Annotated in this window: 55 protein-coding genes, 2 tRNA genes and 1 pseudogene (2 of these 58 cut by a window edge); 33 read left to right on the top strand and 25 right to left on the bottom strand. The window is 67.0% G+C overall.

Annotation, left to right across the window (positions count from 1 at the left end; translation table 11 throughout):
• The 6 genes from panB to NLI89_RS08270 form a co-directional block, all read left to right on the top strand.
• Positions 1 to 233, top strand: partial view of a 3-methyl-2-oxobutanoate hydroxymethyltransferase gene (gene panB / locus NLI89_RS08295; RefSeq protein WP_254686599.1) — the 3' end only. It extends 628 nt beyond the left edge of the window; only the last 233 of its 861 coding nucleotides appear in the window; the start codon falls outside the window, past its left edge; its stop codon occupies positions 231 to 233.
• 71 nt (positions 234 to 304) lie between these two features.
• Complete coding sequence (locus NLI89_RS08290) at positions 305 to 1,057, top strand: tetratricopeptide repeat protein (protein WP_254686598.1); 753 nt, start codon at positions 305 to 307, stop codon at positions 1,055 to 1,057.
• Positions 1,054 to 2,376, top strand: a complete 1,323-nt coding sequence (locus tag NLI89_RS08285; protein WP_248523153.1) for an outer membrane protein assembly factor BamB family protein — start codon at positions 1,054 to 1,056, stop codon at positions 2,374 to 2,376. The genes NLI89_RS08290 and NLI89_RS08285 overlap by 4 nt, the downstream gene beginning before the upstream one ends.
• 193 nt (positions 2,377 to 2,569) lie before the next feature.
• Entirely contained in the window at positions 2,570 to 3,958 is a 1,389-nt protein-coding gene (gene der / locus NLI89_RS08280) for a ribosome biogenesis GTPase Der (protein WP_254686597.1), read from the top strand.
• Between the two features lie 15 nt (positions 3,959 to 3,973).
• Positions 3,974 to 4,183 (top strand): sulfurtransferase TusA family protein, encoded by a 210-nt coding sequence (locus tag NLI89_RS08275; RefSeq protein ID WP_368077254.1) that lies wholly within the window; start codon positions 3,974 to 3,976, stop codon positions 4,181 to 4,183.
• Positions 4,184 to 4,265: 82 nt separating this feature from the next.
• Positions 4,266 to 4,706, top strand: coding sequence for an Hpt domain-containing protein (locus NLI89_RS08270; RefSeq protein WP_254686596.1), 441 nt, complete (start codon positions 4,266 to 4,268; stop codon positions 4,704 to 4,706).
• Positions 4,707 to 4,890: 184 nt separating this feature from the next.
• Here the strand turns inward: NLI89_RS08270 and bfr are convergent, their stop codons facing one another.
• From bfr to map, 6 genes are all read right to left on the bottom strand, one after another.
• Positions 4,891 to 5,406, bottom strand: a complete 516-nt coding sequence (gene bfr, locus NLI89_RS08265) for a bacterioferritin (protein WP_254686595.1) — start codon at positions 5,404 to 5,406, stop codon at positions 4,891 to 4,893.
• 102 nt (positions 5,407 to 5,508) lie between these two features.
• Entirely contained in the window at positions 5,509 to 5,679 is a 171-nt protein-coding gene (locus tag NLI89_RS08260) for a (2Fe-2S)-binding protein (protein WP_248523161.1), read from the bottom strand.
• 82 nt (positions 5,680 to 5,761) lie between these two features.
• The gene (locus tag NLI89_RS08255; protein WP_254686594.1) at positions 5,762 to 7,012 is read right to left on the bottom strand and encodes a DUF418 domain-containing protein; all 1,251 of its coding nucleotides are present in this window, start codon (positions 7,010 to 7,012) and stop codon (positions 5,762 to 5,764) included.
• A 1,178-nt stretch (positions 7,013 to 8,190) separates the two neighbouring features.
• Positions 8,191 to 10,419: a phosphoribosylformylglycinamidine synthase subunit PurL gene (gene purL / locus NLI89_RS08250; protein WP_254686593.1), complete on the bottom strand. Its 2,229-nt coding sequence runs from the start codon at positions 10,417 to 10,419 to the stop codon at positions 8,191 to 8,193.
• A 68-nt stretch (positions 10,420 to 10,487) separates the two neighbouring features.
• Entirely contained in the window at positions 10,488 to 10,781 is a 294-nt protein-coding gene (locus NLI89_RS08245) for a BrnA antitoxin family protein (RefSeq protein ID WP_254686592.1), read from the bottom strand.
• A gap of 235 nt (positions 10,782 to 11,016) precedes the next feature.
• Positions 11,017 to 11,844: a type I methionyl aminopeptidase gene (map, locus tag NLI89_RS08240; protein ID WP_254686591.1), complete on the bottom strand. Its 828-nt coding sequence runs from the start codon at positions 11,842 to 11,844 to the stop codon at positions 11,017 to 11,019.
• 51 nt (positions 11,845 to 11,895) lie between these two features.
• Between map and NLI89_RS08235 the strand changes: the two genes are divergently transcribed.
• Entirely contained in the window at positions 11,896 to 12,654 is a 759-nt protein-coding gene (locus NLI89_RS08235) for a competence/damage-inducible protein A (protein ID WP_254686590.1), read from the top strand.
• A 139-nt stretch (positions 12,655 to 12,793) separates the two neighbouring features.
• Here the strand turns inward: NLI89_RS08235 and NLI89_RS08230 are convergent, their stop codons facing one another.
• Positions 12,794 to 13,219: an HIRAN domain-containing protein gene (locus tag NLI89_RS08230; protein ID WP_254686589.1), complete on the bottom strand. Its 426-nt coding sequence runs from the start codon at positions 13,217 to 13,219 to the stop codon at positions 12,794 to 12,796.
• A 113-nt stretch (positions 13,220 to 13,332) separates the two neighbouring features.
• Between NLI89_RS08230 and NLI89_RS08225 the strand changes: the two genes are divergently transcribed.
• Together NLI89_RS08225 and NLI89_RS08220 are read left to right on the top strand one after the other, a co-directional pair.
• Positions 13,333 to 13,764 (top strand): hypothetical protein, encoded by a 432-nt coding sequence (locus NLI89_RS08225; protein ID WP_254686588.1) that lies wholly within the window; start codon positions 13,333 to 13,335, stop codon positions 13,762 to 13,764.
• A gap of 239 nt (positions 13,765 to 14,003) precedes the next feature.
• Positions 14,004 to 16,157, top strand: a complete 2,154-nt coding sequence (locus NLI89_RS08220) for a histidine kinase dimerization/phosphoacceptor domain -containing protein (protein ID WP_254686587.1) — start codon at positions 14,004 to 14,006, stop codon at positions 16,155 to 16,157.
• 67 nt (positions 16,158 to 16,224) lie between these two features.
• Here NLI89_RS08220 and NLI89_RS08215 read toward each other — a convergent pair whose 3' ends face one another.
• The gene (locus NLI89_RS08215; protein WP_254686586.1) at positions 16,225 to 16,692 is read right to left on the bottom strand and encodes a hypothetical protein; all 468 of its coding nucleotides are present in this window, start codon (positions 16,690 to 16,692) and stop codon (positions 16,225 to 16,227) included.
• Between the two features lie 186 nt (positions 16,693 to 16,878).
• Between NLI89_RS08215 and NLI89_RS08210 the strand changes: the two genes are divergently transcribed.
• Positions 16,879 to 18,477 carry a GH39 family glycosyl hydrolase gene (locus NLI89_RS08210; RefSeq protein WP_254686585.1) on the top strand — a complete coding sequence of 533 codons (1,599 nt, stop codon included), beginning with the start codon at positions 16,879 to 16,881 and terminating at the stop codon, positions 18,475 to 18,477.
• Between the two features lie 9 nt (positions 18,478 to 18,486).
• Here NLI89_RS08210 and NLI89_RS08205 read toward each other — a convergent pair whose 3' ends face one another.
• The 3 genes from NLI89_RS08205 to madL are packed head-to-tail and all read right to left on the bottom strand — an operon-like array spanning position 18,487 to position 20,407.
• Complete coding sequence (locus NLI89_RS08205; protein ID WP_254686584.1) at positions 18,487 to 19,176, bottom strand: GntR family transcriptional regulator; 690 nt, start codon at positions 19,174 to 19,176, stop codon at positions 18,487 to 18,489.
• A gap of 6 nt (positions 19,177 to 19,182) precedes the next feature.
• A complete protein-coding gene (gene madM / locus NLI89_RS08200; RefSeq protein WP_254686583.1) occupies positions 19,183 to 19,947 on the bottom strand; it encodes a malonate transporter subunit MadM in 765 nt (254 codons plus the stop codon).
• A 10-nt stretch (positions 19,948 to 19,957) separates the two neighbouring features.
• Positions 19,958 to 20,407, bottom strand: a complete 450-nt coding sequence (gene madL, locus NLI89_RS08195; RefSeq protein ID WP_254686582.1) for a malonate transporter subunit MadL — start codon at positions 20,405 to 20,407, stop codon at positions 19,958 to 19,960.
• A 164-nt stretch (positions 20,408 to 20,571) separates the two neighbouring features.
• On the opposite strand from madL, the gene mdcA reads away from it, so the two are divergent.
• Genes mdcA through NLI89_RS08160 form a run of 7 tightly spaced genes read left to right on the top strand, consistent with a single transcriptional unit; the run spans position 20,572 to position 26,774 of the window.
• Positions 20,572 to 22,218, top strand: coding sequence for a malonate decarboxylase subunit alpha (mdcA, locus tag NLI89_RS08190; protein ID WP_254686581.1), 1,647 nt, complete (start codon positions 20,572 to 20,574; stop codon positions 22,216 to 22,218).
• An 11-nt stretch (positions 22,219 to 22,229) separates the two neighbouring features.
• A complete protein-coding gene (gene mdcC / locus NLI89_RS08185; RefSeq protein WP_254686580.1) occupies positions 22,230 to 22,547 on the top strand; it encodes a malonate decarboxylase acyl carrier protein in 318 nt (105 codons plus the stop codon).
• Complete coding sequence (locus NLI89_RS08180) at positions 22,544 to 23,701, top strand: biotin-independent malonate decarboxylase subunit beta (RefSeq protein ID WP_254686579.1); 1,158 nt, start codon at positions 22,544 to 22,546, stop codon at positions 23,699 to 23,701. Before mdcC ends, NLI89_RS08180 begins: the two co-directional genes overlap by 4 nt.
• Complete coding sequence (gene mdcE, locus NLI89_RS08175; RefSeq protein ID WP_254686578.1) at positions 23,688 to 24,404, top strand: biotin-independent malonate decarboxylase subunit gamma; 717 nt, start codon at positions 23,688 to 23,690, stop codon at positions 24,402 to 24,404. Before NLI89_RS08180 ends, mdcE begins: the two co-directional genes overlap by 14 nt.
• A complete protein-coding gene (mdcG, locus tag NLI89_RS08170) occupies positions 24,404 to 25,033 on the top strand; it encodes a malonate decarboxylase holo-[acyl-carrier-protein] synthase (RefSeq protein WP_254686577.1) in 630 nt (209 codons plus the stop codon). The genes mdcE and mdcG overlap by 1 nt, the downstream gene beginning before the upstream one ends.
• Positions 25,030 to 25,875: a triphosphoribosyl-dephospho-CoA synthase MdcB gene (mdcB, locus tag NLI89_RS08165; protein ID WP_254686576.1), complete on the top strand. Its 846-nt coding sequence runs from the start codon at positions 25,030 to 25,032 to the stop codon at positions 25,873 to 25,875. The genes mdcG and mdcB overlap by 4 nt, the downstream gene beginning before the upstream one ends.
• A complete protein-coding gene (locus NLI89_RS08160; RefSeq protein ID WP_368077253.1) occupies positions 25,872 to 26,774 on the top strand; it encodes an ACP S-malonyltransferase in 903 nt (300 codons plus the stop codon). Before mdcB ends, NLI89_RS08160 begins: the two co-directional genes overlap by 4 nt.
• A gap of 30 nt (positions 26,775 to 26,804) precedes the next feature.
• Here the strand turns inward: NLI89_RS08160 and NLI89_RS08155 are convergent, their stop codons facing one another.
• The 4 genes from NLI89_RS08155 to NLI89_RS08140 all read right to left on the bottom strand — a co-directional run bounded on the left by NLI89_RS08155 (position 26,805) and on the right by NLI89_RS08140 (position 30,551).
• Positions 26,805 to 28,373, bottom strand: a complete 1,569-nt coding sequence (locus tag NLI89_RS08155) for an alkaline phosphatase D family protein (RefSeq protein ID WP_254686574.1) — start codon at positions 28,371 to 28,373, stop codon at positions 26,805 to 26,807.
• Positions 28,374 to 28,382: 9 nt separating this feature from the next.
• Complete coding sequence (locus tag NLI89_RS08150) at positions 28,383 to 29,162, bottom strand: acid phosphatase (protein WP_254686573.1); 780 nt, start codon at positions 29,160 to 29,162, stop codon at positions 28,383 to 28,385.
• Positions 29,163 to 29,187: 25 nt separating this feature from the next.
• Positions 29,188 to 29,634, bottom strand: a complete 447-nt coding sequence (locus NLI89_RS08145) for a MerC domain-containing protein (RefSeq protein WP_254686572.1) — start codon at positions 29,632 to 29,634, stop codon at positions 29,188 to 29,190.
• A gap of 245 nt (positions 29,635 to 29,879) precedes the next feature.
• On the bottom strand, positions 29,880 to 30,551 hold the full coding sequence (locus NLI89_RS08140; protein ID WP_254686571.1) for an RBBP9/YdeN family alpha/beta hydrolase: 672 nt from the start codon (positions 30,549 to 30,551) through the stop codon (positions 29,880 to 29,882).
• A 200-nt stretch (positions 30,552 to 30,751) separates the two neighbouring features.
• On the opposite strand from NLI89_RS08140, the gene NLI89_RS08135 reads away from it, so the two are divergent.
• The 5 genes from NLI89_RS08135 (at position 30,752) to NLI89_RS08115 (ending at position 33,910) form a co-directional block, all read left to right on the top strand.
• Complete coding sequence (locus tag NLI89_RS08135; protein ID WP_254686570.1) at positions 30,752 to 31,516, top strand: TlyA family RNA methyltransferase; 765 nt, start codon at positions 30,752 to 30,754, stop codon at positions 31,514 to 31,516.
• A gap of 123 nt (positions 31,517 to 31,639) precedes the next feature.
• The gene (locus NLI89_RS08130; protein ID WP_302675677.1) at positions 31,640 to 32,158 is read left to right on the top strand and encodes a TspO/MBR family protein; all 519 of its coding nucleotides are present in this window, start codon (positions 31,640 to 31,642) and stop codon (positions 32,156 to 32,158) included.
• Between the two features lie 39 nt (positions 32,159 to 32,197).
• Positions 32,198 to 32,485, top strand: a complete 288-nt coding sequence (locus NLI89_RS08125) for an accessory factor UbiK family protein (RefSeq protein ID WP_187503493.1) — start codon at positions 32,198 to 32,200, stop codon at positions 32,483 to 32,485.
• Between the two features lie 97 nt (positions 32,486 to 32,582).
• Positions 32,583 to 33,089, top strand: coding sequence for a YbjN domain-containing protein (locus tag NLI89_RS08120; protein ID WP_439144493.1), 507 nt, complete (start codon positions 32,583 to 32,585; stop codon positions 33,087 to 33,089).
• Between the two features lie 2 nt (positions 33,090 to 33,091).
• Positions 33,092 to 33,910: a pyrroline-5-carboxylate reductase family protein gene (locus NLI89_RS08115; RefSeq protein WP_254686615.1), complete on the top strand. Its 819-nt coding sequence runs from the start codon at positions 33,092 to 33,094 to the stop codon at positions 33,908 to 33,910.
• A gap of 34 nt (positions 33,911 to 33,944) precedes the next feature.
• Here the strand turns inward: NLI89_RS08115 and NLI89_RS08110 are convergent, their stop codons facing one another.
• The 3 genes from NLI89_RS08110 to NLI89_RS08100 all read right to left on the bottom strand — a co-directional run bounded on the left by NLI89_RS08110 (position 33,945) and on the right by NLI89_RS08100 (position 37,358).
• Complete coding sequence (locus NLI89_RS08110) at positions 33,945 to 35,906, bottom strand: beta-N-acetylhexosaminidase family protein (RefSeq protein WP_254686567.1); 1,962 nt, start codon at positions 35,904 to 35,906, stop codon at positions 33,945 to 33,947.
• A gap of 215 nt (positions 35,907 to 36,121) precedes the next feature.
• A tRNA-Gln gene (locus tag NLI89_RS08105) sits at positions 36,122 to 36,196 on the bottom strand.
• Between the two features lie 52 nt (positions 36,197 to 36,248).
• On the bottom strand, positions 36,249 to 37,358 hold the full coding sequence (locus NLI89_RS08100; protein WP_254686566.1) for a branched-chain amino acid aminotransferase: 1,110 nt from the start codon (positions 37,356 to 37,358) through the stop codon (positions 36,249 to 36,251).
• Between the two features lie 59 nt (positions 37,359 to 37,417).
• Here NLI89_RS08100 and NLI89_RS08095 point away from each other — a divergent pair, with 59 nt between their 5' ends.
• The gene (locus tag NLI89_RS08095) at positions 37,418 to 37,906 is read left to right on the top strand and encodes a MarR family transcriptional regulator (protein WP_254686565.1); all 489 of its coding nucleotides are present in this window, start codon (positions 37,418 to 37,420) and stop codon (positions 37,904 to 37,906) included.
• A gap of 130 nt (positions 37,907 to 38,036) precedes the next feature.
• Positions 38,037 to 38,110: transfer RNA gene (locus tag NLI89_RS08090), tRNA-Gly, on the top strand.
• Between the two features lie 37 nt (positions 38,111 to 38,147).
• On the opposite strand, the gene NLI89_RS08085 is transcribed toward NLI89_RS08090, so the two are convergent.
• Entirely contained in the window at positions 38,148 to 38,738 is a 591-nt protein-coding gene (locus NLI89_RS08085; protein WP_368077255.1) for a GDSL-type esterase/lipase family protein, read from the bottom strand.
• A gap of 195 nt (positions 38,739 to 38,933) precedes the next feature.
• Positions 38,934 to 39,890, bottom strand: a complete 957-nt coding sequence (locus NLI89_RS08080; protein ID WP_254686564.1) for an IclR family transcriptional regulator — start codon at positions 39,888 to 39,890, stop codon at positions 38,934 to 38,936.
• Between the two features lie 121 nt (positions 39,891 to 40,011).
• Between NLI89_RS08080 and lldD the strand changes: the two genes are divergently transcribed.
• Complete coding sequence (lldD, locus tag NLI89_RS08075; RefSeq protein ID WP_254686563.1) at positions 40,012 to 41,145, top strand: FMN-dependent L-lactate dehydrogenase LldD; 1,134 nt, start codon at positions 40,012 to 40,014, stop codon at positions 41,143 to 41,145.
• Positions 41,146 to 41,645: 500 nt separating this feature from the next.
• Here the strand turns inward: lldD and NLI89_RS08070 are convergent, their stop codons facing one another.
• Both NLI89_RS08070 and NLI89_RS08065 read right to left on the bottom strand, forming a co-directional pair.
• Positions 41,646 to 42,047: a hypothetical protein gene (locus NLI89_RS08070; protein ID WP_254686562.1), complete on the bottom strand. Its 402-nt coding sequence runs from the start codon at positions 42,045 to 42,047 to the stop codon at positions 41,646 to 41,648.
• A gap of 47 nt (positions 42,048 to 42,094) precedes the next feature.
• A pseudogene (locus NLI89_RS08065) lies at positions 42,095 to 42,220 on the bottom strand (SDR family NAD(P)-dependent oxidoreductase); the annotation flags it as partial.
• A 143-nt stretch (positions 42,221 to 42,363) separates the two neighbouring features.
• On the opposite strand from NLI89_RS08065, the gene NLI89_RS08060 reads away from it, so the two are divergent.
• Positions 42,364 to 42,705 carry an L-rhamnose mutarotase gene (locus NLI89_RS08060; RefSeq protein ID WP_254686561.1) on the top strand — a complete coding sequence of 114 codons (342 nt, stop codon included), beginning with the start codon at positions 42,364 to 42,366 and terminating at the stop codon, positions 42,703 to 42,705.
• Positions 42,706 to 42,768: 63 nt separating this feature from the next.
• On the opposite strand, the gene NLI89_RS08055 is transcribed toward NLI89_RS08060, so the two are convergent.
• Entirely contained in the window at positions 42,769 to 43,806 is a 1,038-nt protein-coding gene (locus NLI89_RS08055; RefSeq protein ID WP_254686560.1) for a N(4)-(beta-N-acetylglucosaminyl)-L-asparaginase, read from the bottom strand.
• A gap of 204 nt (positions 43,807 to 44,010) precedes the next feature.
• On the opposite strand from NLI89_RS08055, the gene NLI89_RS08050 reads away from it, so the two are divergent.
• Positions 44,011 to 47,082, top strand: a complete 3,072-nt coding sequence (locus NLI89_RS08050) for a TonB-dependent receptor domain-containing protein (protein ID WP_254686559.1) — start codon at positions 44,011 to 44,013, stop codon at positions 47,080 to 47,082.
• A 68-nt stretch (positions 47,083 to 47,150) separates the two neighbouring features.
• On the opposite strand, the gene NLI89_RS08045 is transcribed toward NLI89_RS08050, so the two are convergent.
• The gene (locus NLI89_RS08045; RefSeq protein ID WP_254686613.1) at positions 47,151 to 49,433 is read right to left on the bottom strand and encodes an ATP-dependent helicase; all 2,283 of its coding nucleotides are present in this window, start codon (positions 49,431 to 49,433) and stop codon (positions 47,151 to 47,153) included.
• 109 nt (positions 49,434 to 49,542) lie between these two features.
• Here NLI89_RS08045 and NLI89_RS08040 point away from each other — a divergent pair, with 109 nt between their 5' ends.
• From NLI89_RS08040 to NLI89_RS08020, 5 genes are all read left to right on the top strand, one after another.
• The gene (locus NLI89_RS08040) at positions 49,543 to 50,730 is read left to right on the top strand and encodes an aspartyl protease family protein (RefSeq protein WP_254686558.1); all 1,188 of its coding nucleotides are present in this window, start codon (positions 49,543 to 49,545) and stop codon (positions 50,728 to 50,730) included.
• A 79-nt stretch (positions 50,731 to 50,809) separates the two neighbouring features.
• Positions 50,810 to 51,160: a GFA family protein gene (locus NLI89_RS08035; protein ID WP_254686557.1), complete on the top strand. Its 351-nt coding sequence runs from the start codon at positions 50,810 to 50,812 to the stop codon at positions 51,158 to 51,160.
• Positions 51,161 to 51,440: 280 nt separating this feature from the next.
• Positions 51,441 to 51,770 carry a UrcA family protein gene (locus tag NLI89_RS08030; protein WP_254686556.1) on the top strand — a complete coding sequence of 110 codons (330 nt, stop codon included), beginning with the start codon at positions 51,441 to 51,443 and terminating at the stop codon, positions 51,768 to 51,770.
• Positions 51,771 to 52,025: 255 nt separating this feature from the next.
• Complete coding sequence (locus NLI89_RS08025) at positions 52,026 to 53,696, top strand: inorganic phosphate transporter (protein ID WP_254686555.1); 1,671 nt, start codon at positions 52,026 to 52,028, stop codon at positions 53,694 to 53,696.
• Between the two features lie 176 nt (positions 53,697 to 53,872).
• The gene (locus NLI89_RS08020) at positions 53,873 to 54,820 is read left to right on the top strand and encodes a hypothetical protein (protein ID WP_254686554.1); all 948 of its coding nucleotides are present in this window, start codon (positions 53,873 to 53,875) and stop codon (positions 54,818 to 54,820) included.
• Here the strand turns inward: NLI89_RS08020 and NLI89_RS08015 are convergent.
• Positions 54,736 to 55,968: a glycosyltransferase family 4 protein gene (locus NLI89_RS08015; RefSeq protein WP_254686553.1), complete on the bottom strand. Its 1,233-nt coding sequence runs from the start codon at positions 55,966 to 55,968 to the stop codon at positions 54,736 to 54,738. The two genes, NLI89_RS08020 and NLI89_RS08015, sit on opposite strands and share 85 nt — an antisense overlap.
• Before the next feature lie 127 nt (positions 55,969 to 56,095).
• Here NLI89_RS08015 and NLI89_RS08010 point away from each other — a divergent pair, with 127 nt between their 5' ends.
• Positions 56,096 to 56,339, top strand: the 5' portion of a protein-coding gene (locus NLI89_RS08010; protein WP_254686552.1) for an HAD-IIB family hydrolase. Its footprint extends 1,862 nt past the window's final position; the window shows 244 of its 2,106 coding nt (coding positions 1-244); it begins with the start codon at positions 56,096 to 56,098; its stop codon lies beyond the right edge, outside the window.

The raw sequence follows: 56,339 nt of genomic DNA, 5'->3' as shown, positions 1-56,339 counted from the left end.
AGATCACCAACACCGTGTCCTGCCCGACGATCGGCATCGGTGCTTCGGCGCAGTGCGACGGCCAGGTGCTGGTAACCGAGGACATGCTCGGCATGTTCGAGCGTACCGCGAAGTTCGTGAAGCGGTTCGCGGATATCGCCGACACGATCTCGTCCGCGACGCAGACCTATGCGGACGATGTCCGATCGCGCACATTCCCGGGGCCCGAGCAGGTCTACGCGCCCAAGGATTGATCCGCTTCCGTTTCGGTCCCGGCGCGGCTAAGGTCCGCGCCGTCCATCCCCCCAATATTCCGGAGTTGTCCTTGGCCCTCCCGCCGAAAACCGATGAAGCATTCCTGCGCGAGGTCGACGAAGAACTCCGTCGCGACAAACTCGCCGGGTTCTGGACGAACTGGGGTATCTGGGTCGCGATCGGCGTCGTCGCCGCGCTCGCCGCACTGGCCGGCTTCCTTTACTGGCAGCATCACAATGGCGAAGCGGCCGGCGTCGAGGGTGAGCAGCTTCAGGCCGCCTACGACTCGCTCGGCGCCAACAACGCCGCGGCCGCAGCCAAGCCGCTCGCCGAACTCGCCAAGTCGAACCGCGACGGCTACCGCGCGCTGGCGCTGTTCACGCAGGCCGACGTCCTGCTCCAGAAGGACGACCTGAAGGGCGCAGCTGCCAAGCTCGGTGCGATCGCCGCGGACACGTCGCTGGCCAAGCCGTTCCGCGATCTCGCACTCGTTCGCCAGACGTCGGCCGAGTTCGACACGCTGAAGCCGCAGGTCGTCGTCGAGCGGCTTCGTCCGCTCGCCGTCCCCGGTGGTCCGTGGCTCGGCAGCGCGGGCGAGATGGTCGCGATCTCCTATCTCCGCATGAACCAGCGTCAGCAGGCGGGGACCTTGTTCGGCCAGATCGCGCGCGATACCGGCGTGCCGGAGACGATCCGTCAACGCGCGGTTCAGATGGCCGGCGTACTGGGTGTGGACGCTGTTGCCAGTGCGGGTGCCAGCACGGGAGCTACTGCCAGGGTGATCACTCCGGCTGCATCAAACGAGGATACCAAGGCGCAATGATGAAGACATATCGGGTGACGGTCGCCGTCGCCGCGCTCGTGGCGCTCAGCGGTTGCGGAATCTTCAAGGGTGGCGTGAAAAAGACGCCGACCGTCGGCGACCGCGTCTCCATTCTGGTCTCGGAGAACGAGGTCGAGACCGACAAGACGATCGCCGACGTCCAGGTCCTGCTGCCCGCCCCCGCCGTCAACGACGCCTGGACCCAGCCCGGCGGCAACCCGGCAAAGTCGATGGGCCAGCTCGCGCTAGGCGATCAGCCCCAGCGGGCGTGGCAGGCGTCGATCGACGGCGGCTCGAACCGCCAGCGGCTCGGCGCGGCACCGGTTATTGCGGACAACAAGCTGTTCGTGACCGATGTCACCGCGACGGTCCATGCGTTTGCCGCCGATACCGGTGCTGCGCTCTGGAGCGCGGGCATTACCGAGGGCAAGCTGAACAGTGCGGCACGCTTCGGCGGCGGGGTCAGCTATGACGACGGCAAGCTGTATGCCACCGACGGTGTCGGTGACGTCGTCGCGATGAACGCGGCTGATGGCGCGATCCTGTGGCGGGCCAAGCCCGGTGCGCCGCTCCGTGGCTCGCCGACCGTCGCGAACGGCGCGGTCTACGTCCTGACGCAGGACAACCAGGTCTTCTCGCTCAACCAGGCCGACGGCAAGGTCCAGTGGGTCCAGTCGGGCACGCTCGAAACGCAGGGCGTCTTCGGCGTCGCGGCTCCCGCGGTCAGCCAGGGCACCGTGGTCGCCGGCTTCTCCAGCGGCGAACTCAGCGCCTATCGCTACGAGAACGGCCGTATCCTGTGGCAGGACGCGCTGTCGCGCACCTCGGTGACCACCTCGGTGTCGAGCCTGTCGGACATCGATGCCGCACCGGTGATCGACGGCGGCCGCGTCTATGCGGTCGGGCAGGGTGGCCGCATGGTCGCGCTCGAGCTGTCGACCGGTCAGCGCCTGTGGGAGCAGAATTTCGCGGGCATCTCGACGCCGTGGATCGCGGGCGAATGGCTGTTCGTGGTCACCGACGACGCGCGTCTCGTCTGCCTGTCGCGTTCGAACGGCAAGGCCCGCTGGATCGCCCAGCTGCCCCGCTTCCAGAACGAGAAGAAGCGCAGCAACGCGATCACCTGGTTCGGTCCGATCCTCGCCGGCAACCGCCTGGTCCTCACCAATTCGCGCGGCGAGATCAATTTCGTCTCGCCGACCGACGGCACGGTGAGTTCGACGATCGAAACGAAGACGCCGTTCTCGCTGCCCCCGATCGTGGCGAACTCGACGCTCTACACGCTCGACCAGAAGGGAAAGGTCACCGCCTACCGGTGACGTATACTCCCTCTCCCCGCCGGGGAGAGGGAAGGGGCCCGGCGCACTTGCGCTGGGAAGCGTGAGGGGAGTGAGGCTCGGGAGCGGGCCCAAACTCCCCCTCACCCTTCCGTCGCTGCGCTCCTCCCTCCCTCTCCCCGGAGGGGCGAGGGACATAGGTGACCTTTGCCGCGACACGCGCTAAGGCCCCCACATGTCCAAACTCCCCGTGGTCGCGATCGTCGGCCGCCCAAATGTCGGCAAGTCGACCCTGTTCAACCGCCTCGTCGGCAAGAAGCTCGCGCTGGTCGACGACCGGCCCGGCGTCACGCGTGACCGCCGCGAGGGCGACGCGTCGCTGATCGGCCTCGAATTCCGCATCATCGATACCGCCGGCTACGAAGATCACGACGCGCAGACGCTGCCCGGCCGGATGCGCCAGCAGACCGAGGCGGCCGTCGCGCAGGCCGACGTCGCGCTGTTCCTGTTCGACGCGCGCGCCGGCATCGTCCCGCTCGACGAGGAGATCGCGCGCTGGCTGCGCACCGCCGACGTCCCCGTCATCCTCGTCGCCAACAAGGCCGAGGGCCGCGCGGGCGAAGACGGCATCCTCGAATCGCTCGCGCTCGGCTTCGGCGACCCGGTCCAGCTCTCGGCCGAACACGGCGAAGGCATGGGCGATCTGTTCGAAGGCCTGCTCCCGCTGCTCGAAGGCAAGGAAGAGCTACCCGAGGAAGATCCCGACAACGAATATGAAGGCCCGTTGAAGCTCGCGATCGTCGGCCGTCCGAACGCGGGCAAGTCGACGCTTGTCAACCGCATCCTCGGCGAAGACCGCATGATCACCGGCCCCGAGGCGGGCATCACCCGCGATTCGATCAGCGTCGACTACGACTGGCACCCGACCGGTGGCGAAGCGCGCAAAGTCCGCCTGATCGACACCGCCGGGATGCGCAAGCGCGCCAAGGTGCAGGACAAGCTCGAGAAGATGTCGGTCGAGGACGCGCTCCACGCAGTCGACTTCGCCGAGGTCGTCGTGCTGCTGCTCGACGCGACGCTCGGCCTCGAGGCGCAGGATCTCCGCATCGCCGACAAGGTGCTGCAGGAGGGCCGCGCGCTCGTCATCGCGCTCAACAAATGGGATATCGCCGAGAGCGCCTCGTCGCTGTTCAACGGCGTTAAGCGCGCGCTCGAAGACGGCCTGTCCCAGGTCAAGGGCGTCACGGTGATGACGGTGTCGGGCGCGACCGGCAAGGGCATCGACCAGTTGCTGCAGGCGTGTTTCGACACCCGCGACGCATGGTCGAAGCGGGTCGGCACCGGCGAGCTCAACCGCTGGTTCGAGCGCGCGATCGAGGCGACGCCACCACCGGCCCCAGGCGGCAAGCGGATCAAGATGCGCTACGTCACGCAGGTCAAGACTCGCCCACCCAGCTTCGTCATCTTCGGCACGCGCGTCGATCAGCTGCCGGCGAGCTACGAGCGCTATCTGGTCAATTCGATGCGCAAGGACCTCGGGTTCGGCGCGGTTCCGGTCCGCCTGATGTTCCGCGCGCCGAAGAACCCGTACGACGACAATGGCAGGGGCGGCGGCGGCAATTAAGCGGCGGCGTCCGGCGTGGTTCGGATCGACGCCCGGGGTATGCGCTGCCCTTGGCCGGCGGTGCGGCTCGCCCGCGCGCTGCGTGACGGCGCGCGGCGGGTCGAGGTTCTGGCGGACGATCCGCAGGCGCCGACCGAACTCGCCGCGGTCGCCGAGGCGGCCGACGCGACGGTAGATATCATTTTGGATGAATTTTACCGGACCTTTGTCGTAACTTGTCGGTAGTATGACAACAGTGTGTTTACCTGAAACGGGTAAGATGCTGTTCAAATCTTCATGGCGCTATTGCTCAACAGGAGAAGGCGACTTGTCGTTCGAAGGAAGCACCTTGATCAACTGGCCGGCATATTCGCAGGCGCGGAGTGAGCTGGGTGCGGGGTTCGTCCGTATCCTGGGCTATTTCCGCGAGGACGGCGTGAAGTCGGTTGCCGCGATCGAGGCGGCGATGCGGTCGCTCAACGCGGCGGCGATGGTGATCCCGGCGCATACGCTGAAGGGCGAAGCGCGGCAGTTCGGGGCCGAACCGCTGGCGGACCTTGCCGAGGCGATCGAAGTGATCGCGCGCGATTGCGTCGAGATGCAGGATACGCCCGAAGAAGCGCTCGAGCACATCGTCCAGTTGCGGCCGCTGTTCGTCGAGACGCTGACGTTGCTGGAGCGCGAAGCCAATCCGATCGTGGCGCGCAAGCCGGTCGCTGGCGGTGGTTTCGGTCGTCGCGCCATCCCGACCGGGTTCGGCGAAGACTAGGGAAACTCGATCCTCCCCCGCCAGGGGGAGGTGGCAGGCGACAGCCTGACGGAGGGTGCGGTAAGCGAAACCGCTGCTCCGTGTCCTCCCCCTCCGTCACCTACGGCGCCACCTCCCCCTGGCGGGGGAGGATCGAGCGTCCCAGTGAGGCAGGCGATACCGACTCACCGGCATCGCCCGTAGCTCACCCCTTCAGATACGGCGCCGCGCCCGCCTTGGGCGAATCATGCTCCGAGATCGAGTTCAGATGGATGTAGTTGTGGATACCCATCCGCGCGATCATCTCGAACTGGCGTTCGAGCGTGTCGACATGCTCTTCCTCGCTGGCGAGGATGCGCGCGAACAGGTCGCGGCTGATATAATCCTTGACCTCTTCGCAGTACGAGATCGCGCCCTTGAGCTGGACCGTCGCCTCGACTTCGAGCGCCAGATCCGACTTCAGGACCTCCTCGACGGTCTCGCCGATGCGGAGGCGGCCGAGCAGCTGGAAGTTCGGCAGGCCATCGAGGAACAGGATGCGCTCCGACAACCAGTCGGCGTGCTTCATCTCGTCGATCGACTCCATCCGCTCGTACTGGGCGAGCTTGTAGACGCCCCAATGCTCGAGCATCCGGTAATGGAGCCAATATTGGTTGACCGCGGTCAGCTCGTTCTTGAGCGCCTCGTTCAGATAGTCGATTACTTGGGGGTCGCCGCGCATGGCCATATCTCCGTCACCTCTGACGACCATGTAGCGCCGGCGATATCGCAACCGCAACCCAAAAAATGGCGGATTTCTGCGGTTTCTTAGCTGTTGCGACGCTTATGCAGCAGCGCGTTCCTCATTGATAATCGCTCGCGCTACCGATGTGCACTGGCCGCATTTGGGCTGGCGGCCCATCGAACGGAAAGCTTGGCAGGGTGTGGTGCAACCGCCGCGTGCGCAGTTGCGAACGTCGGATTCTCGTATGGCATTGCAAACGCAGACGACCATGGGAACTCCCTAGCTGTGAGCCCGGGATACGGATAATGCGAACCACTCGCAAGCTCTTTTTGCGTCTTATTCGCAAATAGCGTCATCGGCTGGTCGTAATCGCCGAACCACGCATCGGCTGCCACTCATACCGTGCGAGGCTCCGCCACAGCCATTCGAGCGGGCCATAGCGGAAGCGATCGAGCCATGGCTTCGACCATCCGAGCATCCCGATCCATACCACCGCCACGACGATATAGAGTTGCGCGCGCGTCAGATGGCCGAACAGGCCGACGCCATAGCCGTAGAACAGCGTCGTGCAGACCAGCGACGTGCCGATATAATTGGAGAACGCCGTGCGCCCCGCGGCCGCGATCCGCGTGGTCAGCCAGCCGCCGGGCCGGGCCAGCACGATGATCGACGCGGCATAGCCGAGGATCAGGATCGGACGCACCGGCGTCGCCAGCGTGATCCACGACAGCAGGACATAGCGGGGATCGAAACCATGCCCGATCTCGACCGTCGCGATCGCTGCATAGGCGATCCAGCCCAGGCCGACGCAGACGATCGCGATCGTGCGATACGCGTGGTGCGACCATGCGCCGATCAAAAACCCCGACCGCAATCCCGCCATGCCGAGCAGCATATAGCCCAGCGTCTCGGCGCCGACCGCCACGATCACGCTCGCCGGATCGACCTGATCGGACCAGCGGTGCGCAACGAGATCGGCGTAGCTGCCTCGCCCGATCGCGATCTGGCGGGTGATTTCCTGCTGCGTGGGGCCACCGAAGTTTGCCGCGAAACTCTGCCAGTTCGCCAACGCGCGGGCGGTCGCGTGGGGGGCTGAGGCCGTGGCGCGCAGGTCGAACGCATAGCCCGCGAGCAGGACGGACTGGATCACCTGCAATGCGACGAACATCAGCCCGATCAGCACCAGCAGACGCGTCGGCAGGCGGTTGAACATGAACGCCACGCAGCCGACGATCGCATAGTGCAGCAGGATATCGCCCCACCAGATCAGATAGATATGGATCGCACCGAACACGGCGAGCCACGCCATCCGCGGAAAATGCACTGCTGCGGCTTCGTCGCCCTGCGCGCGCGCGCCGTCGATGACCAGCAGCATCGACGCCCCGAACAACACCGAGAACAGCCCGCGCATCTTGCCGTCGATGACGATGAAGTTGGCGGTCCAGGCGATCGTGTCGGCAAGGCTCGGCGCGCCCATCGAGGCCGGCGACATATAGGCGAAGTCCGGAAAGCCGAACGCGGCGATGTTGGCGGCGAGAATGCCCATGACCGCAACGCCGCGGATGACGTCGAGCGTGGCGATTCTGGTGGCGGCGGCGGTCATGCGGGAAAAGTGAAGTATAGGAAGTATAGACGCTCGCGCAGCATTTCGCGGGGTGTTTCTCGGGGGCGTCTCGGTGGCTTGGATGCGGCGTGGTTGCGTTCGGAGGTGCGGTCGTTTTGGTTGATCGGGGCAGCCTCGGGCGTTGCTCGATCGGCGCTCAGGTCCGGTCGACGTCTTTCAGCGCTGCGGTGGGGGAGGACTGCTTGGATCATGATCCGACGCTGGCATATTGGGGTGATGTAGGACAGCCTGCGCGATTAGCTGAAGCGACGGGCGGCTGTGCTGGCTTGCCGTGACAGGGTTGTCTGGGCGATATCCTCGACGTCGGTAATTGTTCGTCGGCGGCGAACCGTATCCGTATCCGTGTCCGTATCCTTGCCTGTCTTCGGCACTCCGACCCGGCATCGACCTCGCACCACGCGTCGCCCCAGCGGAAGCTGGGGTATGCCTGTTGGCGAGTGTTGCGACCCGATCGGGGAGATCCCAGCTTTCGCTGGGATGACGGGGTTGGGGGCGGGAATGGGAGACGGCGGGCGACGGGGCTTGCCGTGGCAGGATTACACCGGCGATACCTCCACATCGGTAATTGTTCGTCGCTTAAGCATACGAACCGGTATCCGTATCCGTATCCGTGTCCGTATCCGTGTCCGTATCCGTGTCCGTATCCGTATCCGTACCCGTGTTCGGTACTCCGACCCGGCATCGACCTCGCACCACGCGTCGCTCCAGCGGAAGCTGGGGTATGCCTGTTGGCGAGTGTTGCGACCCGATCGGGGAGATCCCAGCTTTCGCTGGGATGACGGTTGGGGGGCGGGGGCGATTATCGGCGGGTGCCGGGATCTGCCAGCAGGTCGGGGTTCGACGAAATGGCGGCGCGCACTTCCTTGTTCTCCCGCGAAGGCGGGAGCCCAGACTGGGTCCCCGCCTTCGCGGGGACACAAGGTGGTTTGGGGTCACTTTCCTTGGCCCAAACTTGACCAGAAAACCGACCACCCCGGCTTAGGCCGGGGCCCAATTGGGGGACGGTTATGGCGAAGGGGAGCGCTTCGTTGCCTTGGCTATCCCAATTGGGCCCCGGCCTTCGCCGGGGTGGTTGCTTGATTCTGGGGTGGCTGCTAAATTTTGAGGGGGTGCTCAACGTCAGGGCCGCGGTGTCAATCATCCGCCGCCGCCGCGCATCAGGCCAACGCCGCGTCGACCCCCATCAGCTTCGGGAAGAACCCCTCATGCGCCGTCCGCAGCGTATCCAGCGCGATGACGTCGTCACGGTCGGGGCGTTCGAAGATCAGGCGCTTGCCGCCGGTGCGGCCCAGCGGTTCGGCCTCGACCTCGGCCGCGTGTGCCGCGCCGAGGAAGTCGAGCAGCGCATGGTCCTCGACGGTGACGATGTAGACGCCCTGGTCCTCGGCGAAGAACGCGCGGGCGCAGTCGAAGGGCTGTTTCCGATCGATCATCGCGCCGATGCCGCCGGCGAGCGCCATCTCGGCGAGCGTCACCGCGATGCCGCCGTCGGACACGTCATGGACCGCGGTCAACTGGCCGAGGCTGATCGCCTCGCGGATCAGGTCGCCGACGCGGCGTTCTGCGGCGAGATCGACCGGCGGGGGCGGGCCGGCGTCGAACTGTTCGCGGCCGTGGCATTCGCGCAGCCAGAGCGACTGGCCGAGATGGCCGCCGCGCGTGCCGACCGCGAGGATGATGTCGCCCGAACCCTTAAACGCGATCGTCGCATTCTTCTGCCAGTCCGCCAGCAACCCGATCGCGCCGATCGCCGGCGTCGGCAGGATCGCGGAACCACCGCCGGTCGCCTTCGACTCGTTGTAGAGCGAGACGTTGCCCGACACGATCGGGAAGTCGAGCGCGATGCAGGCGTCGCTCATGCCTTCGAGGCAGCCGACGATCTGGCCCATGATCTCGGGGCGCTGCGGATTGGCGAAGTTGAGGCAGTTGGTCACCGCGAGCGGTAGCGCGCCGACCGCGGTCAGGTTGCGCCAGGCTTCGGCGACCGCCTGCTTGCCGCCCTCGACAGGATCGGCGAAACAATAGCGTGGCGTGCAGTCGGTGGTCATCGCCAGCGCCTTCTGCGTGCCGTGGACACGGACGACCGCGGCGTCGCCACCGGGGCGCTGCACCGTGTCGGCGCCGACCATGTGGTCGTATTGCTCCCAGATCCAGCGGCGCGAGGCGATGTCGGGCGAGCCCATCAACGTGAGCAGGTCGGCGGCGATATCGTTGCTGTGCGGCGCGTTTTCGAGCGGCGCAGGCTTCGGAGTCGGCACGTGCGGGCGATCGTACAGCGGCGCTTCGTCGGCGAGCGGCCCGAGCGGGATGTCGCAGACGGTCTCGCCCTTGAACGTCAGCACCATGCGGCCGGTGTCGGTGACGCGGCCGATCACCGCGAAATCGAGTTCCCACTTCTTGAAGATCGCCTCGGCCTCGGCTTCGCGACCGGGCTTAAGGACCATGAGCATACGCTCCTGCGATTCGGAGAGCATCATCTCGTACGGCGTCATGCCGGTTTCGCGCTGCGGCACGTCGTCCATCACGAGCTCGATACCGACGCCGCCCTTCGACGCCATCTCGACCGACGACGAGGTGAGGCCCGCCGCGCCCATGTCCTGGATCGCGACGATGACGTCGGTCGCCATCAACTCGAGGCACGCTTCGATCAGCAGCTTCTCGGTGAACGGATCGCCGACCTGCACGGTCGGGCGCTTGGCGTCCGAATCCTCGCCGAAGTCCGCGCTCGCCATGGTCGCGCCGTGGATGCCGTCGCGACCGGTCTTGCTGCCGACATAGACGATCGGATTGCCGATGCCGCTGGCCGCCGAATAGAAGATCTTGTCCTGATCGGCGATCCCCACGGTCATCGCGTTGACCAGGATGTTGCCGTCATACGCCGCGTGGAAGTTCACCTCGCCGCCGACGGTCGGGACGCCGACGCAATTGCCGTAGCCGCCGATGCCGTGGACGACGCCCGAGATCAGGTGGCGCATCTTGGGGTGATCGGGCCGGCCGAAGCGCAGCGCGTTCATGTTGGCGATCGGCCGCGCGCCCATCGTGAAGACGTCGCGCAGGATGCCGCCGACGCCGGTCGCCGCGCCCTGGTACGGCTCGATGTACGAGGGGTGGTTGTGGCTCTCCATCTTGAAGATCGCCGCCTGGTTGTCGCCGATATCGACGACGCCGGCGTTCTCGCCCGGGCCGCAGATGACGCGGGGGCCCTTGGTGGGCAGCTTCATCAGGTGGATCTTGCTGGATTTGTAGCTGCAATGCTCGGACCACATGACCGAGAAGATGCCGAGCTCGACCATGTTCGGCTCGCGGCCGATGGCGCGCAGGACGCGCTCATATTCTTCGGGGGACAGGCCGTGGTCGGCGACGATCTGCGGTGTGATCTCGGTCATGGGGCGGGCTTTAGCGGGGTGGGACGCATTCGTCACGTAGGCGACTGCTGCGATGTGTCCCTTCGCGATTAATTGTTCGGACCGTGCTGTATCTTGGCCTTTCGCAGAGTTTCGTTGATCCGCGACTGCCACCCTGGTCCGCTCGCCCTGAACCGTTCAAGCACGTCGTTGTCGAGCCGCAGGGAGACGAGCGACTTGCCAGAGGTGACGGAGCCCTTTGGCCTACCGCGTGGTCTACTGCCGTTTGGAAAGGCCGCTGCCAGTTCCGGAAAGTCTGCGATCGGCCGTGCCCGCGCAAAATCGGCTTCGGTCCATTCGGGATTCTCATCGTCGAATACGACCTCGGGGGTATCACCAGCCATGACGGCGTAACTCCTTCGACGAAGTGAGCTAGAGTAGACCAGTGTCGAGGTTAAGCCTGGCGAATAGAACTTTCCATCCGTCATGCCGGACTGGTTCCGGCATCCACCGTTCCGCACGAGCGAAGGAATTGAAATTGCGGAACCGTGGACCCCGGAACAAGTCCGGGGTGACGGGTGGGTTTGGCAATGCCCCGGTTCAGCGCGATGAGTGTCGATCCGCGCCAGTAGTTAGACCTCAGGCATAAGGCGGCTGCGTGTACCCCTTGGGGCTGAGCGTGAAGATGTCGCACCCCGTTTCCGTAATCCCGATCGAATGCTCGAACTGCGCGGACAGCGAGCGATCGCGCGTGACCGCCGTCCAACCATCGTCGAGCAGTTTCACGTCCGGCCGACCGATGTTGATCATCGGCTCGATCGTGAAGATCATGCCGGGGCGAAGCTCGGGGCCGGTGCCGGGCTTACCGACATGGACGACCTCGGGGGCGTCGTGGAACAGCCGGCCGACGCCGTGCCCGCAGAAATCGCGGACCACGCCGTAGCGGTGCTTCTCGGCGTGGCGCTGGATCGCGTTGGCGACGTCGCCCATGCGGTTGCCGGGCTTGGCCTGCTCGATGCCGATCATCAGGCATTCATAGGTGACTTCGACGAGGCGGCGCGCCTTGATGGGCACGTCGCCGATCAGGTACATCCGGCTCGTATCACCGTGCCAGCCGTCCAACAAAGGCGTCACGTCGACATTGACGATATCGCCCGATTTCAGCGTCTTCTCGCTCGGGATGCCGTGGCAGACGACATGGTTGATCGAGATGCAGACGCTGTGCGTATAGCCGCGATAGCCGAGCGTCGCGGGGACGCCGCCGCCGGCGACGATGAAGTCGTAGATCAGCCGGTCGATTTCGGCGGTGGTCACGCCCGGCACCATGTGCGGCACGATCATGTCGAGCGTCTCGGCGGCGAGCCTGCCCGCCTTCATCATGCCTTCGAACGCGGCGGGGCCGTGGAGCTTGATGGCGCCGGTGCGCGCGTCGGGCTGGTCCGATGTGACGGTTACATATTCGGTCATGACGCGCGATATAGCGTGGCGGGCGCGCTTTTGCGAGGCTATGCGAGGGGCATGGTAGAGGAACGCATCTGGACGGCCGCGCTGACGATCATCGGCGACGAGATCCTGTCGGGCCGCACGCAGGACAAGAACGTCGCGCAGATCGCGGCGTGGCTCAACGTGCAGGGCATCCGCCTCGCCGAAGTCCGCGTCGTCGCCGACAAGACCGAGGCGATCGTCGAGGCGGTCAACATCCTGCGCGCCCGCAACGACTATCTGTTCACGACCGGCGGGATCGGGCCGACTCACGACGACATCACGGTGGACGCGATCGCCGAGGCGCTGGGCGTCGCGGTCGAGCATCATCCGCGCGCGATGGCCGTGCTGGAGGCCTATTATGCGACGCGCGGTGGTCTTACCGAGGCGCGGGCGCGGATGGCGCGGGTGCCGGCCGGGGCGGACCTGATCGACAACAAGGTGTCGGGCGCGCCGGGGATCCGGATCGGCAACATCTTCATCATGGCGGGCGTGCCGCATATCACGGCAGGGATGCTCGATGCGCTGACCGGGACGCTCGAGGGCGGGCGCCCGGTGGTGTCGAAGACGATCGGCTGCTGGGTCGCGGAGAGCGAGGTCGCCGACCTGTTGCGCGATGCCGAAAAGACCCACGAAGGCGTCGCGATCGGCAGTTATCCGTTCTTTCGCGACGGCAGGACTGGCGCGAACTTCGTGGTGCGGAGTTCGGACGAGGCGCTGGTCGATCGCTGCCTCGCAGACCTGACGCGCGATCTGGAAGCGACCGGGCGAGCAGTGACTGCGCAGGGCATTTAGGCACGTTGAAATCCTCACCCGCTAGGGGGAGGTGGCGCGTAGCGACGGAGGGGGAGGGGGCGACGATCTCTGTTGCGTGTCCGCCCCCTCCGTCTGGCAAGTGCCAGCCACCTCCCCCTGGCGGGGGAGGATCAGGCGTTCATGCGCCCCATTCCGGGCCTTCGGGATCGGGGTAGAACGCGTCCGGATCGAAGGGGGCGGCGTGACCGCGCGACCGGGCTGCCAATTCCCCCTCCGCCAGATCCGGCAATGTCGGCGCGCCGCCGCCGAAGCGGATGCGGACATAGCCCATGCTGCCGACCAGCGCCTGGAACACGGCGGCATGGTCCTCCTGCTGCATGCGCCGGCCGATCAGCGGCGCGCGCTCGGCGGAGAGGTAGCCCATCTGGACGCCGCGCAGGCTGAACACCGCGACGGCGTTGGCGTCATGCGGGTTCTTCGGCTCGCGGCGCAGCTCGACCGGCTCGCCGGGGGCGCAGAGCAACAACTCCATGCGGCGGTTGCTCTTGCTGCGGTCCGCGTTGGGGAAGTCGATGCCGACCACGCTGAGCGTCAATTCGTCCATGCCCCACGTCTAAACCCTGGCTGCGTATATCCAAAGCGGTACAAGGTTACGGCAGCGTCACGGCCCTGCGCGACGACACGCGTGCCGATGATGATGATCCAAGGACGACGGACATGCTCTTTCGAACCGATGCCGCCATCGAACATCTCGCGCTGCGGATGATCGATACGAGCCTGCCGAAAAGCGAGTGGACTCACGAGGGGCATTTTGCCGCGGCGCTTTGGTTGTGCCGGCACCGTGAAGACCTGACCGCGCCGGACGAGATCAGGCGGCTGATCATGCGCTATAACGATGCCACGGGTACCGCCAACACCGACACGAGCGGCTATCACCATAGCATCACGCTTGCCTCGATGCGGGCGGTTGCCGATCTGCTGCGTCGTCTGGAACCGGGAACACCACTTTGCGATGCGCTTGGCAGGCTCATGGCGTCCGACCTGGGCAATCGCGACTGGCTGCTGAAATATTGGCGCCGCGAGACGCTGTTCGGTGCGCAGGCCCGCAAGACGTGGGTCGAACCCGACCGGGCAAAGCTGCCGTTTTGAACCCTCACTCGCTGGCGCGCGCGTTGACATCGGCGGCGATCGTTCGGGGAAACACGCCTCGTTGCGAGCCATTCCGATCGGGGGGGGGGCAAGTATCCGCGCCCCGCCGCTGCGTCCCGAAACGGAACGGCCGAAACGGCTTGATCCATGTCGTTGACTCTGGCGGCGGGGTGCCTGCTGTATCGCTTGCGTAACGATGTGGTTTGCGCGTCGACGCCTCTGGCTGGATTGGATCCGCAATGCCCGGCCCCGTGCCCGACGGAGCGGTTCGCGATGCGCCCCGGCCTCCCGATATCCTGTCGTGCGAACGCGAGGCGATCCAACTGCCCGGATCGATCCAGCCGCACGGCATGATCCTGATCGCCGACGCCGCCACGCTGACGATCGGCGCGGGCGCGGGCGACATCGAAGCGTCGCTGTCGCCGCGCTGGCTCGGCGCGCATCTGGACGACATGCTCGGCCAGTCGGTTGCCACGCAGATCGAGGCCCGGCCGGGACAGGCGACGATCGCGCTGGCGAGGGTGGACGGCATCGACACGGTATTCGACGCGATCGCGCATCGATCGGCTGGCTCGATCATCGTCGAACTGGAGCCGGCGCCTGCGACGATGCCGTCGGCGATCGAGATGCTTTCGGCGATGGAAGAGGCCGCGGCGGCGTTCGAGCAGGCGTTCGGGCTGCACGACCTGTGCGAGCGGGCGGCGGAGACGTTTCGCCGCCTGACCGGGTTTGACCGGGTCATGGTGTACCGGTTTCTCGACGACGATGCCGGGGTGGTCGTCGCCGAGGACCGCGATCCGGCGCAGCGGACGTTTCTCAACCAGCATTTCCCGGCATCGGATATCCCGCGCCAGGCCCGGGCGCTGTACGTTCGCAACCGTGTTCGGGTGATTCCCGATATCGCCTATGCGCCGGCGCCGCTGCGCCCGGCAGGTGGACCGCCGCTCGACATGAGCGATCTCGCCTTGCGTAGCGTGTCGCCCGTGCATCTCGAATACCTCGCCAACATGGGCGTTGCGGCATCGGCGTCGGTATCGATCGTCCGGGACGGTGCACTATGGGGCCTGATTGCCTGTCATAACGCGACGCCGAAACGCCTGCCGTTGCATCTCCGGATGGCGTGTCGCGCGCTGGCCGGCAGCCTGGCGCGACAGATCCGGGCGAAGGAGGATGCCGAACTCTACCGCGAGCGCATTCGCCTGCGTACCGCCGAAGATGCCGTTATCCTTCGCCTCGGGTCCGACACCGCGCTCTCGCCGTTTTTTGCGACCGTGGGCGACGATGTCCGCCGGATGCTGGGGGCGGACGGCTTTGCCGCGGTTCGTGGTGGCGAACTCTTCGTCGCCGGGCGCGCGCCGGGTCACGAGGACATCCGCATGATCGCCGCCCATGTCGCCGACCTGACCCGAACGCTGCCGTTCTCGACCGATCGCCTGTCCGACCATCTGGCCGGGGCCGCAGCGTGCCAAGGCCTGGCCAGCGGCGTCCTCGCGGTGACGATGCCGACCGACGAGCCGACGATTCTTGTCTGGTTGCGGGCCGAGCAGGTCGAGGTCGTCAACTGGGCCGGCAATCCGCACAAGCACGTCCCGCTCGATCCGCACCGTCCGTTGTCGCCGCGTGCATCGTTCGAGAGTTGGAGCGAGGCGGTCCGCGGCCGATCGGTGGCGTGGACGGTGCATGAGGTCGAGGCGGCGGGTCGCCTGGCACGGACTTTGTTCGACGCCCGCCAGCATCGCCGGCTGTCCGAGGTGAACCACGAACTGACCGCGACGATCGCCGACAACGAGAGCCTGCTGATGCAGAAGGATTATCTCATCAAGGAGGTTCACCACCGGGTTCAGAACAGCCTGCAACTGGTGTCCGCGTTCCTCGGCATGCAAGGTCGAGAGGTCGGCAACGCCGTGGTGACCGAGCATCTGGCCGAGGCACAGCGTCGTCTGTCGGCGGTCGCGATGGTGCATCGGCGCCTGCATTCCGACGAGCACCTGCAGGCGATCGACCTGGCGCGCTATATCGGCGACCTGTGCACGGAGATAAAATCGACGATGGACCCGGCCTGGGGCGAGCAGATCCAGCTCGACCTTGCGCCCGTGCTGATGCGGACCGACCGTGCCGTGCATATCGGCCTGATTTTGACAGAACTGGTCATCAACGCGAATAAATATGCCTATGCCGGCGGCGCGGGGCCGATCACGATCGCGCTCGAACAGCAACGGACCCGGTTCAGCCTGATCGTTTCGGATCGAGGGGGCGGGAAGTCGGGGCGGAGCAGTGGTTTCGGATCGCGGATGCTGGTCTCGTTGGTCGCGAGGCTGGCGGGGACGATCGAGGAGAGCGACAATCGACCGGGATTGCGCGTGACGATCGTGGCGCCGATCAGCGAGGCATAGTCCCGGTTATCCGGCGTGGGCGGATCGGGAGCGAACGGGCCGACATGATATCGACCCGCTCGTACATTCAGCTCTTCTTGCGCGCGCGCTTCGGGCTGGCGGCGGCGGCAACGTCCTCTTCCTCGTCCGGCGAGTCCTCGCCCGCCTCGGTCAGCGCTTCGCCGAGCGCCTTCAGCTTGTCCTGCGCCTTGTCGGATTTCTCGGCGATCTTCGTCGTCGCCGTGCCCAGCCGGTGCAACAGAGCATGGACCCGGTCGGCATCCGGCTCGCCCTTTTCGAGTTGCTTGCGCAACGATGCCAGATCGCGAAGGATGCCCTTGGCGCCCGGCGTGTCGATCTCGGCCAGGGCGGCCTCCCAGTCTTCCACCATGTCGGCGCCCTTGGTGGGCTTGGTCGCGTCTAGACCGCGATTGATGGCGTTCATCGTTCCTGCAAATTTAACGGCCATTATGTTCTCTCCGCATGCCATGTGCTGGCGATGGAGAACGATGCGGATTGGCGGATATGTCCTGGAAAACGTGTCGATTTCGATCAATATGATGGGGGTTAACCGACCGCGAAGTACCGGCCAAATGCAGGTTTTCAAAAGGAACCTTCTCGCATTGCCCGGAGGAACACGAGCAACCCTTGCGTTGGTGAAAGCTTACGCCGTCATGTGAAAGCCTGTACCGTCACGACGATCGGGACTTCGGCCCCCAATATTATCGTGAACGGGAGAGCTATGCGACATTTGGACCGAAGCCGGCTGTGGTTTCCAAAACGGCTGGCGCTCTATGCGGGCGTCCTGGGCGCTGGCGTGCTCGCAGCGGCCGGAGCGGGGGCGCAAACTGCGCCGCGCCAGATATCGGTCGATGTCGCGACGGCGGACCGCCCGCTGGATCCGTTCTACAAGATGTCGGTGGGATCGGATTATCCCGGAACGCTGATGCGCGCGGATTCGCAGGCGCAGTTGAAGACCACGGTCGACGAACTCGGCTTTCGCTACCTCCGCTTTCACGGGATCTTCCACGACGTGCTGGGGACGGTGAAGATCGACGATGGCAAGACGGTCTATGACTGGACCAAGATCGATGCGCTGTACGACGACCTGCTGAGCCGGAACATCCGGCCGTTCGTCGAGCTGGGCTTCTCGCCCGAGGCGATGGCGACGTCCAAGCAGACGATCTTCTATTGGAAAGGCAACAGCTCGCATCCGCGGCCCGAGGCCTGGCGCCACCTGATCGATGCGTTCGTCCGCCACCTCGAGGCGCGCTATGGCGCGGCGGAGGTGCGCCACTGGTATTTCGAGGTCTGGAACGAGCCGAACCTCGCCGGTTTCTGGGAGGGCGCGGACCAGAAGGCGTATTTCGAACTCTACGACCTGACCGCGCGGACGATCAAGGCGATCGACGGCAACCTCCAGGTCGGCGGGCCGGCGACGGCGGGTGCGGCCTGGGTTCCGGAGTTCCTGCGCTATGCCGCGGAGCGCCGTACGCCGGTCGATTTCGTGGCGACGCACAGCTATGGCGTCGATGGCGGCTTTCTCGACGAGAAGGGGCAGAGCGACACGAAATTGTCCGCCAATCCCGACTCGGTCATCAACGACGTGAAGGCGGTGCGGGCGCAGATCGCGGCGTCGGCGTTCCCGAACCTGCCGCTGTATTTCACCGAGTGGAGTTCGAGCTACACGCCGCGCGACCCGGTCCATGATTCCTATATCAGTGCGCCCTATATCCTGTCGCGGCTGAAGGGCGTCGAGGGCGACGTTCAGGGCATGAGCTATTGGACCTATACCGACCTGTTCGAGGAGCCCGGCCCGCCGACCGCGCCGTTCGAAGGGGGCTTCGGACTGCTCAATCCGCAGGGCATCCGCAAACCGGCGTTCTTCGCGTATAAATATCTGAACGCGCTGAACGGACGGGTCATCCCGGTTGCGGATCGGCAGGTCATGGCAACCACCGACGGCACCGATACCAGGATGCTGCTCTGGGACTGGCAACAGCCGAAACAGGCGGTCAGCAACCGGCCCTTCTATACCAAGCTGGTGCCATCGACCCCGGCGCCGCCCGCGCATATCGCGTTTCGTAGCCTGAAGGCGGGGCGCTATCACCTGCGCGTGTTCCGGACCGGCTATCGCCACAACGACGCCTATTCCGCGTATATCGACATGGGGCTGCCCAAGACGCTCGCGCCCACGCAGCTTGCGAAGTTGCAGGACATGACGCGCGACGTGCCGGTGGCGGATCGCATGGTGAGCGCGGATGCCGCAGGTCGGTTCGTGCTCGACCTGCCGATGCAGAGCAACGATATCGTGCTGGTGACGCTGACTGCGGCGCCCTGATCGCGGGAGTTACTTCAGTGGCAAAGCGTGCGCGGCGTCCTGGTGCGCGATGTAGCTGTCTAGCGCGCTGGCGGCGTTGAGCATGTGCGCGCGCATGCGGCGGGCGGCGGTGTCGCCGTCGCCCTCGGCGATCGCGCGCATCACCGCGTCATGCTCCGCGCGCGAACTGGCTAGGCGCTGGTCCTGGCGGAGTTGCATGCGGCGGAACGCATTCAGGCGCGTGCGGACCGCGATCGCCTGGCCGGCGAGGAAGTCATTGTGTGCGGCGCGGTAGATCGCCTCGTGGAACTCGCGGTTGAGCGCGTCATAGGCGTCGACGTCGCCCGCCTCGACCGCGGCCTCGCTCGCCTCGTGGATGCGGAGCAGGCGGCTGCGTTCGAGCGGCGTGATGCGGTAGGTGGCGAGGCGGACGCAGACCGCCTCGATCTCCGCCATCGTCTCGAACATGTCCATCACCTCCTCGGCGGTGACGTGGCGGACGATGACGCCGCGGCGCGGGCGGACCTCGACCATGCCGCTGGTCGCCAGTTGCCGCAGCGCCTCGCGGACCGGGGTGCGCGAGGCGCCGTAGCGGTCGGCCAGCTGCTGTTCGTCGAGCATCGTGCCGGGTGCCAGCTCGCCCGACGAGATCGCGTCGGTCAGCGCGTTGCGGATCCGGTCGGACAGCAGCCCGGTGTCTTCGATGTCGATGCCGCTCACCTGCGCTCAGCCCCCCACGATCGCGCGGACGATCAGGTACAGGATCGACGGCGCCACCAGGCAGCCTAGGCCGGTATGGAAGGTCGCGGTCAAGGCACCATAGGGGACGAGCCGGCGATCGGTCGCGGCAAGCCCGCCCGACACGCCGCTGACCGTGCCCATCAGCCCGCCGAACACCATCGCGCTGCGCGGGTTGTTCAGGCCGATCAGTCCGGCCACCAGCGGCGTGCCGACCATCACCATCACTGCCTTGAACACGCCTGTCGCGATCGACAGCGCGATCACCGGCGAACTCGCGCCGATCGCAGCACCCGTGACCGGGCCGACGATATAGGTGACCGCGCCCGCGCCGATCGTCGTCATCGAGATGGCGTCGGTATAGCCGAACGACGCCGCCACCAGTGCGCCGACGATGAACGGCAGCACCGTGCCGAGCAGCAGCGCGACGATGCCGATCAGCCCGGCCTTCTTCGCCTGTTCGACATCGACCTCGCAGGCGGTGGCGACGATCGCGAAATCACGCAGCATCGCCCCGCCCATCAGGCCGATTCCGGCGAGCATCGGCAAATCGGCCAGCCCCTTGTGCCCGCCGGTCGCGATGCCGCCCCAGAAGGCGAGTGCGAGACCGATCAGGATCGCGATCGCCGAGCCGTGGACGCGGCCCATCGTCAGCTTGGCGGACAGCATGTTCGACAGCCACATGACGATGCCGACGACCGCGAACGCGGTAAGCAGTGCGTTGGCGGTGAGGACCTTTGTGATCATTTCCATGGTCTGACCCTCAGCGCGGCGTGGTGGGGAAGGGGGCGGGGGACGCGGCGGCACCGGCGATCTCAGCCTCGCGGGCTTCGCGCGCCTCGATCTCGTCCATCGTCTCGGGTGTGCCGGACAGGCGGCTGATCAGCGCGACGGCACTGAAGCACACCAGCAGCGCGCCGACGCCGGCGATCAACACGACGGGCCCGCCCTCGACCGCGGCGACGACGTCCTGCTGCGCCGCCATCGCGACGACGATCGGGATATACAGCGCACCCCAGAAGCCGATCCCGCGCGAGACGCCCTCGACGTAACGGCCGCGCGACTTGAGCCACATCCGCGCGGCGATCAGCAGGATCATCGCGATGCCGACTCCGCCGACATTGGCCTTCACGCCAAGCAGCGCGCCGAGGCCTTCGCCGAGCAACTGCCCGATCAACGTGCAGATCGCGAGCAGCGCGACTCCGGCGATCATGCGCCGCATCCCGCAAATGGGACCGGGGCGGGCAGGGACTGGCTCATAGCATATCCTCTCACTGTATTCGATCTATCGTCTTATACGCCCTTAAGTATGCACAGGGTTGCGTTTGGAGCAATAGAGAATACAAAGAACTCAGAATGAGCGTCAGGAGGCGATGCGTGCGGCAGTGGAATACGCGGAAGGCTTTGCGCGAGGAGCGGATCGCGGCCGGGGCGGGCTTCGCCACCGGCAAGCTTGTCCATCCCGAAACGCTGGTCGACTTCCTCGAGGCGGTGCTCCGGGCCGGCGACCGGGTCTGCCTGGAGGGCGACAACCAGAAACAGGCGGACGTGCTCGCCAAGGGGCTGGCGGCGATGGATCCGGCGCGGATCCACGATTTGCACATGGTCCAGTCGGGCGTCGTGCTGCCCGAGCATCTCGACGTGTTCGACAGCGGCATCGCGAAGCGGCTCGACTTCTCCTATTCGGGGCCGCAGTCCGCGCGGATCGCGAAGATGCTGTTCGGCGGGAAGATCGAGCTGGGCGCGATCCACACCTATCTCGAGCTGTTCGCGCGCTATTTCGTCGACCTGACGCCACAGGTCGCGCTGATCGCCGCGGTCAGCGCAGACCGCCACGGCAACCTCTACACTGGGCCGAATACCGAGGACACGCCGACGGTGGTCGAGGCGACGAGCTTCGGCAGCGGGCTGGTAATCGCGCAGGTCGGCGAGATCGTCGATACGCTGCCGCGCGTCGACATCCCCGGCGACCAGGTCCATTTCGTGCTCGACGCGGGCAAGCCCTTCTATGTCGAGCCGCTGTTCACGCGCGATCCCGCGGCGATGACCGAGACGCAGATCCTGACCGCGATGCTGGCGATCAAGGGCCTGTACCAGCCGTACGGCGTGCGCCGGCTGAACCACGGGATCGGCTTCAATACCGCGGCGATCGAGTTGCTGCTGCCGACGTACGGCGAGAAGCTCGGGCTGAAGGGCAAGATCTGCACGCACTGGGCGCTCAACCCGCATCCGACGCTGATCCCCGCGATCGAGGCGGGCTGGGTCGAGCAGGTGCATTGCTTCGGCTCCGAGGTCGGCATGGAGGATTACCTCGCCGCGCGGCCGGACATCTTCTTCACCGGCCCCGACGGATCGCTCCGCTCGAACCGCGCCTTCAGCCAGACCGCGGGGCTGTATGCGTGCGACATGTTCATCGGCTCGACGCTGCAGATCGACCTCGCGGGGCATAGCTCGACGATCACCGCGAACCGGATCGCCGGCTTTGGCGGCGCGCCCAACATGGGATCGGACGCGCGCGGTCGGCGGCATCCCAGCGCACCGTGGTTGCAGGCGGGGGCGGAGGCTGACCCGGACACGGCGGCGCCTTTGAGGCGGGGGCGGAAATTGGTGGTGCAGATCGGCGAGACATTCGGCGAGGGCAACGCGCCGCTGTTCGTCGAGAAGCTGGGCGCGCTTGAACTCGCCGAGAAGCTCAATCTCGATCTGGCGCCGATCATGGTCTATGCCGACGACACCACGCACATCGTCACCGAGGAGGGCATCGCCAACCTGCTGCTGTGCCGTACCGCCGACGAGCGCGAGCAGGCGATCCGAGGCGTGGCGGGCTTCACGGAGATCGGCCGGGGGCGCGACAAGGCGATGGTCGAGCGCCTGCGCGAGCGGAAAATCATCCAGCGGCCCGAGGACCTCGGCATCGATCCGCTCGACGCGAACCGGAACATGCTCGCCGCGCGATCGATCAAGGACCTCATGCTCGCCTCGGGCGGGCTCTACCGGCCGCCGAGCCGGTTCCGGAACTGGTAGGAGACGCGCACATGGAAATTCTCCACTTCGATATCGCCGCGCCGACCCCGGCGGGCGGGACGCGGGCGATGGCGCTGGTCGGCGTCGTCGCGTCGGGCAATCTGGAGGTGCTGGTCGAGCGGAGCGATACGCCCGATCGCTGCGCGATCGAGATCAGCACCGCGGCGCACGGGTTTCGCGATCTGTGGGACGCGGTGGTCGCCGATTTCGTCGGCAGGCGTGCGGCCGGCGGACTGCGGATCGCGATCAACGACGGCGGCGCTCGGCCCGATACGGTGTCGCTGCGGCTCGCGCAGGGCGTTCGCATGATCGAGGAGCCCGAGGCATGAGTGATATCCGCCAGAGCTGGTACGAGGCGGGTGCGCGCGAGCGGATCGCGGCGCTCGTCGACAGCGGAAGCTTCGCCGAGTTCGTCGGCCCGGAGCGGCGCGAAACCAGTCCGCATCTCGGCATCTTCGACCTGCCCGCGCAGTTCGACGACGGGATCGTCGTCGGCAGCGCGACGCTCGACGGCACGCCGATCCTGGTCGCCGCGCAGGAGGGCCGCTTCATGGGCGGCGCGTTCGGCGAGGTCCACGGCGCCAAGCTGACCGGACTGTTGCGTGCGGCAAAGGCGCTCGGGCGCGACGTGGTGATCGCGTTCGACACCGGCGGCGTGCGCTTGCAGGAGGCCAACGCCGGCGAGATTGCGATCGCCGAGATCATGCGCGCGGTCGTCGAGGCGCGGATCGCGGGCGTGCGGGTGGTCGGTCTGATCGGCGGGCGCGCCGGCTGTTACGGCGGCGGCGGCTTGATCGCAGGGTGCTGCTCGACATTGATCGTGTCCGAACAGGGCCGCATCAGCGTGACCGGTCCCGAGGTGATCGAGACGAATATGGGTGTCGAGGAGTTCGACTCGCGTGACCGCGCGCTGGTGTGGCGGACGATGGGCGGCAAGCATCGCACGCTGATCGGCGGCGCGGACGTGTTCGTGGATGACGACGCCGCGGCGTTCCGCGACGCGGCGCGTGCGGCGTTGGCGCAGTCTGCTCGACCGCTGTCCGTTCGGAGCGCCTATCCCCACTCGTTCGCCCTGAGCGAAGTCGAAGGGCTTGGCTCGATCGACGGTGCTTCGACTTCGCTCAGCACGAACGGGGGGGGCTCGATCGACGGTGCTTCGACTTCGCTCAGCACGAACGGGGGGGGCTCGATCGGCGGTGCTTCGACTTCGCTCAGCACGAACGGGGGGGGCTCGATCGACGGCGCTTCGACTGCGCCCAGCACGAACGGGAGCGGGGAGCGGCCCGGTCTCGATCTGGATACTTTGGCGGCCGAACAGGCGCGGCTCGAACGGCGGATCGCGCGGTTCGGGGATGCCGCCGACGCCACCGATATCTGGCAGGCGCTGGGGATCGACGATCCGAAGGCGGTCCCCGACATGCCCGCCACCGCCTTCGCCACCCTTGCCGCCCAGTATCGGGAGAGCGCCGATGACGCCCGTTGAGATCCTCGCCTCGCTGTTTCCGTCCGGCCATTCGGTATCTGCGGAAGGCGACCTGCTGTTCGGGCAGGGAACATTGCCCGGTGGCACTGTCGTCCACGTCGTCGGCGCGACCGCGCGCGCACCGATCGGGATCGACCAGGCGATCCGGCTGTCCGGCGCGGTGCTGGAGATCGCGCGCAGCGACGACGCCACGCCGATCCTGTTCCTCGTCGACAGCGCCAGCCAGCGGATGAGCCGCCGCGACGAACTGCTCGGGCTCAGCGAATATCTCGCGCACCTCGCCAAGTCGCTGCTGGTGGCGGAAGCGCGTGGCCACCGCACGATCGGGCTGCTCTATGGCGGTAGCGCGGCAGGCGCGTTCATCGCCACCGCGCTCGCCTGCGGGACTCTGGTCGCACTGCCCGGCGCGCATCCCGAGGTGATGGACCTCGCCTCGATGGCGCGCGTGACGAAACTGCCGATCGATGTGCTGGAAGCGAAGGCGAAGACCACGCCGGTCTTCGCGCCGGGCCTCGACAACCTCGTCAGCGTCGGCGGGATCGCGGCGGTCTGGAATGCGGACGAGAGTCTCGCCGACCAGTTGCAGGCGTTGCTGGCACGTCCGCGCGACGGTGACGATCGCGCCGCGCTGGGCGAGAAGCGAGGCGGACGACCAAAATCCGCGCGGATCGCGGGCGAAGTCGCGGCGGCGGCGCAGGCGTAATGCGGTTCGAGCGTCACCGCCTGGTCTATCTCGATCCGGCGCGCTGGGGCGAGACGCTAGCCGCCTATCCCGCGCTTCAGGCGATCCCGGTCGTCGTAGACTGGGTCGCAAAGGGGCATCCGCTGATCGCGCGTCGCCCGGTATGCGATGATACCGAGGAGCTCGTGCCGCTCGGCCTGCCGCTGCCGCCCTCGCTCGGTAAGCAGCGTCTCGCGGTCGCCGTACCACCGGGCGCGATCCTGTCGGACGCGCCGCCGCCCTTGCTCGCGGACGCGGCGCGGGACGCGCCGGTGGCGTGGCAGGCAACGATCGCGGCTCTGGTCGCGCTCGATCCCGAGACGCGGTGTTTCGGAAGTTTGGCCTGGGCGCATCTGACCGGCCTGCCGTATCTGTCGGAAACCTCCGATCTGGATCTCGTATGGCAGGTCTCGACCGCCGACGACGCGGCGCGGCGCGTTGCGGCCTTGGTGCGGATCGACGCGGAGGCGCCGATGCGGCTGGACGGGGAGATCGTGACGCCGACGGGGCTCGCGGTTCAGTGGCGCGAATATACCGCGGATGCGCCCGAAATGCTGGCGAAGGCGGCGGACGGCAACCGGATGGTCGCGCGCGCCGAGATGTTCGCATGACCGCGCTTGCCCGCCCGGCGACAGCGATCGACTGCGCCCGTCACGATCGGGGCATCGCCCGAATCGCCACCGACTGCCTCAAGCTGGAAATCGCGACCTATCCCAAGCCCGGCCTGGTCAGCCCGGTCGATACCGGTGCGCACGACGACATGGATGCCGCGATGATGGACCGCAGCGCCGACGCGCTCGAACCGTTCTTCGCAAGGCTCGCCGAAGCGGGCGCGGCCGGCGCAGGCATGGACCGCCTCCGCGCGATCGGGATCGAGGCGGAGGTCGCGATGATGGCGGCGACCGGTGGCGTCAACACGCATCGCGGCGCGATCTTCGGGATGGGATTGCTCTGCGCCGCCGCCGGGTTTCGCGCCGCGTACCGCGCTTCCGGCACGTTGGGCGACATCGTCGCGCACCGCTGGGGTGCCGAGATTTGCCGCGGGCCGGTGGCGCTGCACAGCCACGGCAGCACCGTCGCGCGCCGTCATGCCACCGGCGGCGCGCGCGCCGAGGCGGCAACCGGGTTTCCGTCCTTGTACGATATCGCGTTGCCCGCTCTCGCCGAAGCGCGACTGGTGACGGCCGAGGACGAGGCTCGCCGTGTCCATGCGCTGATGACGCTGATCGTCGGGGTGGAGGACACCAACCTGCTGTATCGGGGTGGCACGGAAGGGCTGGCGTTCGCGCAGTCCCATGCCCGCGCGTTCCTTGCCTATGGCAGCATCGCGACCCCCGACTGGCGCGCGCGGGCGGTGGCGATGCACGCGGCCTTCACGGCACGGCGGCTGAGTCCTGGCGGGTGTGCCGACCTGCTTGCAATGGCACTATTCGTCGAAGCTAGTGGGGCGTGACTCTCGCTCTGCTCTGCTCGGGACAGGGTCGGCAGGATCGGGCGATGCTCGACCTTTTTGCCGACGATCCGCGTTCTGCGCCGATCCTGGCCGAGGCGAGCGCGTTGCTTGGGGAGGATATTGGCGCCGTGCTGCGGTCGGCCGACCTGCACGCCAACCGGACGAGCCAGATCCTGTGCGTCGCGCGCGGGCTGGTTGCGGCAGCGTGTCTCGAACCGATCGGGCCGGCGGTCGTCGCGGGGTATAGCGTGGGCGAGATGGCGGCCTGGGGCGTGGCTGGTATCTGGTCGCCCGAGCGGACCTTGCGACTGACGGCGGTGCGTGCCGAGGCGATGGATGCGGCGGGGGGACCTGATGACGGGCTGGGGTTCGTTCGCGGGGTGCCGCGCGACCGGGTCGCCGCACTCGCTGCGGAGTTCGCGTGTGCGATCGCGATCGTCAATCCGGGTGACCTCTTCGTGATCGGTGGCGCGCGCGAGCAGGTCGCGCGGTGTTGCGGTGCGGCGCTGGACGTCGGGGCGGTGGCGGCGCGACCGATCGCGGTCCACGTCGCCTCGCATACGCCGCGGCTGTCGGCGGCGGTCGCACCGTTCCGCGCTGCGCTCGACGCGTCCGATGCCACGCGGCCCGCCCGGGGGCGGACGCTGATCGGTGCGGCCGATGCGTCGGTCGTGAGCGGGGCGGGGGGCATTCCCGGTCTCGCGGGACAGGTCGATACCACGATCGACTGGGCGGCCACGCTGGAGGCGCTGGTGGAGCGCGGTGTCGACCGTGTGCTCGAACTCGGTCCCGGTACCGCGCTCGCCGACATGGTGAGGGCGGCCTATCCTGCGCTGGACGTCCGCGCGGTCGACGACTTCCGCAGCGTGGCTGGCATCACCGCCTGGATCGGCCGCTAGTGCAGCCTTGACGTATCGGGCCGCTGTAGATCAGGCGATCGAGAGCGCCGGGCGGCCATGTTCGACGGTGGCTGTGGCTGCGGTCTTGATCGTGGCGTCGGGCGTGCTGACGCGGTCGACCGTACGGAAGCGCGTCTGCCACTGGTCGTGCGCGACGTCGCAGACCAGATAGCCGCGGCGGTCGTTGGTGTAGCGGAGGAAGGGATTACCCGCGATGATACGCTCGGTGCCCGTGCGCCGGTCCGCGCCGTCGCCGCCGGACGAGATCGAGGTGCCGACGAACTCGACCGCGACCGCATCGCCGGTGCCGCCTTTGGTGCGCAGTTCGCCCGCGTAATTCTGATGCTCGTCGCCGGTCAGCACGACCGCGTTGCCGAGCCCGGCGAGCTTCGCCAGGACGCGTTCGCGGGGCGCGTCATAGCCGCCCCAGCTGTCCATGTTGCGGATCGGCGCGGGCTCTTCGCCGGTCCGGCGGTCGAGCGGCATCACCATCACCTGTTGCGCCAGCGCGTTCCAGCGTGCCGATCGCTGTTTCAGTGCGGTGTCGAGCCACGCCTCCTGCCGCGTTCCCAGCACCTGCGCCTTGGGATCGTCCCAGCCCTTGCAATAGGGTTTGAAGCCGTCGTCGCACGGCTGGTCCGAGCGGAACTGGCGGGTATCGAGCAGATGCAGGTCGACCAGATTGCCGACCGTGGCTCGGCGATACATCTGCATGCCGTTGGGGCCCGGGAAAGACGCGCGGCGGAACGGCATGTGTTCGTAATAGGCCTGGAACGCGGCGGCGCGGCGCAAGGCGAACACCTCGGGGGGATCGTTTTCCTGGTCGGTCTCGCCGACCCAGTTGTTCTCGACCTCGTGATCGTCGAACGTCGCGAACCATGCCGCGGACGCGTGCGCGGCCTGAAGGTCCGGGTCCATCTTATACTGCGCGTAGCGGCGGCGATAGTCGGCGAGGTCGAACAGCAACTGCCCCTCGTGCGCGCGGACGAACCGGCGCGGCTTGCCGTCATAGCCCATCGCGACCGGCGAACTGCGGCCTTCGTAGATATAGTCGCCGTAATGATAGACGAACGCGACATCCTCGTCGGCGAGGTGGCGATAGGCGGTGAACAGCCCGTCCTCGTAATTCTGGCAACCCGCGACGCCGAAGCGGAGATGGTCGAGCGGCGCGCCCGCGACCGGCAAGGTGCGCGCGCGGCCGGCGATCGATCGTTCGCGGCCGACCGTGAAGCGGTACCAATAGGGACGATCGGGGAGCAGCCCCGCAACCTCGACGTGGACCGCATGCGCCAGCTCGGGCCGGGCGATCGCGCTGCCCTTGGCGACGACGGTGGCGAAGCGCTGGTCCGACGCGACCTGCCAGTCGACCGCGACCGGTTGCATCGGCATCCCGCCATGATCGCCGAGCGGATCGGGCGCGAGCCGGGTCCAGATCACGAAGCCGTCCGACGCCGGCTCGCCTGCCGCGACTCCGAGCCGGAACGGATAGGCCGTGAACAGCTGTTGCGCGCGCAGGATCGCGGGGGCCGCGAGCAGACCGACGGCGCCGCCGACCAGCGCGCGCCGGGAGATCGCCAGGCTGAGGGACTCGATCGTCATCCGGTGGTCCTACTCGATGCGTTGCGCGACCAGTGCCGCTTCCCCGGAGCATAGCGCAGGCGCGGGACGCGGCGTAGCCGGATCGCGGCGGAGTGCATCCATTTCGGTGCGAGCGGCGGCAAGGTCGGCCTGGAAGGCGGGGGTGGTGTGTGCCGCGGTCAGGGTCGCCGAGGCTGACAGGCGCCCGCCTTCGACCGCGCTGGCATTGTGGACGCCGCAGACCACGCGACTTTCGCCGAACGCCCGCCCCCGCGCGAGGATCGCGGTGGCGCGGTCGGGCGCGAGTTCGGCGAGCAGCGTCGCCCAGGTCCAGCCTGCCGTCGTGTGGCCGGATGGGTAGTCATAGCTGTCGGCGACCTCGGCGGCGGGTTGGCAGATTTCGCCTCGGTCGATCAGGAAGGGGCGCGGGCGTTTGTAGAACGTCTTGGCGATCCCGGTCTCCCGCGCGGTGTCGCGCGACGCGCGGGTGATCAGCGCTGTCGTGCGCGGGGCGATCTGCGGGGTCAGCGCGATGCCTGCCGCACAGCTGAAATCGCGCATCATGTCGGCGGGCGCCAGCTTCACGTCGTTGGTGGCCATCGCCCAGCGCGGTGTTCCGACCAGTGCCCGAGTCGCCCGGAAGATCGCCCGGTCGGCGATCCCGCGCGGATCGTCAGGCCGGGGCGCGGGCGGCAGGACCGCGAGCAGGTCGAACGCGCCGGGTGCGAGATAGCCCGCATCGACCCGGGCGCAGACCGCCCCGGCGGACAGAAAAGCCGCCAGCGTTGCCGCCAGAATGATCGGTTTCACGCGCGGTTCTCCTGCATGCCTCGGATCACGCCGCCGCAGCCGTCTTGCGGACGAACCGGTTGCGCCAGTTGGCGAGGTGCGCGGCGGCGAGGAAGAGGCTGCCCGTCACCGACACCGTCGTCTCGATCGCCGTGCGCCCCGCGAAGAGGATACCGAGCGCCATCAGGGCGAGGCCGACCGCACCGAGTATCAGCGGCGGCGTGGCGCGGTGCGTGCGCCATCCCCCGATCAACGCGACCGCGCTGGTCGGGATGGCGAAAGCCAGGATGATGCGGTGGAAGGACTCGCCTGGATCGAACCAGGTCGCGAGTGCGGGCAGCGCCGCAAACAGCAGCGGCAAGGCGAGGCAGTGGATCATGCAGGCGGCCGATGCGCAAACCGCAAGGCCATCGAGCATGTCGCCCGTCGAGCGGCCGCCGGCGACGGCTGTGCGGAGACCGGTGTCGCGCAGATCATGGGGGTCGCGTGTCACGATGAAATCCTTCCGCCTCGCGGGCCTTCATCGTCACCTTCGAGGATGACGATGCGGCGCAATGATACATCATATCATGATTCGCAAGGCGAAATGTTGGAGCGCGTACTTTGCCGGGATTCAGACGGACGGAGTCGGACACGGGGAGCGGCGCGAACCCGAGGGGCTACGTCGGGTTCTTCGACTTCCTGGGTTTGCCGAGCGGCGTGGCGCTTGGCGGCTCGGGAGTGATCCGACGCTCGGCGTCACCCGCCCAGATAATGTGTCTGCGCGGCATCGGTCGCACTCACCGCGAGTATCGAGCGGGCCGCACTGGGTGGCAAAGCCTGCCCACGGCCATTGCCGCTCGCCGCGATGACGCGTTCGAGCAGATCCTGCCCCTCGCGCCACCAGCCGATCCCGCTCGCGGCGTTCAGATGACCCTGCGGCCCGGCGTCGACGAAGTGGCTGCCCCAGTCGGCCGCCATGCTGTGCGCGCGTTCGGGGGTGACCCAGGGGTCGTCGCTGCTGGCCACGACGATCGACGGGAAGGGCAGCGGTGTCCGCGGGGTCGGCGAGAAGCCCTTCAGCTCCGCCTGCGCGCCGCCGCGATCGACATCCGCCGGCGCAACCAGAAGCGCGCCGGCAACCGGCCAGCCATAAGGCTGTGGGCTGAGTTCCGCCCACCATGCCACGGCTAAACACCCGAGGCTGTGCGCGGCGAGGATCACCGGCGCGTCCGCGCGGCGGATCGCCTCGTCGAGCCGAGTCACCCAGGCGTTGCGGTGGGGTGTATTCCACATGCCGAGTTCGACGCGGACCGTGTCGGGCCGCGCGTCTTCCCACAGCGTCTGCCAATGCGACGGGCCCGAACCACCGAGACCCGGTACGGTCAGGATGGTCGGCTGGACGGATTCATACGGTGCGAAACTACCCACAGCGCTTCTCCTTCTCCAAGGCCCCGTTTTGGGGTGGAAAGCGTGACCGGGGGGACGCTCTAGGGGACGCCGCCTGATCACGCTTCCCAGCCTTCAACGTAATCCCACTCAACTGGTAGGCAATGAGATTGCGGCGAAAGGAAGGCAGCTTGCGGTGGCCGGACGGGGCGGCGATAGGCGGGCATGGCAAGGATGCGCGCATGGTGAAGATACGGGCGGACCAGATGCTGGTCGACAGGGGCCTCGTCGAGTCGCGGACGCGTGCGCAGGCGCTGATCATGGCGGGCCTCGTGTTCGCGGGCACGAAGAAGGTCGACAAGCCCGGCCAGACGCTCGCCGACGACGTCGTGCTCGACGTGCGCGGCCGCGATCACCCCTGGGTCTCGCGCGGCGGGATCAAGCTGGCGCATGGCCTGACGCATTTCGGTTGGGACGTGAGCGGCGCGATCGCGATCGACGTCGGCTCGTCGACCGGCGGCTTCACCGACGTGCTGCTGAAGAACGGCGCGACCAAGGTGTACGCGGTCGACAGCGGCACCAACCAGCTCGCCTGGTCGCTCCGCCAAGACGAGCGCGTCCTCGTCCACGAACAGACCAGCGCGCGGATCCTGACGCCCGCGCATATCCCCGAACCGGTCGACCTGATCGTGTGCGATGCGAGCTTCATCGGCTTGGCCAAGGTGCTCGAACGGCCGATGTCCTTCGCCACGCCCGACGCGCGGCTGATGGCACTGGTGAAGCCGCAGTTCGAGGCGGGCCGCGAGGAAGTGGGGAAGGGCGGCGTCGTCCGCGATCCCGCCATCCACCAGCGGGTCTGCGACGAGGTCGCGGCGTGGCTGACCGGGCAGGGCTGGCATGTCGAGGGCGTGGTCGAGAGCCCGATCACCGGCCCCGAAGGCAATGTCGAATTCCTGATCGCTGCGCACCACACGGCACCTTCGCCGACCCCGGCCGTGCCGGAATGAACCACTAGCGGAACGATTCCCTCGCGAGCACGGTTTACGGATCGCCAAACGCGCGGCAGGACGTGCCCGCGTAGAGACGGAAGGACGTGTGTGGGCGGTATCGCTTCGAAGGGCCAGTTGAGGATGTCGTTCCTCCGCTGGGCGGTCGTGACCGTGCCCCTGATCCTGCTGCTCGGCTTCCTCTCCGGACGATCGGTCAGCGTCGGCAGCGAGAATGCGTGGTACATGGCGCTCGCCAAGCCTGCGCTGAACCCGCCCGGCTGGGTCTTCCCCATCGTCTGGACGACGCTCTACATCCTTATCGGCCTCGCGCTCGCCATGATCCTCAACGCGCGTGGGGCTCGCCTGCGCTGGCTGGCCGTCGCGTTGTTCGTCGGCCAGTTCGCGCTCAATCTCGCCTGGACGCCCGTGTTCTTCGGCGCGCACCGGATCGGTACGTCGGTGCTGGTGATCGTCGCGATGCTGGCGCTATCGATCGCCGCGACCTTCGTTTTCGCGCGTATCCGGCCCGCCGCGGCGTGGCTGATGGTGCCGTATATGGTGTGGATCAGCTTTGCGGGCGTGCTCGCGTTCAGCATCGGGCAGTTGAACCCGGATGCCGAAAGCCTTGCACCCGCGGCGCATACGTCCCAAATGCTGTGACGCAGCAGTATATGCAACAGTCTCTGGGGTTTTGAAGCAATGCAGTCCGAAAACCGCGTGTTCGACGATATCGTCAAGGTCTTGAACGGTGCGGCCGGTACGCTTGCGGGCGTCGGTCGCGAAGCCGGCTCGGGCGCGCGGGAACGGGCGCGCGAATGGCTCGGCGGGCTCGATTTCGTCAGTCGCGAAGAGTTCGACGCGGTCAAGGCCATGGCCGCCGCCGCGCGCGACGAGAACGACGTGTTGAAGGCGCGTCTCGATGCGCTCGAGGCCAAGTTCGCGGCCCAGTCGACGGTAACCGCACCGCTCGGGGCGTCGGTCGACTGACTTTTCCACAGTTTTCCGCACAAACGGGTTCGATGGGGTTGCCGTGGCGTTTTTGCCTCGGCACCCTTTGTCGTGCGATAAGGACCGCCAGGACCTAATGATGCTCGACCAAGTAGACCACGACCACGAAGACGCTGCTCCGATCGACATGCTCGAAAGCTATTACGCTGCGCATGGCTGGGAGCATGAGCGCCACGAGGACGAGATCGTCGCGACCGTGAAGGGAAGTTGGGCGACCTACGAGCTGCGGGCCCTGTGGCGCGAAGACGATAGCGTGCTGCAATTCCTCGCTTTTCCTGACATCAAGGTGCCCGACGAGCGCCGCCAGGCGGTGTACGAGACGATCGGACTGGTCAACGAACAGCTCTGGATCGGCCATTTCGAGCTCTGGTCGTCGAGCGGCATATTGCTGTTCCGGCATGCCGCGATGGTCGATGGCGGCGATGACGGCACGATGTCGCTCGAGGCTGCCGAACTGCTCGTCGAATCGGCGATCGAGGAGTGCGAGCGCTTCTACCCCGTGTTCCAGTTCGTGCTGTGGGGCGGCAAGACCCCCAAGGACGCGCTCGCCGCGGCACTGATCGAAACGCACGGCGAGGCTTGAGGATGGCGTGTTCGGCCAAGGGCTTTCCGGTCGGTCCGCTGTGGCTGATCGGCTGCGGCAACATGGGTGGCGCGATGCTGCGGCGCTGGATCGCCGCCGGGCTCGATCCTATGAGCGTGACGGTGATCACGCGCAGCGGGAAGGGCGTCCCCGAGGGTGTCCGCTCGCTGACCGCGCTGCCCGATGAAGACGCGCCTGCCACGCTGATGCTGGCGCTCAAGCCACAACAGATCGACGCGGCGCAGGCGTTGCTCGCGCCGATGAAGGGCGCTCCGAAGCTGTTGTTGTCGATCCTTGCGGGTGTCGATCACGCCGCGCTTGCCGGGCGGTTCGAGGCCGATGCGATCGTCCGCGCGATGCCCAACCTCCCGGTCGCGATCGGCAAGGGCGTGACGTCGCTCTACACGCCCGGCGCGTCGGCCGAGGCGACCGCCGCGGCAGAAGCGTTCGCCGCCCCGCTCGGCCATTACGAATGGATCGCCGACGAGGCGCATTTCGATGCGGTGACCGCGCTGGCGGGCTGCGGCCCCGGCTTCGTGTTCCGCTTCGCCGATGCGCTCGCCAAGGCTGGCGCGGCGCTGGGGCTTCCGGCGGACCAGGCCGCGCGGCTCGCGATCGCCACGCTGGAGGGCTCTGCGATCATGGCCGCCGATGCGGACGTCTCGCCCGCCGTGCTGGCTGACCGCGTCGCCAGCCCCGGCGGCTCGACCCGCGAAGGCATGAACGTGCTCGACCGGGACGATGCGCTGGTCGCGCTACTCACCGAAACGCTGTCCGCGTCGGAGCGCCGCAACGCCGAAATGGCCGCCGCGGCGCGCTAGATCGCGGGGCCGAGTGCCCCATGATCGGTGCAGGTCATTTTCGCGACGGAGCGGCCGCGATCAGCGTCGGCGCGTCGGTCACGAACCGGTCCAGCACGCCGTCGGCGATCTTGATCGGGCCGTCGAACCGGGTCGCACCGGGGATCGTCTTGATCACTGCCGCCTCGCTGGCGAGCCGCTTGGCGTCGGCGAAATAACGATCCGCAGCGCCGCTGCCCCGGTTCGCGGCGTCCAGCCCCGCGGCGGTCAGCTGGAGCGCGCGTCCCCAAAGCTGCATCGCGTCGAGCCACGGTCGCGACTGCGCCGCGAAGCCGGGGTCGATCGTCCCGGAGCGGATGATGTCGGGTGCGTTGGCGATACCGTCTGCGCGCTCGGTCAGGTCGGCGATCGCCCGCTGCCGTGCCGCCGCATCGCCGTCCGCCAGCGCCTCGCGGACCGCGTCGAGCGCCGCCTTGAGTCGCGGTGCCTGCTCCTGCCAGGGCTGGCTGCCGAAGGTCGGCGCCATGTGCTGCGTATCGAAGAAGGTCAGCAGCGCCGCGGTCGCGCGTTCGTCGCCGCCCGCCAGTTCACGCGCGGAGAAATGCCAGGTCCGCTCGGCATCGTACGCCGTGTCGTTCCAGCCGAACGCAGCGACACCGGTCACCGCCGGGCGGCTCGGTGCCTCCTGGTTCATCGGGTTCGACAGGATGCCGGTCAGTTCGCCCGACAGCCCGGCCTCGCGCCGTGCATAGGGCGCCATCAGCAGCCGACCGGTGGTCTGCGCATAGTCGTTGACCGGATAATTGTCCCATAACAGCGTCTTGCGGCCGAATGCCTTGGTCGCAGCCTTCGCGTCGGGGATCGAGATGGCGGGCGGGACGACGTCGGTGCCGGTCCACTGGACGACGATCCGCGGGTCGAGATGCTTGCGCAACGCCGCCTTGTACGGGGTTTCCTTCGCATCGTAATATTCGGTCGGCACCATGATCAGCGGGCGCGCACCCGGATCCTTGGCGCTCAGGCTGGCCTGCACCGCGTTGAGCAACTGCGCCTGCGCGACGCCGGCCGCTTCTGCGCCTGACGGGCCGAATGTCGTCTTGTCGCGCTCGCAATTCCACTTGGTATATTCGATGTCGTCGAGCGCGACGTAGAAGCTGCCGACGCCGATCGCCCGCAACGCGTCGAACTTGCGTTCCAGCGCCTGCACGTCGGCGGGGTCGGAGAAGCAGACCGACGGCCCGGGCGAGACCGCGTAGACGAAGTCGACATGGTTGCGCCGCGCGGTCTGGGCCAGCGTGCCCAGCGACGACAACGTCGCGGCGGGATAGGCCTCGCGCCACCGATCGCGCGCGTACGGATCGTCCTTCGGGCTGTAGACATAGGTGTTCGCCTTCACCGTGGCGAGGAAGTCGAGATGCTTGGTGCGATCCGCCATCGACCAGGGCGCGCCGTAAAAGCCCTCGATCGTGCCGCGGATCGGCATTGCGGGGTGATCCTGGATCACCAGCGCGGGAAGGTAGGGGCGCCGGGCGAGCTGGCGGAAGGTCTGGACGGCGTGAAACAGGCCATCGGCGTCGTGACCGGCGAGCGTGATGATGCCTGCGCCGGCTGCGACGGTGGCGATCGTATAGCCCTCGGCGTGCGTGTCGAGCGTGGTTTTGCTGCGGGTAAGCGCATCGCGGACGATCGCCGTGGTCCCGGTGCCGATCACGATGTGCAGCCGATCGGGCATGGCGGGCAGTCGCTTGGCGGTCGCGATCGTGTCGACGCCCGATGCCGTCAGGATCTGGCGGACCAGCGCGACGGTCTCGGGTTCGGTGCCGGGCGCGACGATCAGGACGACCCGGGTGCCGAGCATGATCGTACCGCTCCCGAGCGCAATCGACGTCGGCGCGGGAAATATAGCCGGCAGCGTGGTGGGCTGCGCCGACACAGGTCCGGAGACCGCGCCCGAAAGCCCCGCCACTGCCATCACCAGCGAGGTGTAGGCGCCGATCTTGCGCGTGCGTTGCATCATGCGAGCTTCCCGGTACTAAATTGGTCTTGTGACCAATCTGTAGGGGCGCGGCGGGTTCCGGGCAAGCCATGTAACCACCGACGACGCGCGTTCGACCTTCCGGGCCTAATACTGCAAAAAACGTCTATTGCGACGATACGCAAGGGTCCCGGCCCGAGCGCAGTGTGGAGGCACGGTAATCGCGCGCGGAGGTCGACCCGATTTCAACTGAAAATTGGCTGGGGCGGCAGGGTTCGAACCTGCGCATGGCGGCATCAAAAGCCGCTGCCTTACCACTTGGCGACGCCCCAACAGAGGCGGCCTTATAGCGGGGCCGCGGCGCGTGAAAAGCCCTTCCGCGCGTCAATCCGCGAGATGGTGCAGCCAGTTGTTGGCGTCGGGGGCGGTGCCGCGCTGGATCGACACGAGCGCGTCGCGCATCCGCATCGTCAACTGGCCGGGGCCGCCGCTGCCGATCGTGAAGCGTCCCTCGGGGCTCGCCACAGTGCCGATCGGCGTTACCACCGCCGCGGTGCCGCACGCGAACGCCTCGACCAGTCGGCCACTCGCGGCATCCGCGCGCCACTGGTCGATCGTGTAGCCCTCTTCGCGCACCTCGATGCCCTGCGCGCGTGCGAGCGTCAGGATCGAGTCCCTCGTGATGCCAGGCAGGATCGTGCCGGTCAGCGCCGGGGTCGCCATGCTGCCGTCGTCGAACACGAAGAAGATGTTCATGCCGCCCAGTTCCTCGACCCAGCGGCGCTCGGCCGCGTCGAGGAAGACGACCTGGTCGCAGCCGTTGCGGATCGCCTCGGACTGCGCGAGCAGGCTGGCGGCGTAATTGCCGCCGCACTTGGCCGCGCCGGTGCCGCCTTGTGCGGCGCGGGTGTATTGCTGGCTCACCCAGATCGATACCGTGGGTGCACCGCCCTTGAAGTACGCGCCGACCGACGAGGCGAGGACCATGTAAAGGTACTCGGCGGAGGGCTTCACGCCGAGGAACACTTCGGACGCGAACATGAACGGGCGCAGGTACAATGCGCCGCCATCGCTCTCCGGAATCCAGTTCGCATCGGTCTTGACGAGGCGCTCGACCGATTCGAGGAACAGCTCGGTCGGCAGCTCGGGCATGGCAAGGCGTCGTGCTGAATCCTGGAAGCGGCGCGCATTCGCCTCGGGACGGAACAGCGCGGTGCCGCCGTCGGCGAGTCGATACGCCTTCATCCCCTCGAAGATCTCCTGCGCGTAATGCAGCACCGACGACGCCGGATCGATCGTCAGCGGCGCGCGCGCGGTGATCCGCGCATCGTGCCAGCCCTCCGTGTCGCTATAGCGGATCATCGCCATGTGATCGGTGAAGACGCGCCCGAATCCGGGATCGATCAGCCGCTTCGCCCGCTCGTTCGCCTCGACCGGCGTCGCGTTCGGTTCATGCCGAAAGGCGGAAGGCGAGGTAAAAGCTGGAGCGGACATCGAAAATCTCTCTCGTGGCGGGTTGCCGACGACTACGGGCGATGTCTAAACCGGTCAACATGCCTGCCACAGCGTCTTCTGCTTCACCCCTGTTCCTTCGGGAACCCGAACTCCGCCGCGGCATGGAGCTGCTGTACTTCGGCTACAGCCACCTGACCCGATCGATCGACCAAGGGCTCGCCGAGGAGGGGCTGGGGCGCGCGCACCACCGCGCGCTGTATTTCATCGCGCGAAAGCCCGACATGACGGTGAGCGAACTCCTGTCGCTGCTGGCGATTACCAAGCAGTCGCTCGGCCGCGTGTTGAACGAGCTGGCCGACCGCAAACTGGTCGAGACCCGGCCGGGCGAGCGTGATCGTCGGCAACGGCTGCTGCGGTTGACCGCGGAGGGTTCGAAGATGGAGCGCGAGCTGTTCGAGGCGGCACGGATCCAGATGGCCGCGGCGTATGCGAGCGCGGGGCAGAGCGCGGTGTCGGGCTTCTGGGCGGTGCTGGAGGGACTGGTGCCCGAGAGCGAGCGGTCGCAGGTGATCGCGCTGCGCGGCTAGCTGGTCTGGCCGGTCAGCCGGTCTGGCCGGCGGGACGATTTTGCGTTGACGTCGCCGCAAGGACTGTGGCACTCGGCCGACCATCGAGAGCCGGTCCATGAACCGGACCGACTGGCGTAGATCGCCATTCGCGGGTGTAGCTCAATGGTAGAGCTTTTGCTTCCCAAGCAAGTGACGAGGGTTCGATTCCCTTCACCCGCTCCATTTCACGATCGCTGAAATCCCAAGCCGAATGATCCAATCACAGCGGCTCTTCGCCGAGCAGGTTCGCCAGCGTCGGCTCGATCGCCTCGGCCATCATCCGCTGGCCATGGGTGTCGGGATGCAGCGGTTTGCCGTGCTGCGGCAGGCGCGGATCGTAGAAGAGCGTCTCGTCTAGCGTGCCGTCCGGACGGCGGAAGATTGCGCCGATATCGCGGTAGGCGACGCGGGGATCGGCTGCATAACGGTCGGCCAGATAGGCGTTCACCGCCATGTCGGTCGCCGATTTGGCGGCTGTGATCGCACTCGGTAGCAGTCCGAGCAGCAGGATCTTCGTAGTCGGCAGGCGGCGCTCGAGATCGTCCACGACCGCGTCGATGCCCGCCTGGGTCTGCGCCGCGGTTCGCCCGGCCCCTGCGGTGTCGTTGGTACCGATCAGCACGACCGCGACCTTCGGACGAAGCCCCTCGACCTCGCCGTGCTGGAGCCGCCAGAGGACGTTGGCAGTGGTATCGCCGCTGAACCCGAGGTTGAGCGCGCGGCGGGGCGCATAGTGTCTCGCCCATGTCGGCGCGAAATTCTCGTCCGGCGGCGCCGCCTTGTCATAGTTGTTGATGATCGAATCGCCGATCAGGACGACGGCCGGGTCGCGATGTTCAGCGATCGTGGCGAGGAGCGCGGTGACGATCGGCCCACCATCGCTCGTTCAGGCGGTCCGTCGCCGGTAGTGCAAGAGCCGGCGTGTCGGGCGCCTGCCGGGCGAATACGGGCACAGCCGCGGTAACCAGTAACGCAGGCAGCAGCCAGAGCGGGGATCGGCGCGGAATCACGCCAGATCCTCCCCCGTCGATGGTTGTGTCGCCCGCTTGCGCTTGCCGGGGGCAGCTACAGAGAGGCTGGGGTTGAGCGGCATCGCCTGCGGATCGGACCAGCCCAGCGCCTGCGGGATGGCGGTGGCGGTTCGTTTCAACGCGATCAGCGCTTCGTCGGCGGCGATGTGCGGGGTTTCGTCGATCACCTCGAGGAATGGGATCGTCAGGGCGGCGACGACATGTCCGTCATAGCCGAAGATGGGGCAGCTCATGTCGGAAACGCCCGCCATCCGGTTGCTCTTGCTCCATTCGTGGCCGCGGTCGCGGATCGCGGCGAGATGCGGGGCGAGGCTTGCACGGGTCGCGGCGTCGGTCGTCTCGTCGAGGATCGCGGTGCGCGCGTCCTCGCCCATGAACGCGAGCAGGACATGGCCTGAGCAATTCGTCGCGAGCGCGATGCTGGTGCCCAGCCGGACGGCGAAACCGGTCGGGCCCGGGCTTTCCTGCCGCAGCACGATCAGGCCGCTCGTGCCGTTGCGCACGACGAGGTGGCAGGACTGCATCGCGGTCGCCGCCAAGGCGTGCATCAGCGGCGCGGCGACATGCGTCAGTTCCTGCGCCGGGGTCGCGCGGTGGGCGGTTTCGAGCAGCTTGTAGGTCACGCGGTAGCGGTCGCTCGCGGGAGCCTTGTGCAGCCATCCGCGCCGATCGAGCACGACGATCACGCGGAACAGCTCGCTGATCGATCGCGACAGGCGGGTCGCGATGTCGCTGACCGTGAGCCCGCCCGGCTCGCGCGCGAGCAGCTCGATGATGTCGATCGCCTTTTCCAGCGCGGGTGCGGAATAGACGCGGGGGCCTGCGGTATCCGTGCCGGGAGCGGTATCCGGCTTGGGTGGTGGCGGTAGCGGTGGCGGGGGAGGGGGCATGGCGGGGCGATCGTGGTTGCGGACGCGAACCTTATGCCGCAAGCGCGGCGGGTCGATACAGCAATCTTTCATATCTGAAAGTTGCTCGCCGTGGTGGTGGCTTGCTAGGGCACGCCCGTACGCCGCGGTTTCCGGATCGATGCGCATGAATGGGAGACGCCGCATGACGATCGCCTCGACGCTCGATTTCCGCGAGGCTGCGCGCAAACGCCTGCCGCGGTTCCTGTTCGACTATGCCGATGGCGGTTCCTATGCGGAGGCGACGCTGGCGCGCAACGTGAGCGACCTGTCGGGGATCGCGCTGCGCCAGCGGGTTTTGCGCGACGTGTCCGATCTCGATCTGTCGACGACGCTGTTCGGCCAGCATCAGGCGCTGCCGGTCGGGCTCGGGCCGGTCGGGATCGCGGGGATGTACCATCGTCGCGGCGAGACCCAAGCGGCGCGGGCTGCGCATGCGGCCGGCGTGCCGTTCTGCCTGTCGACGGTGTCGCTGTGTTCGCTCGGCGAGGTAGTGAAGGCGGCGCCGACCGGGCCGACCTGGTTCCAGCTCTATGTCATTCGCGACCGCGCGTTTATGCGCGACCTGTTGGCGACCGCCAAGGCGGAAGGCGCGAAGGCGTTGGTGTTCACCGTCGACATGCCTGTGCCGGGCGCGCGCTACCGCGACCAGCATTCGGGGATGTCGGGGCCGCGCGCGCCGCTGCGCCGGATGTTGCAGGCGATGGGGCGGCCCGGCTGGGCGTGGGACGTGGGCTTGCACGGGCGGCCGCACCAGCTCGGCAATCTGGAGCCGGTGCTGGGCAAGGCGAGCGGGCTGAACGATTACATGGGCTGGCTCGGCAGCAACTTCGATTCGTCGATCGCGTGGAAGGACCTGGAGTGGATTCGCGCAGGCTGGGACGGTCCGCTGATCATCAAGGGCATCCTCGATCCCGACGACGCGCGCGAGGCAGCGGCGATCGGTGCGGACGGGATCGTCGTGTCGAACCATGGCGGACGGCAACTCGACGGCGTGCTGTCGAGCGCGGCGGCGCTGCCGGCGATCGCGGCGGCGGTGAAGGGGCAGCTGACGGTGCTGGCGGATTCGGGCGTGCGGTCGGGGCTCGACGTGGTGCGGATGCTGGCGCTGGGCGCGGATGGCGTGCTGCTCGGCCGGGCGTGGCTGTATGCGCTGGCAGCGCGGGGCGAGGCGGGGGTCACGCAGCTGCTGACGCTGATCGAACGCGAGATGCGCGTGGCGATGGCGCTGACGGGGGTGCGGTCGATTGCGGAGATCGACCGGGCTATTCTGGTTTGAAGAGGCACTAGAAGAGCCGGAACGCCCTCATCCTGGCCGCGATCCCGTCGGGTATATCCACCCCGGCGAAGGCCGGGGCCCAATTGGGAGCCAGTCGTAACTGAGGGCGGCGCTACGCCACTGCGACCTTTCCAATTGGGCCCGGCCTTCGCCGGGGTGGTGGCGTTGACCGGGGCAGGTGGATTGTGGAGATCGACCGGGATATTCTGGTTTCGTTCCGCGCTTCACTCCGGAAGAAGCATGTTTCCCCGCGAAGGCGGGGACCCAGACTGGGCTCCCGCCTTCGCGGGAGAACAAGGAAGCGGGAAGCGTGCTCGGTTGCTCAGTGGATCGTCGGCTGCAGCACCTCGCCCGAAACCGACGCCCAGCCTTAACTGCAAACCCCAGCACCACCAGGAAGCAGCCCGTCGGCATCAGCATCGCGGTATCGATTCCGGCGATGTCTGAGACGTGCCCCGTCAGCGCCGTCAGCGCCGCGCCACCGATGATCGCCATGATGATCAGCGAGGCCCCCGCGCGACGGAGCGGCCCAAGCCCGTCCATGCCGAGCGCGAAGATCGTCGGGAACTGGATCGACATGAACAGGCTCGCGAGCACCAGCGCGTACAGCCCGACCTGCCCGCCGACGAACCCGGCGACGCTCGCCAGCACCGCGCTGACCACCGCGAAGATTGCGAGCAGGCGAGGGGGGGGGCGATCCGGCCCATCAGCGCGGTGCCGGCGAACCGCCCGATCCCGAACAGCACGAGGCTGGCGAACAGGTAATCGGCGGCGTCGTGCTCGGCCATGCCGGGGACGTTCGCCTGTGCATAGCGGATCGTATAGCTCCACATCCCCACCTGCGCGCCGACGTAAAAGAACTGCGTGATCGTCGCGAAGATCAGCCGCGGATGGCGGAACACGTCGACGAACCGCGAGGGTGCGCCGACCGTCTCTACCGCGGCGCCTTCAGCGCGGCGCCGTCGCGGTCGAGTGCGAACACCCGGGCGCCCTCGTCGCGGAAGCGTTCGGCGGTGGCGCGGCCGATGCCCTGCGCCGCAGCGGTCACCACCGCGGTCTTGCCCGACAGTCTCATTCCATCTCCTGCGCGTCGTTGTGCGTTGGATCGGTTTTATTAGTCAAAGTAGCTTTTGTGAAGAGCCGCGATATGCTGAGGCGGTAGCCGGGGCCCGCGACGCGGCCAGATGAGGCTCCGGATGAGGCTGAGGATAAGCGAACATGGCATATCGGATCGTAAGCGCGCTCGACCTCGTCGACGACGCGGCCCTGATCGCCGCCTATCGTGAGCGGCACGCGGCCGGCGCGGTCTGGCCCGAGATCGTCCGCGACATTCGCGACCGGGGCTATCGCGACATGGAGATCTGGCAGGTCGCCGACCGGCTCGTCATGATCGCGGAGGTCGAGGATGATTTTCCCCGCGCCGCGGATCCTGCCGTCCAGTCGAAAGTCGCCGAGTGGGAATTGGAGATGGACCGCTACCAGCGGCCGATCGATCCGGCTGGTCCGAAATGGGCGGCCATGGAGCGGATCTTCTCGCTCCGGGACCAGCCGAGCGACTAGGCTCGCCCGGTCTTGTCCGGGTTGGATTGGTATTGTCTCACCAGTGGCATTGTCACGATCGCGTTACGCCTTGAACAAGGATGCCGCTTTCAGCACCGTCGTCCGGCCTGCCGCATTGGTCACGGCATAGGTGAAGCCGGGCAGCAGGCAGAACGCGCCGACATTGCCCCTGGGATCGAGCGCGAGGAAGCCGACCTGGACGCCGCGGATCGCATCGCCGCGCAGCTTGGCGATATGGCGGACCACCTCTTCGCACGCCTGCTGCGCAGTGGCGCCGCCGCGCATCGAGGCGACCACCCGCGCCGAGCCCGCGACCCGGGTGACCTCTTCGCCGAGCCCGGTCGAGGTCGCGCCGCCGACGCCCGCCTCGACGTACAGGCCCGAGCCGACCTGCGGTGAATCGCCGACCCGCCCGCGCATCTTGAACGCCATGCCCGAGGTCGTGCAGGCACCCGCCATCCGCCCGTCGGCCGTCCGTGCCAGCAGCCCGATCGTGTCGTGATCCAGCGCACCCCCCGGCGTTCGGGCCGGCGTTCGGGCCGGCGTGAGCCCGCGCACTTCGCTATTCGCTTCGGGTTGATATTTGGCGGTTTTCAGCCATTCCCGCCACGCCTTCTCGGACTCTGGCGTCAGCAGCGACTGCTGTGGAAAGCCCTGATCGCGCGCGAACCGCGTCGCGCCTTCGCCGACCAGGAACGTGTGCGGCGTCCTCTCCATCACCCGCCGCGCGACCGAGATCGCGTGCACCGTATCCTCCAGCGCCGCGACCGCGCCGACGCCCCCCGCATCGTCCATGATGACGGCATCGAGCGTCACATGCCCGTCGCGATCGGGATAGCCCGAATAGCCGACGCTATGATTGGCCGGGTCCGCTTCCGGTACCATCGCGCCAGCCTCGACCGCGTCGATCAGCGATCCACCTGCGGCGAGTCGTGCGAATGCCGCGGCATTGGCGGCGGCGCCGAAATCCCAGGTCGACAGGACCACTGCCCCCGATCGGCCACCGGTTGCCGCGGCAGCGGCAGCCTTGGAAAATGGCGCGGCCAAAGAGAAAGTCCCGATCGTACCGAGGCTTGCGAGCAGTGAACGGCGTGAAGTCATCGGTATCGGCCCTCATTTCACGTGATATCCGGACGGTATCGCGGTGCGGCATGGTTCGCCAGAGGCGTCACGCATTTGCAACAACCCGTCGTAAATGTTCCATAAAGGTATGGTATAGGTATTGACGCCAGGAATTATATGATCAAGCCTGTAACCCACACGCCGGGCAAGCGACGTCGCGCAATCCGGGACAAGGGGTAGGGTATGAACTTCAGTCATTCGGTATCGAAGATAGCGCTAACCGGTTCGCTGATGCTGTGGGCACTGCCCGGCGCAGCGCAGGAGGCGACGCCCGATTCCGTCACGCCGGCCCAGGCCGCTGCGCCGACCCCCGCCGACGCCAAGGTCCAGGCCGATGCGACCACCGCGACCACCGCAGTCGACCAGGATAGCGGCGCGAACGAGTCGATCGTCGTCACCGGATCGCGCATCCAACGGCCCAACACGACGTCGGCCGCGCCGATCACTTCGGTCACCGCGCAGGACATCCGCGCGCAGGCCGCGGTTAATGTCGAGGACGTGCTGAACCGCCTCCCGCAGGTCGCGCCGGACAGCCAGCAGACCTATAACGACTCCGACGGTCGCCAGCGGATCAAGCTGCGCAGCCTTGGGTTCGAGCGCACGCTGGTCCTGATCGACGGCAAGCGCCTCGGCACGCAGAACGGCCAGGACGTCGGCATCATCCCGCCGTCGCTGCTCGAGCGGGTCGATGTGCTGACCGGCGGTGCGTCGTCGGTCTATGGATCGGACGCGGTTGCAGGCGTCGTCAACTTCGTCCTTAAGAAGGATTTCGAAGGCCTTCAGATCGACGGCAACTACAGCCTCTACAATCACAACAACAAGGACACCGTGGTGTCGTCGCTGGCGCGCGCGTCGGGCTTCAACAGCGCCAAGGGCCTGACCAATGATGGCGGTCGTGCCGACATCACGGTCACCGCGGGCAAGAAGTTCTTCGACGGTGCACTCCGGGTCAACGGCTTCGTCAACTATAAGCATACCGACGAGGTGCTGCTGTCGGCGCGCTCGAATTCGGGCTGCTACCTGACTCAGTTGAGCCTGAACGCGCCGCTGTCGTGCGGCCTGACCCCGAGCAGCTCGACGAGCGGCCTCATCACGCCACAGACCGGCGCGAACGCCAACGCGCAATACGTCAACAACCCCAACGGCACGCGCGAATTCGTGCCGTTCGGTCCGGGTGCCGGCAACGCGTCGAACTATTTCAGCAACTATGCCTATCAGCGCCCGTCCGAGCGCGTGAACGCCGGCGGCTTCGTCAGCCTGGACATCGCACCGGACGCCGAGTTGTATGCGTCGGGCATCTGGTTCCGCGACAAGTCGTACAACAACTATCCGGCGATCGCGGGCGGCACCGTGAACGTCAACTGCAACAATCCGTTCCTGTCGGGATCGCAGGCGACCGCGATCTGCGGCGCGGCTGCCGGTACCACGGCGACGGCACCGATCGACCTGCGCTATCGCCTCGGCGAGGGCAACGATCAGCCGGATACGTACCTTAACACCGGCGTGCGCCTGACCGGTGGCCTGCGTGGCAAGGTCGGCGACGCCTGGACCTATGATGTCGGCGGCGTCTATGCGCGCAACCATCAGGATTACACGCCGAGCTTCGTCAACTCGACCAACCTGCAGAACTCGATCAACGTCGGCGGTACGCGTACCTCGCCGACCTGCGCCACCACCACCGATGCCGCCTGCGTGCCGTTCGACGCGTTCAGCGCCGGTAACACGAATGCCGCGCTGATCGACTATCTGTACGACCAGGGCACCTCGACCACGACCGGCACGCTGTACGACGTGCAGGCCAACGTGACCGGCGACCTCGGCAAATACGGTATCACGTCGCCATTCGCCGAACAGGGCGTCGCGATCGCGCTGGGCACGGAATACCGCAAGGATACGCTGAAATCGACCGCCGACAGCGTGTATCGCGCAGGCCTGGGCGGCACCGACAGCTATCTGAAGCAGGACGTCTGGGAGGCCAATATCGAGGTCCAGGCGCCGCTCGTCGAGCACAAGCGCTTCGTCGACCTGTTGCAGGTGAACGGCGGCTACCGCGTCTCGAAGTACAGCAGCAACCCGAGCACCTTCAACACCTGGAAGGTCGAGGGCATCTATGCGCCAGTCAGCGACCTGACCTTCCGCGCGTCGTTCAACAAGGCGCAGCGCGCACCGACCGTGGTCGAAATCCGCCAGGCGACCAACGTCGAGTTCGCCCGCGGAGGCTCGGGGACGTTCAACGATTTCTGCGCGCCGACCGTCACCACCAACGCGAATGGCGGCGTCACCTATGGCACGCCGATCGCCTCGCGCGATGTCTGCCGCGCGACCGGTCTTTCCGACGCGCTGTATGGCAGCCCGACGCTGATCTGCCCGGGCGATGCCTCGACCGGGGCGACCGGGTGCACGGTGCGCTCGGGTGGCTTCACCGCCGATCCGGAAACCGCCTACACGCAGACTTACGGCCTGATCGTGAAGCCCCGGTTCGTCCGCGGGCTGGTGTTCTCGGTCGATCGCTACCGGATCAAGATCAACGATTCGCTCGGCTATAACGACTACAGCTATTACACCGATGGCTGCCTGCGTTCGAATGGCGATCAGTATTTCTGCCAGGGCATCGTCCGCAATCCCGGCACCGGCACGCTGTATTCGTCGGCGGCGAGCAACCCGACCACCGGGTATATCCGCCAGGGCACGACCAATTTCTACCAGTCGATCGCGCGCGGCTATGATTTCCAGGCGCAGTACACGCTGGATCTGGCCAGCGCGGGCAAGATCGACTGGAACTTCAACGGATCGCTGACGACGTTTGCCGGTGGCCAGGATTCGCCGGTCCAGCCGAAGCGCAACTGCGTCGGCTATTACGGCAATGGTTGCGGTCAGCTAATTCCGAAATGGTCGCACGGCCTGCGCGCGACCTACACCACGGTCGACCGGGGCTTCAGCGCATCGTTCAACTGGCGCTATGTCGGATCGTTGACCAACGCGGACAATTCGGGTGACGAGGCGATCGGCGGCACCGATGCCCGCGCACGGACCAGCTACTACCGGGTCGCGCCGCAGAGCTATTTCGACCTCGCGCTCAACTTCGCGATCGCCAAGCAGTTCTCGCTGCGCCTGATCGCGAACAACCTGCTCGACAAGAGCGCGCCGATCGTTCCGGACTCGTACAACGTCGCGCTCGCGCGGACCAACACGATCCCGCAGCGCTACGACTCGCTCGGCCGCAGCCTGTCGATCGGCACCACGATCAAGTTCTAAGTCTCTCTCCCCCGACTGGGGCCCGCCAGCGATGGCGGGCCCTTTTTTTGTCGAGCGAGCAGGGACGTCTACGGGTTGATCGTGACGAAGCTGTCCATCACGCGCTTGCGACCGGACGTCTCGAAGTCGATCTCCAGCTTGTTGCCTTCGATCTCGGCGATCGCGCCGTAGCCGAACTTCTGGTGGAATACGCGCATGCCGAGCGACAGGTCGTCGCGACCCTTGTTGCCGAGACTGATCGCGCTGGATCGGCTCTCGACGACGCGCGCGGGTTTGGCGTTGAAGGTGCTGCCGGTACCGGCAGCGCGCTGCCAGCCGGGGCCTCTTCCAGTGCCGCGTGCCACGTCGGCGAAGGGATCGGCGCGGTCGGACCAGTTGGCTTGCCACAGGCTCGCGCCGCCGGACATCGTGGTTTCGGTGTCGATATGCTCGGCGGGGAGTTCGGCGACGAAGCGGCTCGGGATCGACGAGTTCCACTGGCCGTAGATGCGGCGGTTGGCGGCGTGGAGGATCACGGCCAGACGCCGCGCGCGCGTGATCGCGACATAGGCGAGGCGGCGTTCTTCCTCGAGGCTCTTCACGCCGCCTTCGTCCAAGGAGCGCTGCGACGGGAACAGGCCTTCTTCCCAGCCAACCAGGAATACCGTGTCGTATTCGAGGCCCTTGGCGGCGTGGATCGTCATGATCGTGACCTGTGGATCCTGCGCGCCGCCCTCGTTGTCCATCACCAGCGACACGTGTTCGAGGAACGCGCCGAGCGAGTCGTATTCCTCCATCGCGCGGACGAGTTCGCTGAGGTTCTCGAGGCGGCCGGTCGCTTCGACCGACTTTTCGGCCTGGTACATCGCCGTGTAGCCGCTCTCGTCCAGCAACTGTCGCGCGAGTTCGGCGTGGGGCAGGCTGGTCGCCATGTCGCGCCACCGCGCGATGTCGCCCACCAGCCGTCCGAGCGACTTCTTCGCCGCGCCGGTCAGTTCGTCGGTGTCGAGGATGCGCGCGGCGGCCGTCGTCAGCGGCGTGCCGGTGGCGCGGGCGAGCTGGTGGATGCGCGCGACGGCCTTGTCGCCGAGGCCCCGCTTGGGGACGTTGACGATGCGTTCGAAGGCGAGGTCGTCCGCCGGCTGGTTGACCACGCGGAGGTACGCCAGCGCGTCGCGGATTTCGGCGCGTTCGTAGAAGCGGAAGCCGCCGACGATCTTGTACGGCATGCCGATCGCGATGAAGCGGTCCTCGAACTCGCGCGTCTGATGCTGCGCGCGGACCAGGATCGCGACCTCGTCCAAGGACTTGCCAGAGCGGCGGACGATGTCGATCTCCTCGCCGACCCGACGCGCTTCTTCGGGGCCGTCCCAGACGCCGATGACCTTGACCTTCTCGCCGACGTCGCGCTCGGTCCAGAGCTGCTTGCCGAGGCGGCCGCCGTTGTTCGCGATCACGCCCGACGCGGCGCCGAGGATATGCGGCGTACTACGGTAATTCTGCTCCAGGCGGATGACCTTCGCCCCCGGAAAATCGCGCTCGAACTTCAGGATGTTCTCGACCTGCGCGCCGCGCCACGAATAGATCGACTGGTCGTCGTCGCCGACGCAGGCGATGTTCTTGCGCTCCTGCGCGAGCAGCCGCAGCCAGAGATATTGCGACGAGTTGGTATCCTGATACTCGTCGACCATGATGTATTTGAAGCGCTGCTGATACAGGCTCAGCACGTCGCGGTGCGTCTTCAGGATCACCAGCATGTGCAGCAGCAGGTCGCCGAAGTCGCACGCGTTGAGCGCGATCAGGCGGGTCTGGTATTGCTGGTACAGCTCACCGCCGCGGCCGTTGGCGTAACGTTCGGACTCACCGGCATCGATGTCGGCGGGGACGAGGCCCTTGTTCTTCCACTGGTCGATCAGCCCGGCGAGGCTGCGCGTCGGGAAGCGCTTCTCGTCGATATCGGCGGCGAGGATCAGCTGTTTGAGCAATCGCAACTGGTCGTCGGTATCGAGGATCGTGAAATTGGACTGCAGCCCGACCAGTTCGGCATGACGCCGCAGCATCTTGGCGGCGATCGCGTGGAACGTGCCGAGCCACGGCATCCCCTCGACCGCGTCGCCGACCAGCCGCCCAACCCGCTCGCGCATCTCGCGCGCAGCCTTGTTGGTGAAGGTGACGCTCAGGATCTCCGAAGGCCACGCCTTCCTGGTGAAGATCAGGTGCGCGAGGCGGGCGGTCAGCGCCGCGGTCTTGCCGGTGCCGGCGCCGGCGATGATCAGGACCGGGCCGTCGGTGGTCAGCACGGCCTCGCGCTGCGGCGGATTGAGACCGCGGAGATAGGGGGGCTCGGCGTGCGGCGCGGACGTTTGGGCGATCTGGTTCACCGGTGAACAGGTAGGGAACGGCGGCCGATCGGGCAAGCACTTGGTCTTGTCGGCGCGACGGCATGCGGTAGGGTGGTGGTGCGTGCCAGGGAGATGCCGGATGGATCGACGTGACGTGATTCGGATGCTGGCGGTGGCCGGCGGTGGCATTGCGATCGACACGATCGGCGTGGCGCGCGCGATCGCGGCCGAGCCCGGGCGCGTGCTGGTCAGCAAGATCGAACTTGTCGGCAGCCGCGTCGTGATGGCGGTGATGATCGGCGATGCGGGACCGTATCTGTTTGCCATCGACACTGGTGGCTTTCTCAGCCTGATCGACAACGAGCTGGCAAAATCCCTCAAGCTGACCCCGACGGGCATGACCCGAGCTTCGGGCGTGGGCGGACGGACGACCGTGCCCGTCTACCTCGCTCGCGACATCGTGTTCGGCGGGGGCGTTCGGCAGAACGCGGTCGCTTTCGCCGGCGTGGACGGTTTCGGTTTCGGCAGCGACGTGAAAGGAATGCTCGCCGCCGGGATACTGACCACGATGGACAGCGACCTCGACATCGAGGCCGGCGAGTGGCGGACCTATCCCGACGGGCACCCGCCGCGGACCGGCTATTACCGGATCGAGTCCGCGATCAGCGACATGGCGTCGGGGAGCGGACCTGGCGCCGGATCGCGGCATCTGTACGGGAGTGCAACGGTCGGGGGCAGGGGCCTGCGGTTCCTGCTCGATACGGGGGCGCCGGGCGGATTGTCGCTTGATCGGCCGACCGCGCAATCGCTCGGGTTGTGGAACGAGACGCAGCCCTACGCGCCGGTGCGGCCGCGCGGGATCGGCGGACAGGCCGGGATTGCCAGGATCGTGCGCGCCGCCAGCTTCACGTTCGGCGACTCGCAGTTCGACCGCCCATTGGTCATGCTTCGCGGCGAGGGAGACACGCGGCCGCGGGTCAACGGCATCATCGGGTTGCAGGTATTGCGGCAGTTCAACCTGTCGACGGACGTGCGGGCGCGTGCGCTGTGGGTCAAACGGCACACCACCGCCGACGCTTCGGAAGAGCGCTATGGGATGTCGGGGCTGTGGATCGACCGGAAAGGCGAAAGCATGACCGTGGCCGCGGTCGGTACGGGCAGTCCGGCTGCTGCTGCGGGCGTCAAGATCGGCGACCGGATCGTCGGCGAACCGTTCCCGACGGTGATCCGCAAGATCAGCGGCGCGCCGGGTACGCCAGTGACGCTGTCGGTCGAACGGGGTGGCATCGCGTCGGACCGGACGTTCGTCCTCAAGCCGTTTCTGTAGGATGAGGGCCGTTTCTGTAGGATGAGGATTGCCGTCGGCAGGGCCGTGTCGAGCAAACAGGGACTATAGGGGACTGGCCATGACGACAAAAATGACGGGGCGGTGCCATTGCGGCGCGATCCACTACGAAACCCAGGGCGAGCCCGAGCATCATGCGCTGTGTCATTGCGGCGATTGCCGTCGGAGTTCGGGCGCGCCGATGGTCGGCTGGATCGCGTTCAAGACGGAGCAGGTGACGATCTCGGGCGATCCGGTGACGTACGAATCGTCCGCATCTGGCCGGCGGCAGTTCTGCGGGCGGTGCGGGACGGGGCTGTCCTATGCCAACGCCGAATTTTTGCCGGGAATCATCGATGTGCAGTCATGTACGCTCGACGATCCCGAAGCGGTGACGCCGGGTGCGCATATCCAGGTGGCCGATCGCCTGTAGTGGATGGCGGACGTGGCCGCATTGCCTGCGTTCGAGCGATATCCGGGCATGTGACATCGGGCCGTTCGCGCGGCGCTTGCGACTATGTGCGGCGAATGGTGGTGGCGGTGTCGAACCGTCGCGAAAGCGTCGCGTGGGCGTCATGAAGCGAGCCTAGGAACTGCGCAGCGACGAGGTTCGTCGTCGGAGATGCCGCATACAGAAAGGCGTCCCGACGCACTGGCGCCGTCGCCCGCAGGCCGAGGCCCGCGGACCGCAGGACCAATCGAGGAACATCATCATGAAGCTTTTCATCAGCGTCGCTTCGGCGGCGATCGTCGGCGCGTGCCTGTTCTCGGCGGGCGCATCGGCCAGTCCCGCGCGCGAACCGGTGTCGGTGCGCGTATCGCGCGCCGGGCTCGACCTGACCAGCGATGCCGGGCGGACCGCGTTCCAGCGCCGGCTGCGCTCGGCAATCGCCAGCGCCTGCCAGCCGCGGACCGGTGGCCTCGACGCGCTCGCCGATTCGCGGCAGTGCCGTCAGGAGATGACCGCGGATGCGAGCGTGAAGCTGGCCGCGTTGCTCGGAGGGAGCGGGACCCAACTCGCCAGCATCGGCGCTGTTCGCTGAACTAGCGCGCTGATCGGGCCAAGGACGTCGGTTCTCATCGATCCTCCCCCGCAAGGGGGAGGTGGCTGGCGCATGCCAGACGGAGGGGGAGGTAGGCGACACATCGGTTGCGTGTCCTCCCCCTCCGTCACCTTCGGTGCCACCTCCCCCTGGCGGGGGAGGATCGTTGAGGGCGGCGTCCCAAATCAGGCCGGACCATCGCTTGATCTGCATCTGTCATAAGATTGTCATCGTAAGGGCCGACTGCACATTCCCATGGCAACCTCCACATTTGCACCTGACGCGCTAACCGCTGATTCGAGCGCTGCGGCGTCGGCGCCGCACACTGGTCCCAAGCTCGATCATTCGCTGCATCCCGCGGGGCGGTGGCTGTTCCTTGCCGTGCTGATCGGTGGGCTCGCCTATGCCGGGTTCAGCATCGCCTTCGACACCGCGCAGGTCGGCGAAAGCCTCGCGGGCGGGGCGTTCGCGTTCCTCGCGCTCGCGCTGCTGATCGCGCTCGGGTTCGAGTTCGTGAACGGCTTCCACGACACCGCCAACGCGGTCGCGACCGTCATCTACACGCACTCGATGCCCGCGCCGCTCGCGGTCGTGTGGTCCGGGTTTTGCAATTTCCTTGGCGTGATGCTGTCGTCGGGCGCGGTGGCGTATGCGATCGTCACGCTGTTGCCCGTCGACCTGATCCTCAACGTCGGCAGCGTCGGCGGGTTCGCGATGATCTTCGCGCTGCTGCTCGCGGCGATCGTGTGGAACCTCGCGACCTGGGCGGTCGGGCTGCCCAATTCGTCGAGCCACGCGCTGATCGGCTCGATCCTCGGCGTCGGCCTCGCCAACCAGCTTATCAGCGGCGGCGGAGCGGACGGCACCTCGGGCGTCGACATGGCGCAGGTCTGGAAAGTGCTCTCCGCGCTCGCGTTCAGCCCGGTCGTCGGCTTCGTCGGCGCGCTGTTGCTGTTGCTCGTGATGAAGCGGTTCCTCCGCGACAAGAAACTATACGAGGCCCCCGAGGGCCAGACGCCACCGCCGCGCGGCATCCGGGCGCTGCTGATCGGCACCTGCACCGCGGTCAGCTTCGCGCATGGCAGCAACGACGGGCAGAAGGGGATGGGGCTGATCATGCTCATCCTGATCGGTTGCGCGCCGACCGCCTATGCGCTCAACCGGACGATGCCCGAGAGCGCGACGCCCGCCTTCGTCCAGGCGGCGCAGGCCGCGTCGGCGGCCTATGTCGCGCATGCCAACGGCGTGCCCGCCACGGTCGGCGCGGCCCGTACGACGGTGACGCAGGCGCTGAAATCGAAGCGTGTCGCGGACCCGGTCGTGTACGGCGCGCTGGCGACTCTGTCGAACGACGTGTCGAGCCGGATCGCGGGCTATGGCTCGCTCGGCAAGGTGCCGGCTGCGGCGACGCCGAACCTGCGCAACGACATGTACCTCGTGCTCGACACGACCAAGCTGATCGCCGCCGACAAGGCCGCGCAAGGGCGCTTCACCGCGCAGGAGATCACCACGCTGAAGGAGTATGGCGGCAAGCTGGAGCAGGGCACGCGCTATATCCCGACCTGGGTGAAGATCACCGTCGCGCTCGCGCTGGGCCTGGGCACGATGGTCGGATGGAAGCGGATCGTCGTCACCGTCGGCGAGCGGATCGGCAAGACACACCTGACCTATGGCATGGGCGCGTCGGCCGAACTGGTTGCGGCGGCGACGATCCTGCTGGCGGTGAATTTCGGCATGCCGGTATCGACCACGCACATCCTGTCGTCGGGCGTCGCGGGTGCTAGCGTCGCCAATGGGGCGGGCTTGCAGCGGCGCACGGTGATGAACATGGCGCTGGCCTGGGTGATGACGCTGCCGGTGGCGATGCTGTTGTCGGGTGGGCTGTACTGGCTGCTGCTGACGCTGGCGCATTCGCTGGGGTATTGATTTTCTCGTGTCCTCCCCTCTGAGGGGAGGTGGCTGGCTCTTGCCAGACGGAGGGGTGGCGCGCTCAACTCGGGGCGGATACCCCTCCGTCAGTCCCTGCGGGACTGCCACCTCCCCCAATGGGGGAGGATTAGGTTCGGCGGAACCACGCGCGCACGCGGCGGGTTGCCGGCCCCATGCGATTACGATGCTCGATCTGCGGAAATTGGGACTGGCTCGCGCGCGACGACTGGTCCGAGTGTAGCCATTGCCGGCTGCTGGTACGCGATGTGCGCGAGGTCGGCGAAGTGTCACGCGACATCGTCGCACGGCTCGAATGCGGCATCGTCGATCTGAAGCTCGACCCGGCCAAGCGGTGGACGCTCGACCCGGCGGGTTTGCGCAACGCCGCATGGCGCTTCGGGTTCGAGGTAGCGCCCATCGCAGAGACCGCCGACGATGCGCGGTTTCCGCCGGACTATAGTCCCGCCCGAGCGCATTCTACCCGAGCGAAAACCGAACCCCACCGGATAGGGCTCGGCATCATGGCGCGCACCGCCGACGCGGCCGATATCGTCGAGATCGCGACCGACTATCGCGACGCCTTTGCCCGGATCGTCGTGCTTCTCGACGGCACGGCGGACGAAGCAGGCGAGCTTGCCGCACGGCTCCCGTGGATCGAGGTCGCATACCACCCGCTGGCAGGCGATTTCGCCGCACAACGCAACCGCCTCCAGGACACGATGCAGACCCGCTGGGTGTTGCAGATCGACACCGACGAGCGCCCCGATGCCGCCTTGCTCGGCGCGCTGGGCTGGCTGGTCGCGGCGGCGGACCGCGACGGTTTGCGCTCGCTCGGCCTTCCGCGCCGCAATCTCGTCGATGGCATCCAGTCCGCGTCTTATCCCGATATCCAGTACCGTCTGAACCGGAGCGACATCCGCTTCGCCCGGCGGGTCCACGAACGCCCGGCCGTACCGTTCGTAGAGAGTTCGCTCGCATTGGCCGGCGCGCTCGAACACCGGCTCGACGGCGAACGGGTGCGCGAGCGGACGCGGATCTACGAGGCCATGTCGACCGGTGCCGGCAGGCCCGAGGACGAGGCGTTGCTGCTCGCGGCCTTCGATCCCGTGGCGGTGCGATAGGCCGCGATCGTCTGCGCGGCGAGCGTGTCGCGCGTGAACATGCCGGCGGCCCGGCGGCTTGCCGCTGCGTAGTGCGCGCGCAAGATCGGGTCCTCGATCAGCCGCTGGACCTGCGTCGCCAGATCGTCGCCGGTACAGGTCTTCGCCAGCAATCCGACGCCACTCTCGCCGATGAACAGCCGCGCGCTCGGGTCTTCCGCACAGGCGACGACCGGGCGACCGAACATCATCGCCTCCTGATACACCAGCCCGAAGCTCTCGTACCGCGATGGTGCGACGATCACGTGCGCAGCCTCGATCAGGTCATGCAGCGCCGCTTCGTCGACGCGGTGGTGGCAGGTCAGCCGCGCACGGGCAGAAGCGGGGATCGCGCCGACTTCCTCCGCACGTACGCCGACGATCGTCAGCCGGAAGTCGCGCATCCCGGCATCCGCACGGCGCGACAGGATGCGAAGCGCCATGATCAACGCGTCGAAGCCCTTGCGATGCTCGTCGCGCCCGACGAACAGCAGGTCTATCGGTTCGCCGAGCGGGTAGGTCGCCGCGGAGCCGCGCGCGACGATCTCCGGCGGCAGGCTGAGGCCGATCACCGCGTGCCGTGCGCTGTCGCCGGGCGCCGCGACGCCGTACAGCGCCGCGATCTTGTCGCCGTGAAGCTGCGTGTTCGAGATCAGCGCCTTGCTGAAGCGTGCGGCGATCCGTTCCGCCAGCATTGCGGCGCGGCGATCGAACCGGTCGCGCAGGCTCGTCACCGTCTCCGCCGAGGTGGCCGCCGGGGTCGAGTTGCGCGTCACCAGCGGCGCGGGGCCGGTGAGCGCGATCGCCAGACCTGGCGCATACCAGTTGGTCGCCTCGACAATGTCGAAGCTTGCGCGGCCGTGCTCGCGCCCGACCGCCCGGCGGAATGCTAAAGGCGCCACGAGATGGCCGATCCCCGCGATCTTCCGCAACCCGGCCGCGAGGGACCCCTCGCGCAGGCCGCAGCCGATGACGGTAACCCGGCCGTCGCGGCTGTCTTCGCGTCGATCCATCGTGAACACGCAGACGTCGTGGCCAGCATCCGCCAGCGATTGCGCAATCTCGCGAGCGGCGCGCGTAAGTCCGCTTTTCTCAGGGGGATAGGCCCAGGTGAGTAGAGCGATCCTCATGATGCGTTGTCGCAAGTCGAACGGCGCGCCGAATAGAACGTACTAATCTGCGTCAATACAAGGGTTTCGAGGGTCATCTGCCCGGAACTCGGCAACCCCGCGGGGGGTTCCTTTGGGTGAATCACAGATGAACGGGGCAAGGGTGTTCGTACTTCATATCGCGTTGCAGGGATGTTTACGCGCAACCGACGTTGAATACGGAATCACCGCCGATACCGGTGGCCATATCCGCTATCTGCTCGATCTGGTCGCCGCCAGCGGTCGAAATCCGGCGATCGATCGGATGGAAATCGTCACCCGCGCCTTCCGCCACGCCGTCTATGCCGAATGCTATGCCGAGCCGGTCGAGACGATCGACGGCACCACGCGGA

The organism is Sphingomonas faeni, assembly GCF_024273235.1.
GTDB classification, from domain to species: domain Bacteria; phylum Pseudomonadota; class Alphaproteobacteria; order Sphingomonadales; family Sphingomonadaceae; genus Sphingomonas; species Sphingomonas faeni_A.
Note: the sequence above shows the minus strand (reverse complement) of the source record. Positions and strands in the feature narration are given on the sequence as shown.

Coding starts and splice junctions, on each gene's coding strand:
- NLI89_RS08130 (WP_302675677.1), top strand. CDS start 31,640: ATGTCGTTCCTCCGCTGGGCGGTCGTGACCGTGCCCCTGATCCTGCTG.
- bfr (WP_254686595.1), bottom strand. CDS start 5,406: ATGCGCGGCGACCCCCAAGTAATCGACTATCTGAACGAGGCGCTCAAG.
- NLI89_RS08050 (WP_254686559.1), top strand. CDS start 44,011: ATGAACTTCAGTCATTCGGTATCGAAGATAGCGCTAACCGGTTCGCTG.
- purL (WP_254686593.1), bottom strand. CDS start 10,419: ATGACCGAGATCACACCGCAGATCGTCGCCGACCACGGCCTGTCCCCC.
- NLI89_RS08015 (WP_254686553.1), bottom strand. CDS start 55,968: ATGAGGATCGCTCTACTCACCTGGGCCTATCCCCCTGAGAAAAGCGGA.
- NLI89_RS08180 (WP_254686579.1), top strand. CDS start 22,544: ATGAGTGATATCCGCCAGAGCTGGTACGAGGCGGGTGCGCGCGAGCGG.
- mdcB (WP_254686576.1), top strand. CDS start 25,030: ATGACCGCGCTTGCCCGCCCGGCGACAGCGATCGACTGCGCCCGTCAC.
- NLI89_RS08125 (WP_187503493.1), top strand. CDS start 32,198: ATGCAGTCCGAAAACCGCGTGTTCGACGATATCGTCAAGGTCTTGAAC.
- NLI89_RS08030 (WP_254686556.1), top strand. CDS start 51,441: ATGAAGCTTTTCATCAGCGTCGCTTCGGCGGCGATCGTCGGCGCGTGC.
- madM (WP_254686583.1), bottom strand. CDS start 19,947: ATGGAAATGATCACAAAGGTCCTCACCGCCAACGCACTGCTTACCGCG.
- mdcC (WP_254686580.1), top strand. CDS start 22,230: ATGGAAATTCTCCACTTCGATATCGCCGCGCCGACCCCGGCGGGCGGG.
- NLI89_RS08115 (WP_254686615.1), top strand. CDS start 33,092: ATGGCGTGTTCGGCCAAGGGCTTTCCGGTCGGTCCGCTGTGGCTGATC.
- map (WP_254686591.1), bottom strand. CDS start 11,844: ATGACCGAATATGTAACCGTCACATCGGACCAGCCCGACGCGCGCACC.
- der (WP_254686597.1), top strand. CDS start 2,570: ATGTCCAAACTCCCCGTGGTCGCGATCGTCGGCCGCCCAAATGTCGGC.
- NLI89_RS08235 (WP_254686590.1), top strand. CDS start 11,896: ATGGTAGAGGAACGCATCTGGACGGCCGCGCTGACGATCATCGGCGAC.
- NLI89_RS08260 (WP_248523161.1), bottom strand. CDS start 5,679: ATGGTCGTCTGCGTTTGCAATGCCATACGAGAATCCGACGTTCGCAAC.
- mdcE (WP_254686578.1), top strand. CDS start 23,688: ATGACGCCCGTTGAGATCCTCGCCTCGCTGTTTCCGTCCGGCCATTCG.
- NLI89_RS08035 (WP_254686557.1), top strand. CDS start 50,810: ATGACGACAAAAATGACGGGGCGGTGCCATTGCGGCGCGATCCACTAC.
- NLI89_RS08255 (WP_254686594.1), bottom strand. CDS start 7,012: ATGACCGCCGCCGCCACCAGAATCGCCACGCTCGACGTCATCCGCGGC.
- NLI89_RS08120 (WP_439144493.1), top strand. CDS start 32,583: ATGATGCTCGACCAAGTAGACCACGACCACGAAGACGCTGCTCCGATC.
- NLI89_RS08095 (WP_254686565.1), top strand. CDS start 37,418: ATGCCTGCCACAGCGTCTTCTGCTTCACCCCTGTTCCTTCGGGAACCC.
- NLI89_RS08135 (WP_254686570.1), top strand. CDS start 30,752: ATGGTGAAGATACGGGCGGACCAGATGCTGGTCGACAGGGGCCTCGTC.
- NLI89_RS08020 (WP_254686554.1), top strand. CDS start 53,873: ATGCGATTACGATGCTCGATCTGCGGAAATTGGGACTGGCTCGCGCGC.
- madL (WP_254686582.1), bottom strand. CDS start 20,407: ATGATCGCCGGAGTCGCGCTGCTCGCGATCTGCACGTTGATCGGGCAG.
- NLI89_RS08220 (WP_254686587.1), top strand. CDS start 14,004: ATGCCCGGCCCCGTGCCCGACGGAGCGGTTCGCGATGCGCCCCGGCCT.
- NLI89_RS08110 (WP_254686567.1), bottom strand. CDS start 35,906: ATGATGCAACGCACGCGCAAGATCGGCGCCTACACCTCGCTGGTGATG.
- NLI89_RS08225 (WP_254686588.1), top strand. CDS start 13,333: ATGCTCTTTCGAACCGATGCCGCCATCGAACATCTCGCGCTGCGGATG.
- lldD (WP_254686563.1), top strand. CDS start 40,012: ATGACGATCGCCTCGACGCTCGATTTCCGCGAGGCTGCGCGCAAACGC.
- NLI89_RS08245 (WP_254686592.1), bottom strand. CDS start 10,781: ATGGCTGGTGATACCCCCGAGGTCGTATTCGACGATGAGAATCCCGAA.
- NLI89_RS08210 (WP_254686585.1), top strand. CDS start 16,879: ATGCGACATTTGGACCGAAGCCGGCTGTGGTTTCCAAAACGGCTGGCG.
- NLI89_RS08285 (WP_248523153.1), top strand. CDS start 1,054: ATGATGAAGACATATCGGGTGACGGTCGCCGTCGCCGCGCTCGTGGCG.
- NLI89_RS08230 (WP_254686589.1), bottom strand. CDS start 13,219: ATGGACGAATTGACGCTCAGCGTGGTCGGCATCGACTTCCCCAACGCG.
- NLI89_RS08060 (WP_254686561.1), top strand. CDS start 42,364: ATGGCATATCGGATCGTAAGCGCGCTCGACCTCGTCGACGACGCGGCC.
- NLI89_RS08055 (WP_254686560.1), bottom strand. CDS start 43,806: ATGACTTCACGCCGTTCACTGCTCGCAAGCCTCGGTACGATCGGGACT.
- NLI89_RS08025 (WP_254686555.1), top strand. CDS start 52,026: ATGGCAACCTCCACATTTGCACCTGACGCGCTAACCGCTGATTCGAGC.
- mdcG (WP_254686577.1), top strand. CDS start 24,404: ATGCGGTTCGAGCGTCACCGCCTGGTCTATCTCGATCCGGCGCGCTGG.
- NLI89_RS08155 (WP_254686574.1), bottom strand. CDS start 28,373: ATGACGATCGAGTCCCTCAGCCTGGCGATCTCCCGGCGCGCGCTGGTC.
- NLI89_RS08040 (WP_254686558.1), top strand. CDS start 49,543: ATGGATCGACGTGACGTGATTCGGATGCTGGCGGTGGCCGGCGGTGGC.
- NLI89_RS08100 (WP_254686566.1), bottom strand. CDS start 37,358: ATGTCCGCTCCAGCTTTTACCTCGCCTTCCGCCTTTCGGCATGAACCG.